Here is a 55,634-nt window from a genome sequence, read left to right as displayed (position 1 = left end):
TCGGCCAGCCCCTGGCTGGTCTGCATCAGGCTCACCGCACGGGCCGTGGTCTGCTGCAGGGTCTCGATGGTGGACTGGATCTCCTGGGTGGAGTCCTGGGTACGGCGCGATAGCACCCGCACCTCGTCCGCCACCACGGCGAAGCCGCGACCCTGTTCACCGGCACGGGCCGCTTCGATGGCCGCGTTCAGCGCTAGCAGGTTGGTCTGCTCGGCGATGCCCTGGATGGTGGAGAGGATGCCGGAGATGGCCTGGGCATGGCGGCTCAGCTCGCCGATAACCCCGGTCGCCTGGCCCACTTCCTCGGCCAGATTGTTGATGGAGTGGCGAGTCTGGTTCACCAGCATCTTGCCCTGTTCGCTGCTCTGGGCGGATTGCTGGGCGGCGGCGGCGGTGTTCTCGGCGTTGCCGGCGATCTCCATGGTGGCGCTCGCCATCTCGGTGACGGCGGTGGCGACCATGGTCACCTCCTGCTGCTGGCGCTGCAGCTCTTCCACCGCGGCCTGGTTGGTCACCAGGCTGCGTTCGGCGTCGGCGTTCAGTTCGTTCGCTAGCTGGCGGATGTTGGCAATGAGCTGATGCTGGCTGCCCACGAAGCGGTTGAAGCTGTTGGCCAGCTGGCCCACTTCGTCGTTGGCGTCGATCTTGATGCGCTGGGTCAGGTCGCCGTTACCATCGGCGATGCGAGCCAGGGCCTGGGAGACCTTGCCGAGCGGGCCAAGCAGCAGGCTGACCAGCCAGGAGATGGCGAGGATGCTGCCCACCAGCACCAGCAGGGCCAGGCCGAGCTGGGTCATCAGCAGGGAGGAGAGCGGAGCCTCCAGGGTGCTCTTGTCCAGCACCAGTACCAGCTCCCAGTCGGTGTCCGGGATATCCACCGCCCACAGCAGCTTGTCACGGCCTTCGTTGTCGAAGTAGGCCGGCACCAGGCTGTTGCTGTTCTTGCTCTGCTCGATCAGGGCATTGGTCAGGTCGTTGTCGATCTCGCTGGCCGGCTTCATCGCCTTGGCCGCGTCCTTGTAGGCGATGACGGTGCCGTCCTTGTGCATCAGGATGGCGAAGCCGTCCGCCGGCAGCTTCATCTTGGTGACGTCTTCCACCAGAGAGGCGATGGAGAGGTCGCCGCCGACCACGCCGCCCTGGGCCGGTTGGGCCAGGGTCACCACCAGGATGTTGTAGGCCACGTCCAGGTAGGGCTTGGTGACGATCATGCCACCCTTGGCCATGGCTTCCTGATACCAGCCACGGGAGCGGGGATCGTAACCGTCACGATTGATGGTGGGGTCGGAGTCGTTCATCTTGCCGCTGCCTTCACCGAAGTAGGTGAGCTGGAAGCGACCGGAAACCTGGGCCTGTTGCAGGGCGTTGAGGGGTTCGGTACCGGCCTTGTTGCCGAGGGCCTGGATGACGTCGCGACGGGCGGCGAGCCAGTCGCTCACGCTGGCGGCCTGCTGGCTGCCAAGGCGTTGCACCTGTTCCTGACTGCCTTGCAGCAGCAGGGACTTCTGACTGGTATAGCTCTGCCAGGAGAGCAGCAGGATCACCAGCGACAGGGCGATCACCACAGACAACAGAATCTTCTGCTTGAGTGATAGGTTTTTCATCGTGTTTTCTTCTTGTGGAGTCAGGAACAGGATTACCGGGAGTGCATGGCACTGTCATGTTGATAGCGGCCAGCCAGCGCAAAACTGAAGCGAAGAATGGCATCGCCGGCGACATTTTGCCCATGAATGACCAAAATGGCTTCGGAAATCGGTGAAGGAAGGCATGCGGGTACAGCCAACCCTGTTTATTCCTTCCGCAATTGGCTAGAATATCCCGTTTTTAAATCACATCGACCCCGAGAGTTTTCACGATGTTTGAAGTCAATCCTGTATTAAACAAGCTTAAGGAGCTGTCTGAGAGGACCGAGCTGCTTAGGGGGTACCTTTGACTATGACGCCAAGAAAGAGCGTCTGGAAGAGGTAAACGCCGAGCTGGAACAGCCGGATGTCTGGAACGAACCCGAGCGCGCACAGGCGCTGGGCAAGGAGCGCGTCTCCCTGGAGAACGTGGTCAGCACCATAGATACCCTGACCCAGGGCGTCGATGACGTCGAGATGCTGGTCAGCCTGGCCGTCGAAGGGGAAGACGAAGAGACCTTCAACGAAGCCGTGGTCGAAGCGGACGAGCTGGAAGCCAAGCTGGTGGATCTCGAGTTCCGCCGCATGTTCTCCGGTCAGCACGACGGCTCCGACTGCTACATCGACATCCAGTCCGGCTCCGGCGGCACCGAGGCCCAGGACTGGGCCAACATGGTGCTGCGCATGTACCTGCGCTGGGGCGATGCCCACGGCTACAAGCCCGAACTCATCGAGTGCTCCGAGGGCGACGTGGCCGGCATCAAGTCCGCCACCATCAAGTTCACCGGCGAGTATGCCTTCGGCTGGCTGCGCACCGAGACCGGCGTGCACCGCCTGGTCCGCAAGTCACCGTTCGATTCCGGTGGCCGTCGCCACACCTCGTTCTGCTCCGTGTTCGTCTACCCCGAGATCGATGACGACATCGAGATCGAGATCAACCCGGCCGATCTGCGTATCGACGTCTACCGCGCCTCCGGTGCCGGTGGTCAGCACGTCAACCGGACCGAGTCCGCGGTGCGTATCACCCACATCCCGACCGGGGTGGTGGTGCAGTGCCAGAACGACCGTTCCCAGCACAAGAACAAAGATCAGTGTATGAAGCAGCTGAAGGCCAAGCTCTACGAGCTGGAAATTCAGAAGCAGAACGCCGAGAAGCAAGCCCTCGAAGAGACCAAGTCCGACATCGGCTGGGGCAGCCAGATCCGTTCCTACGTACTGGATGATTCCCGTATCAAGGATCTGCGTACCGGCGTCGAGACCCGCAACACCCAGTCGGTACTCGACGGCGACTTGGACAAGTTTATCGAAGCCAGCCTGAAATCAGGTCTGTAAACAGAGCAGCAGGAATCACCATGTCTGAACAAAGCACTACTCCGGAAATCGACCAGACACTCGAGCTGAACAACGAGATGCTTGAGCGTCGTTCCAAGCTGGCCGCGCTGCGCGCCCAGGGCAACCCCTTCCCCAACGACTTCCGTCGTGACAGCCTGTCCGGCGATCTGCACGCCGAGTTCGGCGACAAGAGCAACGACGAGCTGGTCGCCCTGGGTAAACAGGTGAAGATTGCCGGTCGCATCATGACCCGCCGGATCATGGGCAAGGCTTCCTTTGCGACCCTGCAGGACATGGCTGGCAAGATCCAGATCTACGTGACCCGTGACGACCTGCCGGAAGGCTTCTACAACGAACAGTTCAAGAAGTGGGATCTCGGTGACATCGTCGGTGTCGAGGGTACCCTGTTCCGCACCAACGCCGGTGAGCTCTCCGTGCACGTGTCCACCATCCGCCTGCTGACCAAGGCGCTGCGTCCGCTGCCCGAGAAGCACAAGGGCCTGACCGACCAGGAAGCCCGCTGCCGTCAGCGTTACCTGGACCTGATCGCCAACGAAGAGTCCCGCAAGACCTTCGTGACCCGTACCAAGGTCGTGGCCGGTATTCGCAAGTTCCTGAACGACAAGCGCTTCATGGAAGTGGAAACCCCCATGATGCAGGTCATCCCGGGTGGCGCTTCCGCACGTCCCTTCATCACCCACCACAATGCGCTGGACATCGACATGTACCTGCGTATCGCGCCTGAGCTCTATCTGAAGCGTCTGGTGGTCGGTGGTTTCGAGCGTGTCTACGAGATCAACCGCAACTTCCGTAACGAAGGTATCTCCGTTCGCCATAACCCCGAGTTCACCATGCTCGAGTTCTATATGGCCTACGCCGACTACATCGATCTGATGGATCTGACCGAAGAGATGCTGCGCACCCTGGCACAGGACATCCTGGGCGACACCAGGATCCGTTACGCCAAAGAGGGCGAAGAGGGCCTGACCATCGATTTCGGTCAACCGTTCCAGCGCCTCTCCATGGTGGACTCCATCCTGAAGTACAACCCGGATGTGACCCGTGACGATCTGGCGACCCTGGAGAAGGCCACCGCCGTCGCCAAGGGCCTGAAGATCGAGCTGATGAAGAGCTGGGAACTGGGCCACGTGATCACCGCGATCTTCGAAGAGACCGTGGAGCACATGCTGCTGCAACCGACCTTCATCACCGAGTACCCGGCCGCCGTCTCTCCGCTGGCCCGTCGCAACGACCAGAACCCGGACGTCACCGACCGCTTCGAATTCTTCATCGGCGGCCGCGAGCTGGCCAACGGCTTCTCCGAGCTGAACGATGCAGAAGATCAGGCCGAGCGCTTCCAGGCCCAGGTTGACCAGAAGGCCGCAGGGGACGACGAAGCCATGTTCTACGACGCCGACTTCGTCACCGCGCTGGAACACGGCCTGCCGCCGACTGCCGGTCAGGGTATCGGTATCGACCGTCTGGTGATGCTGTTCACCAACAGCCACACCATCCGCGACGTCATCCTGTTCCCGGCTCTGCGTCCGCAGAAATAAGTGTGACCCCCGCCGGGATCCCTCCCGAGCGCGATCACAATGGAAACGCCCCGCAATTGCGGGGCGTTTTTTATGGCGTGCACAACCGGTGGCGAACGTTCAAGCCGCCGACAGCCTGCTGATTATGGGGCGGGGGGCAGCAGCCATTCCCCTTGCCACAAGGTGACGGCCTGGCCCGCCATCAGCACCCGATCTCCCTGCAACGCCAGCCTGAGATCGCCACCCCGGGCCGAGATCTGGCGCGCCTTGAGCCGCTCCTTGCCGAGCCGCTCGGCCCAGAAGGGCACCAGGGCGCAGTGGTTGGAGCCGGTCACCGGATCCTCCTCCACCCCGACCCAGGGGGCGAAGTAGCGGGAGACGAAGTCGTCCTCCCCCCGGCTCGACGGCGCCGTCACCATGATCCCCCGCCCCGGCAGGGCGCGCAGGGCGTGGAAGTCGGGGGAGAGCGCTCGTACCTCCTCCTCGCTACCGAGCTCAAGCAGGAACTTGGCGCCAGCGGCCAGAGTCTGCTGCGGCCGGCAGCCGAGGGCGGCCCCATAGGCGGGATCTAGCTCAAGGGGCGCCAGGGCAATGCGCGGGAAGTCGAGCCAGATCCAGGCCCCTTCGCGCCTGGCCACCAGCTCGCCGCTGCGGGTCGCGAAGCGGATGGGCTGATCTTCGGCCACCTCCCCGGTCTGCCACAGCACGTGGGCCGCCGCCAGGGTGCCGTGACCACAGAGATCCACCTCCACTTGCGGGGTAAACCAGCGCAGCCGGTAATGCCCCTCGCCAAGGGGGCTGAGGAAGGCGCTCTCCGACAGGTTGAACTCCGCAGCCATGGCCTGCAGCTCGGCGTCACTGCGCTCGGGCCCCTGGACCACGATGGCGGGGTTGCCCCCGAAGGGGTGCTGGCTGAAGGCGTTGACATGGAACAGACGGGACATCGGCAGATCCTCCGGGACAAAATAGGGACTCAATGATGCCGCTTTTATACCACAGGGAGACGGGTGCTGAGGCGAAATCCAACTTTATAAATTCACAAATCGCATAAAGAAGATATTTTTATTCTTTGTTGTTATTCATTGCACCCCTTACTCTGACCAAAAATCAGACCATGGAAGACATGTGTGATGCCATTGACAGCCCCCATACCCAACCTCAGCCCGCTCTCTGACGAGCAGCAGCGCCAGCTCAACCAGGTCCTCGCGACCCTCAACACCCAGCAGCTCGCCTGGGTGAGCGGTTATCTCTACGGCCTCTCCCAGGCCGGTGTCCAGCCCGTTGCGGCCGGCAGCACCGAGGCTATGGCCCCCGGCGGCAGCCTCACCATCCTCTACGGATCCCAGACCGGCAATGCCAAGGGCGTGGCCAGCGCCATCAAGGCACAGGCCGAGGCCAGCGGCCTGCCGGTGACCCTTATCTCCATGGCGGACTACAAGCCCAAGCAGCTCAAGAAAGAGACCCACCTGCTGGTGGTCGTGAGCACTTACGGAGAGGGTGAGCCGCCGGAGAGCGCGGTCGATCTGTTCGAGCAGCTCAAGAAGGGCAAGATTGGCAAGCTGGACGGCCTCAAGTTCGCCGTACTGGGCTTGGGTGACAGTTCCTACGAATTCTTCTGCCAGACCGGCAAGGATTTCGACGACTTCCTGTCCAAGGCCGGGGCCGAGCGTATTTATGAGCTGGCGAGCCTGGACGTGGACTACCAGGACGCCGCCAAGTCCTGGGGTGAGCAGGCGGTCAAGGCCGTTACCGCGACCCTCTCCGCGGGCAGTGCCGGTGCCAGCGTGGCAGGCGCCGTGCAGGCGGCCGTCGGCCACAGCCAGTACCACAAGGAGAACCCCTTCCCGGCACGGCTCTCCGTCAACCAGAAGATCACCGGCCGCGACTCCACCAAGGACATCCGCCACATCGAGATCAACCTGGAAGAGTCGGGTATCACCTATCAACCCGGGGATGCCCTCGGCATCTGGTTCGACAACGACGCCGATCTCGTGGGCGAGGTGCTGACCCTGACCGGTCTGAGCGGTGACGAGGCCACCCCCCATGGCAGCCTGCGCGAGGCGCTGACCCGCCACTTCGAGCTGACCCGGCTGCACGGCGGCCTGATCACGGGCCTCGCCGAGATCGCGGACAACGCGGCCCTCAAGGATCTGGCCGGCGACAAGGCCCAGGTCAATGCCCTGGTCGCCTCTGCCCAGGTGGTGGATGTGCTCAAGCGCTTCCCGGCGTCCCTGAGTGCCGATCAACTGATCGCGCTGCTGCGCCCCCTCACCCCCCGCCTCTACTCCATCGCCTCCGCCCAGAGCGAGGTGGAAGAAGAGGTGCACCTGACCGTCGGCGTGGTGCGCTACCCTCAGGAAGACGGCACAGTGCGCAGTGGCGGCGCCTCCTCCTATCTGGCGGACCGCCTGGCCGAGGATGCCGAGGTGCGGGTGTTCGTGGAGCACAACGACAACTTCCGCCTGCCGGCGAACCCGGATACCCCTGTCATCATGGTGGGCCCTGGCACCGGCATCGCCCCCTTCCGCGCCTTTATGCAGGAGCGGGAAGCCCTCGGGGCCTCGGGCAAGAACTGGCTCTTCTTCGGCAACCCCCACTTCACCCAGGACTTCCTCTATCAGGTGGAGTGGCAGCGCTATGTGAAATCCGGCCTGCTGTCGAAGATCTCCCTGGCCTTCAGCCGGGATCAGGCCAACAAGATTTATGTGCAGGACCGCCTGCGCGAGGCGGGGCTCGAGCTCTACCAGTGGCTGGAAGCTGGCGCACACTTCTATGTGTGTGGCGACGCCAACCACATGGCGAAAGATGTGCAGGAAGCCCTGCTGGAAGTGATTGCCGAACATGGCCACAAGAGCCGTGAGGAAGCAGAAGAGTATCTGAGCGAATTGCGTCGTGCCAAACGTTATCAAAGGGATGTCTACTGATGAGCAAACAAGTTATTCCGGGACCGGTCGAAGGACCGCTGGCCGACAACGAGCGCCTCAAGCGCGAGAGCAACTTCCTGCGCGGTACCATAGAGCAGGATCTGCAGGATCCCCTCACCGGTGGCTTCAACGGCGACAACTTCCAGCTGATCCGCTTCCACGGCATGTACCAGCAGGATGACCGCGACATCCGACCGGAGCGTACCGCCCAGAAGCTGGAGCCCCTGCACAACGTCATGCTGCGTGCCCGCCTGCCGGGCGGCATCATCACCCCGGCCCAGTGGCAGGTGATCGACAAGTTTGCCGAAGAGCACAGCATGTATGGCAGCATTCGCCTGACTACTCGCCAGACCTTCCAGTTCCATGGCGTGCTCAAGCGCGACATCAAGCTGATGCACCAGACCCTGAACAGCACCGGCATCGACTCCATCGCCACTGCGGGGGACGTGAACCGCAACGTGCTGTGCACCAGCAACCCGGTGGAGTCCGAGCTGCACCAGGAGGCCTACGAGTGGGCCAAGAAGATCTCCGAGCACCTGCTGCCCAAGACCCGCGCCTACGTGGAGATCTGGCTGGACGGCGAGAAGCTGGGGGAGGACGAGGAGCCGATCCTGGGGTCCAACTACCTGCCGCGCAAATTCAAGACCACTGTCGTGATCCCGCCCCACAACGACGTGGACATCCACGCCAACGATCTGAACTTCGTGGCGATTGCCGAAGGTGGCAAGCTGGTGGGTTTCAACGTACTGGTGGGCGGGGGCCTGGCCATGACCCATGGCGACACCACCACCTATCCGCGCAAGGCGAGCGACTTCGGCTTCGTGCCCCTCTCCCACGTACTGGAGGTGGCGGCCGCCGTGGTCAGCACCCAGCGCGACTGGGGCAACCGGGTCAACCGCAAGAACGCCAAGACCAAGTACACCCTGGAGCGGGTCGGCGTCGAGGCCTTCAAGGCCGAGGTGGAGAACCGTGCCGGCATCCAGTTCGGGCCGGTTCGCCCCTACGAATTCACCAGCCGTGGCGATCGCTTCGGTTGGGTCGAGGGGATAGACGGCAAGCACCACCTGACCCTGTTCATCGAGAACGGCCGCCTGCTGGACTTCCCGGGCAAGCCCCTCAAGACCGGCATGCTGGAGATCGCCAAGGTGCATCAGGGGGACTTCCGCCTCACCGCCAACCAGAACCTCATCATCGCGGGCGTCCCGGCCGGCGAGAAGGCCCGCATCGAGGCGCTGGCGCGCCAGTACGGCCTGCTGGATGACGGCGTGAGCGAACAGCGCAAGCAGTCCATGGCCTGCGTGGCCCTGCCCACCTGCCCGCTGGCGATGGCCGAGGCCGAGCGCATGCTGCCGGCGTTTGTCACCGACATCGAAGGCTTGCTGGCCAAGCACGGCCTGGCGGATGACGCCATCATCTTCCGCGTCACCGGCTGCCCCAACGGCTGCGGCCGCGCCATGCTGGCGGAAGTGGGGCTGGTGGGCAAGGCGCCGGGTCGCTACAACCTGCACCTGGGTGGCAACCTGGAGGGGACCCGCATCCCGCGCCTGCACCAGGAAAACATCACAGAGCCGCAGATCCTGGCCGAGCTGGATGCCCTGATCGGGCGCTGGGCCACCGAGCGCAACCCGGACGAGTGCTTCGGCGACTTCGTCATTCGCGCCGGGATCATAGCCCCGGTCATCGACTCCGCGAGGGACTTCTATGCAGCCTGAACAGACTGATACAGCCCGGCTGGCGCGCACCGCCGACGGTCGGCTCGACCTCGACGCCCTGCTGGCCTTGAGCCGGGAGGAGCAGGTCGAGGCGCTGGCTCCCCTCAACCGGGCGCTGGACGCCATGAGCGCCCCCGAGCGGGTGCGCTGGGCCCTGGCCAACCTGCCGGGGGAGCACGTGCTGTCGTCGAGTTTCGGCATCCAGGCGGCGCTCATGCTGCACCTGGTAAGCCGCGAGCGGGCCGATGTGCCCGTGGTGCTGACCGACACCGGTTATCTCTTCCCCGAGACCTACCGTTTCATCGACGAGCTGACCGAGCGCCTCGCCCTCAACCTCAAGATCTACCGGGCCGAACTCAGCCCGGCCTGGCAGGAGGCCCGCTTCGGCCTCCTGTGGGAGCAGGGGGTGGAGGGGATCACCCGCTACAACCAGCTCAACAAGGTCGAACCCATGGACCGCGCCCTGAACGAGCTGGGTGCCCAGACCTGGTTCTCGGGCCTGCGCCGTGAGCAGTCAGGCAGCCGGGGCAAGCTGCCGGTGCTGGCCATCCAGCGCAGCCGCTTCAAGTTCCTGCCGGTGATCGACTGGAGCAACAAGGACGTCTTCTACTACTTCAAGGAGTTCGACCTCCCCTACCACCCCTTGTGGGAGCAGGGCTACCTGTCGGTCGGCGACGTGCACACCACCACCAAGTGGGAGCCTGGCATGAGCGAGGAGCAGACCCGCTTCTTCGGCCTCAAACGCGAGTGCGGCCTGCACGAAGAAGGTGGCGAAAGCGACGGCTCCGGCATCTGAACCCGATCTTCGTCCATAAAAAACGCCCGGCCAGTGCCGGGCGTTGTCGTCTCGGGCCGGCGCACTCAGCGCCGTTGCCAGGTCTCGAAACGATAGGGATGGGGGTTCTTCTCGTCAGCTGAATGGGCCTCGCTCTCCACGAGCCGCCACTGCTCGTCGTCGAACGCCGGGAAACGGGTATCCCCCGCCACCGCCAGATCGATCCGGGTCAGATAGAGCCTGTCGGCCCGTGGCAGCAGTTGGCCATAGAGGTGGCCGCCGCCGATCACCATCAGCTCGTCCACCCCTTCCCCCAGCAGTGCCAGCGCTGCCTCGACCGAGTCGATGACCTCCACGCCCTCGGCCTGATAGGCCGGGTTGCGGCTGATCACCAGATTGCGGCGTCCCGGCAGCGGTCGGCCGATGGATTCAAACGTCTTGCGCCCCATCAGCACCGGCTTGCCCAGGGTCACCCGCTTGAAGTGGGCCAGATCCGCCGGCATATGCCATGGCATCTGGTTGTCCAGGCCGATCACGCGATCGTGCGCCATGGCGGCAATCATGGAAATTTGCATGGTGTCAGCCTCTTGCACCCTTCTCAGACAATGGGCCGGTTACGGTACACGACCAGGGAGGGTATCGCCAGCCCGAAGCTCAGTGCGCCCACGATGAAGATGGCCTTCAACCCGTTCTCCAGCGCACTCTGGATAAGCTCCATGGTCACCCCGGAGATGTTGAGCTCCACCACGGCGATCATCGCCTTGAACGCATAGCTGCCGGGGATCATGGGGATGATGGAGGCCACGCTGAACACCGGGCGGGGCGCCAGCAGGCGCCGGGACCAGTAGACGCAGACAAAACCGACCGTGGTCGCCGCCGCCAGGGTGGCCCACTCGATGGGCATGCCGTGGTGAATGAGCAGGGTACGCAGACTGTGAGCCAGAGCCCCCCCCATGGCACAGTACTTCAGCATCCGTGGCGGCACGTTGAACAGCATGGCAAAGCCCACCGCCGGAATGGCCGACCAGAAGGCATCCTTGGCCAGCAGCCAGAGCAGATCCATCATGCCTCTCCTCCCTGAATGCGGCCGACCGACGTCGCCAGCATGATATTCGGCGCCTGATGCAAACCCGTCATACCTTTCCCCCCCCAGATACCAGTTACCGACATGGCGAGGATGATGCCGGTATGGTTCCGTGCGCTGATGGACAGCCGGTTTGCCCCGATCAACAGGGTCGATACAGCGTCAAAGGTCTTCATACCTTCCACCCCCAGATACCGGTCACCGACATGGCGAGGATGATGCCTATCGCCGCGCTGATGGTGAGCAGGGTCGCCGTGCCCCAGCGGGCCAGCCCCATGTTGAAGTAGCCCTTCACCATGTCGGAGACCGCGTTGATGAGCGGGAAGCCCGGCACCAGCAGCAGCACGCTGGCCGCCATGGCGAGATAGGGCTGGGCCCCCCAGCCAAAGAAGGTGGCGCTGGAGGAGAGCAGGGTGGCGATGAAGCCGGTGGTGGCGAAGTTGATGAGGGGGCTGTGGTGATGGCGGGCCATCAGCTGGCGCACCCGCATCGCCACGGCGGACGAGAAACAGGTCACCAGGAAGATGGGCCAGTCGCCGCCGAACAGCAGGCTGAAGGCGCCACAGGAGAGGCCCACCATGGGCACCACCAGCCAGGGGTGATAGTGGAAAGGCACTATGGCCTCCAGCCGCTGGCGCACCTCCCGTGCGCCGATCAGCGACTTCTCCGCCATGATGCAGAGACGCTGGATCTCGCACACCACCTGCATGTTGATGCCGTGCTCCCGCACCCGCCGGGTGGTGGTGACGCAGCTCCCCCGGTTGAGGCTGGTCAGCACGATGGCGCTGGAGGAGATGGCCATCTCGACGCTCTCCAGCCCCAGCGCCATCCCGAGCCGGACCGTGGTCTGCTCTATGATGCGGCTCTCGGCCCCGAACTGGGCCAGCATCTGGCCCGCCTTGACGATGATCCGGGTGATCTCCGTCTGCTGCTCCCGTGACAGCTCCCTTCCTGGTGTGATGCTGCTCATGATCCCTTTGAGTGTTAGCAAGATGGAATATGCCGAGATATTACCCCAAACGTGATATTTCTCCATCCCTATCTGACCGGTCGTCAGCCCTGCGGGAATTAATGCACCGGATGACGACGATTCGCAGCAAATAGAAAACAAATTCCCCAAATTTCGCAACACGGGGATATAGGTTGAAGTGCGGGGTAATAGGACTGCAGGCCGGGGAGCACCGATTATTTATCTTTGCGGTAGGTCGCAAGCAGTATCACGTTATTTGGCGGCGAACCCTCATACGGGTCCGAAAATGAGTCATCCTGCAGGTGATTGAAATGCTGGCGCATGGCATTGACGGATTCGTGCATCATATTGGCGATGCGGATGCAGCTGTCCATGTTGTTTCTGGCGAGACGGCGCTGGCAGTCGATACGGAACTGCAGACCGCGCAACCGCCGTTGCTGCTCCGGCCCCACCTGGGCGATCAGGGTCTCTATCTGCTGGTGCAACAGCGCATCGAGCCGCTGCGGCTCCGCCAGGGCCCAATGTCTCAGGGTGTCAAAGTCAGGCAGCTCCATATGCCCTCCAGGCTGGACGCATCGCGCGTATTACAGCAACGACGACGCCGATCCATCACTATTTCACTGTCCATAGGAAGGTTATATAGGATGGTGGGAACTTTGGTTCAGTCGCCTCCGTGCCACAGGAGTCCAGTTCTCCGAAAAATAGCCTGACAGGACAGGGGGAATGACATTTATTCCTTATGATTCATGAAATTGTTTTCAATTTGGCTGCGCCAGTTTTTTTATAAAATTTGAATTCGTTTTTCGTCTTTCTTATTCGCTATTCATCGGTGTGACATAAACAGCTTTTCGTTCGACTCTCTATTTTTGTCATTCCCGCCCCTCCCCGTCCCCGACGATTTAACATATCTCACTGATTATGTTATTTTATTTACCACTTATTGCGGCAACCAAGAGCAGACCATGAGCAAGGCAAGAATCGGTATCGTCACCGTCAGCGATCGCGCCAGCGCGGGCATCTACGAAGATCTGTCCGGCAAGGCCATCATCGACACCCTGAACGCCTATCTGACCTCGGCGTGGGAGCCCGTCTACCAGGTGATCCCCGACGAACGGGATCAGATCGAGGCGACCCTGATCCGGCTGGTCGACGAGGAGCAGTGCTGCCTCGTCGTCACCACAGGTGGCACAGGGCCGGCCAGACGGGACGTGACGCCGGAGGCGACCGAGGCGGTTTGCGATCGCATGATGCCGGGCTTTGGCGAGCTGATGCGGGCCGAGTCCCTCAAATTCGTGCCGACCGCCATACTGTCGCGCCAGACCGCGGGGTTGCGCGGCGACTCGCTCATCGTCAACCTGCCGGGCAAGCCCAAGTCCATTCGCGAGTGCCTGGATGCGGTCTTCCCCGCCATCCCTTACTGCATCGACCTGATGGAAGGGCCCTACCTCGAGTGCGACGAAGCCGTCATCAAGCCATTCAGGCCCAAGAAATAAGCCCCTTCTCCAGGGTATGAAAGAGGTGGCCGGATCTCCCCGGCCGCCGTCATGCTCCCGCCCTATTTGCGGCCGTATACCCTGACACCGGCCCGGCTCCCTTCCGAATTGCCGTACACCTCGATCCGCTTGATGCAGAGCCGGCTGCCGAGGGACTTCCACCCCGACTCCTGATCCTCTTTCAGATCCCTGTCGAAATAGAGGGTCTTGCTGCGATCGCTGCCATAAAACACCTTGACCCGCTCCAGGGTCAGCTCCCGCCCCGCCTTGACCATGATGGACTTGGTGGGACGACAGGCGAGCATGGGAATGATGGCGGGGTGATCGCCGACGCCAAGCAGAATGGTCTTGCCCAGCCGGAATTCATCGTCGGCCAGGGCCGGCGAGGCCGGCACCCAGAGCAGCGTGGACAGCAGGCATGCGGCCAGGCCGCGGCGGGAAAAGGATAAAACAGATAAAACGGACATGATGCCTCCCTGAAAAAGGGAGGCATCTTAATTAAGCAAAGCTAAACCCAGGCTGTACTGGAACTGAACCCAGGCTGCACCGGAGCTGAACGGGCAGGCCCCGTCAGGACCAGCGCTTGAAGATGAGGGAGGTATTGATGCCGCCGAAGGCGAAGTTGTTGGACATCAGGTACTCCACGTCCAGCGCGCGGCCACTGCCCGTCACGTGATCCAGCGGGGCGCAGGCGGGATCCGGCTCCTCCAGGTTGATGGTGGGGGCAAACCAGCCCTCCCGCATCATCTCCAGGGCCAGCCAGGCCTCGATGGCACCGCAGGCCCCCAGGGTATGGCCGAAGTAGCTCTTGAGGGAGGAGATGGGTGTGCGATCGCCGAAGATGGCGGCGGTGGCGTGGCTCTCCGCGATGTCGCCGCGCTCGGTGGCTGTGCCGTGGGCACTGATGTAGCCGATGTCGGCGGGCTGAAGCCCGGCCTGGGCCAGCGCCATCTCCATGCAGAGCCTGATGGTCTCCTGCTGGGGCTGGGTCACGTGGGTGGCGTCACAGTTGGTGGCAAAGCCCACCAGCTCGGCGAGGATGGTGGCACCGCGCGCCTGCGCATGCTCCAGCTCCTCCAGCACCAGGGTACCCGCCCCTTCGCCTATCACCAGGCCGTCCCTGTCCCTGTCGAACGGCCGTGGCGCCAGCTCCGGGTGGTCGTTCATCTGGCTGGTGGCAAACAGGGTGTCGAACACCACGGCCTCAGACGGGCAGAGCTCCTCCGCCCCGCCGGCCACCATCAGGGTCTGGTAGCCGTGCTTGATCGCCTCATAGGCGTAGCCTATTCCCTGGCTGCCGGAGGTGCAGGCGCTGGAGGTGGGAATGACCCGGCCACGCAGACCGAAGAACAGCCCGGTGTTGACCGCCGCCGTGTGCGACATCATCTGCACATAGGTGGTGGCCGTGATGCTGGCAGTGCTCTTGTCGTTGAGCATGGTCCCGAAGGCGCGGATGGGATCCGTGCTGCCGATGGACGAGCCGTAGGCAATGCCGGTACGCCCGTCGGTGAGCACGGGGTTGTCCAGCAGCCCCGCCTGCGCCAGCGCCAGCTCGGTCGCGACGGTGGCAAGCGCCGAAACCCGCCCCATGGCACGGGTCTTCTTGCGCGGGTAGTGGGCCGGCAGCACGAAGTCCGGGATGGGGGCCGCCAGCCGGGTGTTGAGGCCGTCGTAGATGGCCCACTCCGGCATGCTCACCACCGCATTGCGCCCCGCCTGCAATCTGGCCCGCACGCTCGCCCAGTCCTGCCCGAAGGCCGTTACCCCGGCCATGCCGGTCACCACAACCCGTTTCATACCATGCCCCCGTTGATGGAGATGACCTGCCGCGTGACATAGCCTGCGATGTCGGACATCAGGTAGGAGACCAGACCGGCCACCTCGTCCGCCTGCCCCATCCGCTTGAGCGGGATGATCTTCATCGCCTCCGCCTTCACCTCCTCGTCCACCATGCCGGTGTCGATGAGGCCGGGGGCCACGCAGTTGACCGTGATCTTGCGCTTGGCGAGCTCGAGGGCCAGCGCCTTGGTGGCTCCCATGATGCCCGCCTTGGCGGCGCTGTAGTTGACCTGGCCACGATTGCCCATCAGCCCGGACACCGAGGATATGGTCACGATGCGCCCGCCCCGGCGCAGGCCGATCATCGGCATGATGCAGGGCTTGAGCAGGTTGTAGAAACCGTCCAGGTTGGTGTGCAGCACCCCGTCCCACTCCTCGTCGGTGAGGGCGGGGAAGGCGGCGTCACGGATGATGCCGGCGTTGCAGACCACGCCGTAATAGGCGCCGTGCTCGGCCATGTCGGCCTCCAGCCGCGCGCGGCAACCCTCGCGATCCGCGATGTCGAACTGGAGCAGACGCCCCTGTCCCCCGGCCGCCTCCAGGGTGGCCTCGGCGCCGGCCCGATCGCTGTGGTAGTGCACCACGATGACAAAGCCGTCGGCCGCCAGCTTGAGGGCGATGGCGCGGCCTATCCCCTTGCTGGCGCCCGTGACCAATACGCTAGAGCTCATGAAACTTCCTCAGGCTAACAAATCGGACAATTCGCCGGGGCCCGGCTGGTAGGTGGAGAGCCGCGCCTGGGCGCACTCCTCCCCGTCCAGCAGGATCCGGCAATCAAAACTGGCCATGCCGCCGTCTTGCAACAGGCAGCACGCCTCTATGGTGAGCAGGGTGCCCGGCGCGAAGCCCTCCGGCTGGCAGCGGTACTTGCGGGTGCCGAGCAGCATGCCGATGTGCACCGGCTCGCCACGCAGCCGCCCCTGCATGCCGGCCCAGGCGGCGATGGTCTGGGCCATCAGCTCGATGCCGACCCAGGCCGGCAGCCTGCCTTCCCCATCCAGCAGCAGGGCGTGGCGGGCACCGATGCGGGTCTCGCAGCGCACCCGCTGGGCATCCACCGCGCAGAGTCGGTCCAACAGCAGCATGGGGGCCTGGTGGGGCAGCAGGGTCTCGATGGCGGGCAGTGAACCTGGCTCATTCATGGTGAACGCTCCCAAACAGCAGGCTGACATTGTTGCCACCGAAGGCAAAGGAGTTGGAGAGCACCCGGGGCGCCGCCAGATGCGTGCTGCCGCTCACCAGCCGGATGGGGGCCAGCGCCGGATCCGCCGTCGCTACCCGCTGGGGGGGCAGCGGCAGCGCGCGCTCCAGCAGCAGGCAGGCGAGCGCGGCCTCGATGGCCCCCGCCGCCCCCAGGGTGTGACCGGTGAGCGCCTTGGTGGAGCTGCAGGGCACGCTGTCGCCAAACAGGCGGTGGACCGCCTGGCTCTCCATGGCGTCGTTGAGCCGGGTGGCGGTGCCGTGGAGGTTGAGGTAACCCACCGCCTCTGGCGCTATCCCCCCCTGGGCCAGCGCCATGCGCATCGCCGCCTCGGCCCCGATACCCTCTGGATGGGGCGCCGAAATGTGCCAGGCATCGGAGGACTCCCCCGCCCCCAGCAGCGCCAGCGGCGCAGGCTCCCGGCTCAGCAGGAAGAGGGCAGCCCCCTCGCCGATGTTGATCCCCTGGCGGGCCAGATCGAACGGCTGGCAGCGCTCGCCACTCAAAGACTCCAGGCTGTCAAAGCCGTTGAGGGTGAGCCCGCACAGGCTGTCGGCACCGCCCACCAGTACGGCGTCCACCAGCCCGGCCGCCAGCAGCCGCTGGCCGCTGATGAAGGCGCGCGCGCTGGAGGAGCAGGCGGTGGAAATCGTCCAGGCCGGCCCGGTCAGGCCAAGGTGACGGGACAGGAACTCCGACGGGGCCCCCAGCTCCTGCTGGTGATAGTCAAACTCGGGGGGCACGGCCTCCCCGCGCCGGGCGGCGGCCACCGCCAGCTCGGCCTCGCCGATCCCGGCAGTGCTGGTGCCGAGCACCAGGCCGACCCGCTCCCTGCCGAAGGTGGCCAGCGCCTGGTCCAGGGCAGGCTGGATCTGGGCTAGCGCAGCCAGCAGCAATTGGTTGTTGCGCGAGGCGTAGGGGGCCAGCGCCGCCGGGATGGCCGGCAGTTCGTCCTCCACCTGGCCCACCGGAGTCAGGCGGCCATCCAGCAGCGGCGTCCGGTGGCGATCCAGCGGGCTGACACCCGCATCGTGCCAGGCCTTCAGCGCCTCGGCGCTGGCATCGCGCCCCGCCCCCAGCGCCGAGACGAGACCATAGGCGGCGATATAACAGCTCATTGGCTCAGGGTCTCCAGTTGCAGGCGGTAGTTGAACACGTGCTGTTGCAGGCTGACGGGCTCGCGCACGCCGTCGGCATCGCGATAGCGGATCTCGGTAACCAGGGCGCCATCGGGGGCGTGCAGCCGGCGCGTCAGCCCATCGTCTTGCAGCGTCCAGCCCGGCGGCAGCTGCGGCTGCCAGCTTGCCAGCGGCCAGTAGCAGAGCATCACGTCCGCCAGCACCTGGCTCACCGGCGGCATACCGCCGGTGAGCAGCGGGCTGAGCTGCTCGGTCACAATGCCCTGCTGGTCATAGCGCACCCGGAACAGTCGCACCCCGCTCGGCGTGAGGCCCACCAGGGTCAGCTGGCGACCGTCCGCCTCCAGCACCGTCATCAGCTGGTGAGTGCTCCCCCCCACGCTGGCGGTCAGCAGCTGCTGGCGATAGAAGGGGGTGGCCAGCACGGGGGCCGGCAGCGTCATGACGGTCCCCTTGTCGAGATAGGCGCTGGGGGTCGGCTGGCTGCTGCAGCCCCCCAGCAGCAGCGTGAAGAGGATGAACAGGGTTCTCATTGTGGCGTTGGCTCCCGATTCTCCTGCCCAGGGGACGGCGGCGCCTGGATGGCGCCATCCTGCCCCACCCGATCCAGCACCAGGGGAGAGAGCAGGAATGCAGTAAAGATACCGCCGCTCAGCACCAGGCCAAAGCCCGCGATGGCGGGGGTGTGACTCAGCGCCAGCAGACCGAAGGCCAGCTGGGTGGTGAGGTTGGCCAGCAGGATGGCGAGCAGGGTGGAACTCTGGCGCGCCACCCCGCTGCCGCTATGGGCGAAGAAGAGGCCGTAGTCGATGCCGATGCCGAAGATGAGGCTGAGCGCCAGCACCCCGAAGAGGGTGAGCGGCTGACCACAGGTGGCGAGCAGCGCCAGCCCCATGGCCAGCGCAATCAGGTTGACCAGCAGCACCCGGGCCGCCCGGGCCGCCCCCATCCGCCGCCACAGCAGCAGGGCCACCAGCGCGATGGCCACCGCCAGCAACTCCGCCAGCTTGACGCGGTAGTGGGCGAACAGCTGGCTCCACTCGCTGCGCTGATCCTGCCAGTAGACCCCGGGCTCGGTCGCCGCCAGCGCCGTCAGGGCCCCTTCGTCTGTCACCCCCACCAGGGGCACCCAGATGGCGACGCGGCCGTCGCTCGCCGCGTGCCACAGCAGGCGGCTCCCCTCACTGACCGGGCTGGCCAGCCAGGCCGCCGGGGTCAACCAGTCGGGTTCCCGAACAGGCGCCTGCACCGGCACGCCGGCCGCCTTGAGCCGGCTCACCACCTCGGGCAGCAGGGTGCGGATGGCGGCGGCGTCCTCCTGCTGGCGCGCCAGGGAGGGCAACCAGCGGTCGAGGGAGACGAACTCCTGCAGCGCACCGCGTGCCTTCAACGCGGCCAGGAGGCCGTGGAGCCGCTCCAGCCGTTGCAGTGCCTGCTCGCCGTCCGCTCCCGTCACCAGGAGGCCCTGCATGCCCCCCTGCTGGCCGGTGAGCGCCTGGATCCTGCGCTCCTGCCCCTGCAGTTCCGCCGGCAGGGGCTGCAACCGGCGGATGTCGTCATCCACCTGCAGCCGGCTGACGCCGAGGGCGGCCAGCACCAGACAGCAGAGCGGCAGAACGATACGCACCAGCGGGCGTTGCTGCCAGGCCAGCAGCCAGCCCTGCAGCCAGCGCTGGCCCCAAAGCGGCCTTGTCGGCAGCGGGCCGACCCAGCGCGGGAACAGGCAGAGCACGGTGACGAAGGCGCTGAACAACCCCGCCAGGGCGCACACCGCCAGCTGCTGCAACCCCGGGAAGGGGGCGAACCAGAGCAGGCCATAGCCTATCAGGGTGGTCAGCACCGCGAGCGACAGGCTCGGCAGCAACTTGAGCCGGGTCTGGTGGGGCGTCTCGTCGTCGCCGTGCAGCCGCCGCTCACACAAGAAGTGGATGGCGTAGTCGATGGCGATGCCGATGAGGCTGCTGCTGATGACCAGGGTGAAGACGTGGATCTCGCCAAACAGGAGCAGCACGGTGCCGAGCCCCCACATCAGCCCCACGCCGATGGGCAGCAGGGAGAGCAGCAGCGCCCGGGTGGAGCGGAACACGCCCCAGATGAGCAGGATGACCCCGACCATGGAGCCCAGCCCTATGGTGGAGATGTCCTGCTGGGCCAGCTGGCTGGCGTGCTGGCTGTAGAAGAGGGTGCCCCGGCGCAGCAGCTCGGCGCCGGGATAGGCCTCGGCGAGCCGCTGCTCGGCCCCGGCCAGTTCGCTCAGCAGCGCCTGGTTGCGCTGGATGTCGAAGGCGGAGAGATCCAGCTCGGCCCGGATCATGTACCAGTCGCGCCCCCCCTTGTCCCGGCTCACCAGCCAGCCCTCCTTGAGCTGCATGGGGCCGCCGGCCTCGGCCAGCACCCCGGCCCGGGTCAGGAGCAGGGGATCGCTCTGCCACTCGGCGCGGGAGACGCCGCCGAAGGGGGAGTAGATCTGGCCGAGTACCCACTGGCTCCACCCCTCGGCACCATCGGCGAGGCGCGCCCGGCTCACCGGATCCAGCCGCTGCCAGGCCAGGGCGTGCAGATAGCGCTGCCAGGCGGGGGCCAGCTCGGGCTGCTCCCCCTTGATGCGGGACAGGGCCGGCAGCGTGCCGAGCTGCTTCGCCCAGAAGGTGGCGGCGGCGCGCCCGTCCTGGCCGGCGGGCAGGCTCAGCATCCAGACCAGCTGGCGGTCGAGCTGCTGCAGCAGGCCCTGCTGCAGTGCCGGGTCCAGATCGCTGCGGGACTCGTGGGGCAGCAGATCCATCAGACTGGTGTTGATGCGGCTGTGGGGCAGCTGCCAGGCGAGCACCGCCGCCAGCAGCAGGCAGAGCCCGATCCAGACAGTGCCGAGCCGGCGCCAGGTGGTTTCAGCGTGCAGCAAGGCGGGCTCTCCTCCTGGAGGGGGCACCAGAGTACGCGCGGGCACTAGTGGGCAGCAAAGCGGGCCTGCTCCTCAGGGGTCAGCGGCAGAGGGCGCTCGCGCCAGGCGCTGAAGCGGATGCGGGTGCTGTCACCCTGCCGATCGGCGATGAGCAGTTGATCCAGCTGCCCCTGGCCGCTCAGGGTGAGGCTGGCAAACACCTTGTCGAGCGGCGCCTGGCTCGGCACCAGCACCAGCTGCCAGCCCGTCTCCGTGCTGTGAAAGTCGATGGTGAAGTAGCGGCCCAGGGTCGCCTCGTCCGAGCCGAACAGCGCCAGCAGCATCTGGCTGAACTCCAGCAGCTGGGGGTTGTCGATGACGGTGGCGGGCTGGCCTGCCATCTGCTGCACCATGCGCGTCGGCGTCAGGACCAGGGTCAGGGGAAAGGGTTTCTGCTGCTGCCACCAGAGCCCCAGGTCGCGCACCAGCAGCAGCTCGCCGGAAGCCCTAAGGGGCTGGCTCAGCCCCGCCACCTGTTTCTCCTGCTCGAAGCGGGCCTCCTTGGCCTGGCTCAGGGCGAGCAGCTGCTGCACCTCGGCCCGGCTCAGGGGCGCCGCCTGCAGCGGCCACGCCAGCAGCAGGAACAGGCCGGCCACCAGCCGCGTCATCACGGGGGTCACTCGCTCACCCCCAGCTTGTCCAGCAGCACCCTGGGAGAGGCCAGACACATCTCGCCGCTCGCTTTGTTCACCGCCACCTGGATGCTGTACCCCTTGCTGGTGCGCACGCCGCTCTTCGCATCGAACAGCTCGTACTCGATCTTCAGCCGGTTCTGGTATTCGCACAGCCGCGCCTCGACCCGCACCTTCTGGCCAAAGCGCAGGGGCGCCATGTACTTGAGCCGCAGATCGATGATGGGCCAGAGGTAGCCGGACGCATCCATCTGTGGGTAGTTGTAATCGATCTGCTCGAGCAGGGCGCAGCGGGCCAGCTCGATGTAACGGACGTAGTGGCCATGCCAGGCGACCGCCATCATGTCCACGTCGTGAAAGGGGATCTCCACCTCGATGCTGTGGCTGATCATCCAGGGTTCATGCTGCATGAGACTTCTCCATCAGGCCATGCCAGACATCCACAGCCATCATGTCCACGTCGTGAAACGGGATCTCCACCTCGATGCTGTGGCTGATCATCCAGGGTTCATGCTGCATGAGACTTCTCCATCAGGCCATGCCAGACATCCACAGCCATCATGTCCACGTCGTGAAACGGGATCTCCACCTCGATGCTGTGGCTGATCATCCAGGGTTCATGCTGCATGGGGTTTCTCCATAGCGCCGTGCCAGAGTTCAGCTGACATGGTTCGACTCTCCGTAAAACTGATAGTGGCGCCCCTGCAAGCGGGCGATCAGGGCCCTGAGCTCCTGCTCCAGGGGCCTGTCCTCCACCAGTGGCGGGTGATCCACCCTCACCGCGAGCACCGTCTCGCGCAGGGGCTGGCTCAGGGTCTCCAGGCCGTGTTGCCGGGCACTCAGGCGCAGCTCCACCCCCTGCACCGCCGCCAGCAGGCAGGCGGCCCCCACCTGCTCGCTCAGGGTCAGCACCCGCAGGGCATCCCGCGCCGCTATGGTCCCCATGCTCACCTTGTCCTGGTTGTGGCATTCGGTGGAGCGGGAGAAGACGCTGGCGGGCATGGTCAGCTTGAGGGCCTCGGCGGTCCAGGCCGAGACGCCGATCTGCACCGCCTTGAAACCGTGGTTGATCATGCAGCGCTCGCCGCTGGCGCCGGAGAGGTTGCTCGGCAGGCCGCCGTTGAACTTGGAGTCCACCAACTGGGCCAGCTGGCGATCCAGCAGGTCGGTCAGGTTCGCCACGGCTGCCTTCATGCTGTCCATGGCCATGGCGATGTGACCGCCGTAGAAGTGGCCGCCGTGCATCACGTGCTCCTCTTCGCCATCGATCAGCGGGTTGTCGTTGGCGCTGTTGAGCTCGTTTTCGATGAGCTGGCGCCACCAGGGCAGGCTGTCGGCCACCACGCCGATGACGTGGGGGGCGCAGCGCAATGAGTATCTGTCCTGCAGCCGGTCGCTGTGGCGCGGCAACTCCCCCGCCACCAGATCCTCCCTCAGCCAGGCCGCGATCCCCTGCATGCCGGGGTGGGGCTTGGCCGCAAAGAGCCGCTCGTCGAAGTGGAAGGCGTTGCCCCCCATGGCCACGCTCACCAGGGCGGTGATCCGGGTCGCCAGCCGCATCAGGTAGTCGGTGCGGGCATAGGCGAGGCAGGCCAGCGCCGTCATCACCGAGGTGCCGTTCATCAGCGCCAGCCCCTCTTTCGGGCGCAGGCGAAGCGGCGTCACCCCCAGCTCGGCGTAAACCTCGGCGGTGCTTGCCAGCTGTCCATCCCGATGGAGTTCACGCTCCCCCACCAGCACGGCAGCTACGTAGGAGAGCGGGGTGAGATCGCCGCTGGCACCGACCGATCCCTCCTGCGGGATGCGCGGCACCAGATCCTGCTCCAGCAGCCAGCAGAGACGCTCGAGCAGTGCCGGGCTGACCCCGGAGACCCCCTGCGCCAGGGAGCAGAGCCGGGTGGCGAGCACGGCGCGGCCGGCATCGAGGGGGAGATCCTCCCCCAGCCCGCAGCCGTGGAAGCGGGTCAGGTGCAGCGGCAGCTCGGCCACCAGGGCGGGGGGCACGGCCCGGGTCACCGAATCGCCGTAGCCCGTGGTCACCCCGTAGATGACGCCCTCTTCGGCCAGCAGGCGGTCGAGGAAGTCGGCGCCCCGCTGGATGCGGGCCATGAAGGCGGGATCCGGGTTCAATGCGGGGATGGCACGGCGCTCGGCCAGGGCCACCACGTCTTCGATGGTCAGCGGCTTCGCGCCGAAGACAACCCGTCTCATCTCACTCTTGTTCATCGGTCAGCCGCCAGAAATCAAAAAAGTTGAACCAGTCCAGGGGAGCGTGCAGGCAGTGGTGCTGCAGGCGATCGGCATAGGCCTGCACCCGGGATGCGAGAATCTCCTGGCGCCCCTGCCGCGGCAAGGGCTGGCCATCGGCAAAGGGCTCGAAATGCACCCGAAAACGTCCCTGCTCCTTGAGGCCGAACAGCAGGTAGACGGGGCAACCCAGCACGCTGCTGAGCACGAAGGGGCCGAGGGGAAACGGCGCCGGCGCGCCGAGGAAATCAGCCCAGATCACCCGCTTCTCCCGGGTCACCGAGGTACGATCGCCGACGATCACCACCCACTCTCCCCGATCCAGCTTCTCCTTGAGCAGGATGGCGGTGTCGGCCCCCAGCTCCTGCACCTGGATGAGGTTGAGGTGCGAATCCGGGTTGATCTGCTTGAGCAGGGCGTTGAAGCGGGCCGCGTGGCGGGTGAAGACCAGCGCATTGATGCGCAGCCCCTGCTTGCGACTGCCGAGGGCCCGGCACAGCTCGAGATCGCCCAGGTGAGAGCCCAGCAGCAGGACCCCCTTGCCGCTGGTGATGGCGGCCTGGTAGTGCTCAGCCCCCACCAGTTCAACCTGCTGCTCTGTGATGTCGCCGCGCCAGCCCGCCAGCTTGTCGAGGGCCGCCTCGCCAAAGCGCAGGAAGTGGCGAAAGCTCGATCTCGGCTCGGCGGGCAGCGCCACGCCGCGCTCGCCGGCGAAGGCCTCGAGTCGCGCCAGATAGGCCTGGGAGGCCTCCCGCTGGGCGCGACCGGTCAGCCAGAAGTAGCCGATGACCGGATAGAGCAGCAGGGAAAATCCGCGCCGCCCCAGCAGACGATAGCTGGCCAGCATGATCTGCATGCCAAGCAGCGAGCCCCGCTCCGGGGTGCGCGACCAGTGAGTGCGGCGCTCGCGCCACAGCCGGGTAACGCGGTCGCCCAGACGGGCGGGCCAGCGGCAGAGGCGCAGCAGCAGATCCCACAGCAGGCGGCACACCAGCCGGGTGTGCATCCAGGAGATGTCGAGGTTGTCGCGAAAAAGCCGGAAGTGGGAGCGGCCGTCGACGGGGTAGATGACCCGGGTCGGCACGAAGCGCATCGGCACCCCGGCCCAATGGAGGCGCACCATCACCTCGGTGTCAAAGTCCATCCGCCGGCCGAGGGCCACCCGCTCCAGCAGGGCGCAGGTGGGCGCCAGCGGATAGACGCGAAAGCCGCACATGCTGTCCTTGATGGCGAACGACAGCGTCTCTATCCAGACCCAGACATGGGTGATATAGCGGCCGTAGAGGCGCCCCTTGGGCACGGAGTCGTCGTAGAGCGGGCGGCCGGAGACGAGCGCCTCGGGGTGCTGGCGCGCCTCCGCCAGCAGGGCCGGCAGGTCGGCAAGATCGTGCTGGCCGTCGGCATCCACCTGCAGGGCGTGGCTGAAGCCGAGCTCATGGGCGCGGCGCAGCCCCGTCATCACGGCGCCCCCCTTGCCCTGATTGTGGGGATGGCGCAGCAGGGTGACCCAGGGGTGCTGGGCGGCCAGCGCATCGAGCGCGGCGGCGGCGACGGGCTCGCTGCCATCGTCGACCAGCAGGCAGGGCAGCCCGAATTCGGCCAGCCGCGCCAGCACGGCGGCCAGCGGCTCGGCATGGTTGTAACAGGGTATGAGGAGGCAGGGGTTCATGGGATCAGGCGCACCCGTCCGCTGCTCGCCGGCTCATCCCCGAGCTGGTAGCTGAAGAGGAGCTGGCCCTTGTCGGCCTGCCACTGCAGGCGCAGGCTGCACTCGGCCCCAGGGCGCAACGGGCGCTGGAACTTGAGCTGATCCACCCCGTGAAACGGCAGTGTCAGCTTGAGCCGGCTGGCGGCGTAGTGCATCACCCAGTGGATCTGGGTCACCCCGGGCAGCAGGGGCGCCCCGGGAAAGTGACCGGCAAACCAGGGCAGTGCGGGATCGAGTCGCAGCCGCAGGCGCACGCCATCGGCCAGCACCTCGCAACCCAGCTCGGTTGGCAGCGTGTCAGCGGGCAGGCTCATCGAACAGCTCCTTGAGTTGTGGCCAGGGGCGTTTGCCCTGGGCGTTGACGGGCATGTGCGCGACCCGGCGCACGCTGCGCGGCAGGGCGACCGGTTCGAGCCAGGGGCGCAGCTGCTGGCGCAGGGCCAGGAGGAAGCGACCCTGACCGAGCTCGTCCCAGCGGGCGGCGCCCAATTCGCTTAGCACCAGCACGGCGCCGAGGATCTGGCGATGGCCCTGTTGCAGCGCCAGCACGGCGGCCGATTCCACCTCCGCCAGGGCCTGCAGGCGCGCCTCCACCTCGTCGAGGGAGATGCGCTTCTCCTCCAGCTTGACGATCCTGTCCTGACGCCCCAGCAGCTCGAAACCCTCCTCGTGCAGGGCGATGCGATCGGTGCAGGCCAGCCAGTCGTTCTCTTCCAGGAAGGGGGAGCGCAGCAACAGGCCCTGATCCGGGCCGACCCGCACCTCGACCTCGGGCAGCGCCGTCCAGGGGGTCTGCTCCTGGTGGCGCTGACGCCAGCCGATGCCGCCGGTCTCGCTGCTGCCGAAGATCTCCACCGGCAGCTGGCCGAACAGCGCCCGGGCTTGCCGGGCATCTTCCAGCTGCAGGGGGCCGCCGGAGGAGACGATCAGCTGGCAGCCGGTTGCGGGCATGGCCGGATCGAGCCGACTCAGAAACGCTGGGGAGGCGATCAGGCACCAGGGGGCGCCTTGCGTCGCCAGCTGCTCCGGGTAGTCGATGGTGCGGCGATCGAACGGGCGGCCGAGGGCCAGCGGCAGCAGGATGCGAAACAGCAGGCCGTAGATGTGCTGGTGGCTGACGCTGGCCAGCACCCGGGTGCCCGCCATCCGCTCGCCCCAGAGCGCCATCTGTACCCGCAGCTCGGCCTCCAGCTGGGGCCAGGCCTTGGGGATCGCCTTGGGCTCGCCGGTGGAGCCGGAGCTGAACAGGGTGATATCCAGGCGCGAGGGCGCAAGATCACTGTGCGCGGCATCCAGCCCCGCGTGGGCATCGGCCAGGGGCAGCCTGAGCTGAGGCACGGGGAGCGCTGCGCCCGGCAGCTCGGAGTCGGTGAGCAGGCCGTCAAACTGCGCCTGCAGTTCCTGCAGGCCGGCCAGCCGCTGATGGCCAGGCAGGACAGCCTGATAGCCGCCGAGGGCGCAGGCGAGCAGGGCCTGGGCAAACAGCAGGCTGTCGTCGAAGCAGAGCGCCCAGCGCGCACCAGGCTGGCCGGCGCTCTCGTGACGGGCCATGGCTCTGGCCAGTTGCAGACTGGCGCGGCGCAACTCGGCCAGGGTCACCTTCCCCTGCGGGCCGAAGGCCACCGGCTGGGCACCATCGCGCTGCCAGAGGGTCTGCAGCAGGCTCATGGGGTCAGCCTCTTCATCACGCGCCTGCGCACCAGGTACTCCCCCCCCATCAGGCAGCCCATCAGGACATAGCTGACGAGGCCGTTGTAGAGGCTCCAGAGCGCCAGATCCCCGTGCCAGATGGTGGCGGCCGCGAGAGCGCCGTTGAACACGAAGAAGCCGCACCAGACCTGGGTCACTCGCCGGGTGTAGCCGATGGCCGTCGCCGGCAAATCGGGATCCTGCAAGCGGGCCAGCCGCTCCACCAGGCTCATGGGGCGGGTCAGGCTCCAGCCAAACAGGCAGAGCAGGGAGAGGCTCACCGCCAGGGGGTAGTAGAGCAGCCAGTGCCGGGCACTGAACAGGGCAGAGAGCAGGGTCAGCCCGAGCCCGATGCAGGCCAGCAGGCGACCCAGCCAGAGCCACTCCGGCAGCGGGCCGAGACGGACCCGCCCCTTGAGCAGGCCGGGCAAGAGTCGCAGCGAGAAGAGGAGCAGCAGGGCGAGCAGCAGCGGGGTCTGGCCGGCACGGGTCAGCCCCCAGTAAACCGCCAGCGGGTAGAGGAGCAGGACACCACCGGCCAGCCAGGAGAGCCAACGCGTCATGATTTGGCGCGAACCGGCATCAGGCGTCGGCCAGCAGACGCTCGACCGCATCCACCACGTCGTTGACGCTGCGCACCGACTTGAACTCCTCCGGCTTGATCTTCTTGCCGGTCAGCTTCTGCAGATGCACCACCAGATCGATGGCGTCGATGCTGTCGAGTTCGAGATCCTGGTAGAGACGTGCCTCTGGGGTCACGTCCTCTTCGTCGACTTCGAACAGCTCGACGAGGGCGGCCTGGATCTGGGCAAAGATATCGTCACGGGTCATGGCTCAGGCCTCCCCTTTAGACTGCGCCTGCACCAGGGCCACCAGGGCCGCGACACAGGCAAAGTGGCGACGGGTATTCTCATCGTCGGCGGAGAGGACGATGCCGTAGCGTCCCTTGATGGCAAGGCCCAGCTCCAGCGCATCGATGGAGTCCAGCCCCAGGCCATCACCGAACAAGGGGGCCTGGCTGTCGATGTCGTCAGGGGTGAGCCCTTCGAGGTTGAGGCTGTCGATGATGAGTTGTTTTATCTCTAGATGCAGGTCTTGCATAACTGTTCCATACGCTGTCATTGGGGCCCCGGTTGCAGGGCCCGGGTGAGAAACCGGGTCAACTGGCGGGCGGCCAGTGCACTGCTCTGGCCGGTGGCGACCACCTCTTGTGCCGCCACTTGCTGCAGAAATTCTATGGTGAAAGTCGGCTTATTTTCCGGGATCTTGAACCATTTGTCCTGCTTGGTGAGAAAACGGGCGCTGCAGTGGATCCGCACCAGCTGCACCGGCACCTGGGCGCGCACCGCCAGCTGGGCCGCGCCGCGCTGCAGCTTGATCGGCTCCCCCGGAGTGGTGCGCGTTCCCTCCGGGAAGATCAGCAGCAGGCCGCCGGCCCGGATCCGCGCCGTGCACAGGGTTAGCAGATCCTCCCCCGCCACGTTGGGCAGGTAGTCGGCCGCCCGCACCACGCCCCCGATGAAGGGGTTGCGCCAGAGGGATTGCTTGACGATGCAGTCGCACACCGGCATCTCGGCCGCCAGGATGACATAGTCGAGCAGGCTGGGATGGTTGGCCACCACCAGGGCGCCTTGCAGGTCGGCGGGCATGCCGCTCACCCGGTAATCCAGCACCCCCCAGCCCCGCAGCATGGCCAGAAACAGCCGGAAGCTGTGGCGAATGGTGAGCTGGGCCAGGGTACGGCGCCGCTCCCCGCGCAGGCAGAGCGCCAGCAAGGGGAACCAGAACAGGGAGAGCAGCAGCCCCCCCACCCCGAACAGGGTGAAGCCCAGCGCCGTGCCGATCAGCCGCCATCCCCGGTTCAGCAAGCTTGCCATGTCCACTCCTGACGGTCATCACCCAGGGTCAGGGTCCGCTCGTCCCGCAGCAGGGCACGCCAGAAGACGAGGCTCTGGGGCAGCGAGCTGGCGGCGTCGACCGCAGGTCGTACACCCTCGCAGCGCCACTGGTCGCCAGCCTCGAGCACCAGCCCCAGGGCGTGGGGCGGCGCCTCCGACCCCAGCCAGGGACGATGAAACTCGGGCACAGGCCCCTCGAAGGCCACCAGCAGCACCTTGCGGGCGCCGGCCTGCAGGGCCGCCACCGCCTCGGTCAGGCCTGCCATCAGGCTGCTCTCCCCTGCCGCCAGGGAGGTCATGGGGATGGCGGCCTTGCCCTGAATGGAGCAGAGCCCGGCGGCGGTGTTGTGCACCGACATGGAGAAATCGGTAGGCGACAGCGCCTGACGGTCAGCCAGCGCCTGCAAGAGCGTCATGGAGCGGGTCAGTTCGCCGTGACGGCTGGCGAAGATGGCGTAATCGACGGGGTGGCGGGCCAGCAGGCTCAATCCCACCTGCACCGCCAGCCGGGAACCCTGGCTCAGGCGGCGTGCCATCATCATGGGCAGCAGGGGGGTGGCGGGAAACGGCGGCTCGACGGGCCAGCGCCCGTGTTGTGCCCACACCTGCCAGGCGGCCTCATCGACGAGACCGGGTGACAGGGCCTGACTGTCCTGCAGTGAAAAAGAGAGCATGTTTCAGGCAACCTGTCCTTGACCTTGGTGTATATGCCCTGGGAATAACAGGCGCGCCCCCGGCGGGCGCAGCCTGCTCCACGGCATGAAATGGAGTCATCACGTTAATTCTGGGCGGATAATACCATTATTTATCAAAAATAATAGCTGGCACAGATTATTCCCCGCCATGGTGATTGAAAATTAACGATTTGTGTTGTCTTATTGCCATCCGCCAGTGGTGAATATACTCTCCAAGGAATATATTATGAAACTCGTTAATAAAATATGCGTGGTGCTGACCTGTGCCCTGTTGGCCGCCTGTTCTACCAGCCAGCCCATTCGCAATATGGCTGCCAACCCGGTTGCTTTTAATTTGACCGATGAGCAGGTAGCCAATGCCATTATTACGGCGGGCATCAGCAAGAGCTGGGTGATGAAGAAAGAAAAACCCGGGCTTATTCGTGGTCAGGTCAATGTGCGCCAACATCAGGCGGTGATCGATATTCCCTACAGCGCTCGCGATTATTCCATCAATTATGTGAGCAGTGTCAATCTGGACGACAAGGGCAAGGGCAGCATCCACCGCAGTTATAACCGTTGGGTCCTGGGCCTTAATCAGGCCATCCAGACCGAACTCGCCCGTACCCAGAGCCATTAATCCGGCAGGAGCCACCCCGTGAAGCATTATCAGACAGACCCCTACAATGCGCTGGAGGCCATCAGCGAGGCACAGAAAATCGCCTTCGGCCCCATGCTGTTTCAAGCCAGCTGGTGTCTTCGCGAGACCGGGGTGCTCGCCTTTCTCGAGAGCCGTGGTCAGCAGGGCGCATCGCTGGCGGACATCGCCCGGGCCTGCGAGCTGAGCGAATACGGCGTCGGTGTGCTGCTGGACATGGGGCTCGGCGGCGGCCTCTGCTACCTGGCCGAGGAGCGCTATGTGCTGGGGCGGGTTGGCAAGTACCTGCTGAACGACCCCATGAGCCGGGTCAACTTCGACTTCACCCAGCACCTCTGCTATCAGCCCCTCGCCCACCTGCTCGACGCCATTCGTCAGGGCACCCCGGCCGGCCTGCAGGTGTTCGGCCCCTGGCAGACCCTCTACCCGCACCTGAGCGAGCTGCCGGAAGAGGCCCGCCGCAGCTGGTTTGCCTTCGATCACTTCTACTCCGACTGGGCCTTCCAGCAGGCGCTGGACAAGGTGTTCGAGTACGAGCCGCGCCACCTCTACGATCTCGGTGGCAACACCGGCAAGTGGGCTCTGGCCTGCGCCAGTCGTGATCCTGCGCTGCAAGTCACCATCCTCGATTTGCCCGAGCAGCTGGCGCTCGCCCGCCGCAACATCGAAGAGGCGGGGCTGGCGGATCGGGTGCAGGGCCATCCGGTGGATCTGCTGCAACCGGGTTCCCTGCCCGGTGAGGCCGACATCTGGTGGATGAGCCAGTTCCTCGACTGTTTCAGCCACGAACAGATCGTCGCCATCCTGAACCGGATCCGGCTGGCCATGAAAGCGGACGCCCGGGTCTGCATCCTGGAGCTGTTCTGGGACCGCCAATCCTTCGAAGCCGCCAGTTTCAGTCTCAACGCCACCTCCCTCTACTTCACCTGTCTGGCCAATGGCAACAGCCGCTTCTATCACTCCAAGGAGCTGTACCAGTGCCTGCGCGAGGCCCATTTCCACGTGGAGGCCGAGCACGAGATACCGGGCCCGGGCCACACCCTGCTGGTTGCCCGCCCCTTGCACACCCAGCCATAATGGCCGTCATCACACAGACTGCAACGATGACACGAGAAGGAGCACGCCATGGCGCGTAACGGCACGGCACTGTTGGCACTCGGCCTGATCCTGGGCAGCCTGCTCGGCGGTTGCGCCGACATCAAGGAGGCGGGCAGGACAGTGGGGCACACCACCCGGGACGTGACCCGGGAGATCGGCCACACCACCCGTGACGTGACCCGCGAGATAGGTCACGGCACCCGGGATACCGTCAAGAAGATCGGTAACGAGTTGAACGACTGACAACAGGGGCCCAGTCCCCTGCTGTCATAAGGGGGTCAGTCCCACCTGGCTATCACCTGAACGCCATCACCGGCTCAGGCGCGTTTGCCCGTCCCGTCCAGGCCAGGCACCGGCCCCCGACACTCTGATTCGGGTTTTCTCTCCCTTGTGGCCGGGCATGGCAGCAGCCCCGGCCTGCCCGCGCATGACTGCCTATTATTTGTTCAATGGCTGAATGGGAACACAAAAACCATCTTGGAAACAAGGTATTGATATATCGCAGGAGGCCTGGTGGCGGGAGCCTGAGCGGTAGAAAAAGATGAACCTTGATGGATGTAACATGAGGGAATTCATCTGCAACGACACGCCATTAATTAGATTGCTTTCAATAAACACGGCAATTATTCAATATGCATGGGGTGCCGAGCATTATTTAGATTCATGTTAAATGCATCATAAATATCGTCGACAATCCCCAGCCAATAATAAAAATCCGGTCTGACATTCTGTATCCCGCATTTCAGATGATGCCATCTGCGATTTCCGTGTTTATTGCGGGAACGGATGGTCGTGCTTTTCAATCAAGATAAGGATGCAAGATGAGAAAGTCCCTGTTCGCCGCCCTGCTGCTGTGCCCCACCGCCTTCGCCGCCACCCCGCACTGGGAATACGGTGGCGAGGCCGGTCCGGCAAAATGGGCCAGCCTCACCCCGGAATATGGCCAGTGTGCGGGCAGCAACCAGTCGCCGGTCAACCTGACGGGACTGGTGGAGGCCGAACTGGCCCCGCTGCAGTTCCACTACCAGGCAGGCGGGCACAGCGTCACCAACAACGGCCACACGGTGCAGGTCGACTATGCCCCCGGCAGCACCCTGGAGCTCGACGGCATGCGCTTTGCCCTCAAGCAGTTCCACTTCCACGCCCCCAGCGAAAACCTCATCGAGGGCAAATCCTACCCCCTGGAGGGGCACCTGGTGCACGCCAATGACCAGGGTGAGCTGGCGGTGGTGGCGGTGATGTTCGAGCCGGGCGGTGCGAACCCGGCCCTCGGCCAAGCCTTGCAATCCTTGCCGGCCAAGGCGGGCGAGCACCACGAGCTCAAGGAGCCGGTCTCGGCGGAGCGGTTGCTGCCCGCCAAACGGGACTACTACCGCTTCAGCGGCTCGCTGACTACCCCGCCCTGCTCGGAAGGGGTGCGCTGGCTGGTGATGAAGGATCCGGTGCAGGTGAGTCAGGCCCAGATCGACGCCTTCAAGGCGGTGATGCACCACCCCAACAACAGACCCGTCCAGCCCCTCAACGGGCGACTGGTGCTGCAATAAGGTGGTATGTCACCGATTTGCGCAATAAAAAGAGGGCCAACGGGCCCTCTTTTTTAATTGCAGCAAGTGGTTACAGGCTGGCGGCAATCTTTGCCCCCAGGGCGGCGTTGTTCAGCACCAGCTGGATGTTGGAAGCCAGGGAGTTGCCGCCGGTCAGCTCACAGACGCGAGCCAGCAGGAAGGGGGTGGAGGCCTTGCCCTTGACCCCCTGCTCGTCCGCCTCCCGCAGCGCCTGCTCGATGGCCGCGTCGATGTCCGCCTTGGGCATCGCAAACTGGGCCGGGATGGGATTGGCCACCACGGCACCGCCCGCCAGCCCCAGCTCCCACTTCAGGCGCAGCGCCTGCGCGATCGCCGCCGGGGTGTCGAGGCGGTAATCCACCTTGAAGCCGCTCTCCCGGGTGTAGAAGGCGGGCAGCTCCTCGGTCTGGTAGCCGATGACCGGCACCCCCTGGGTCTCCAGGTACTCCAGGGTCAGACCGATGTCGAGGATGGACTTGGCGCCGGCGCAGACCACGGCCACCGGGGTCTGGGCAAATTCCTGCAAGTCGGCGGAGATGTCGAAGCTCTCCTGGGCGCCGCGGTGCACGCCGCCGATGCCGCCGGTGGCAAACACCCGGATCCCGGCCATGGCGGCCACTATCATGGTGGAGGCCACCGTGGTGGCCCCCATCCCCTTGTTCGCCAGCACGAAGGGGATGTCACGGCGACTGCACTTGATGGCGGCGTGGCCGGCTTTGCCCAGCGCCTCCAGCGCTCCCGCATCCAGACCCACCTTGAGGCGGCCGTCGATGATGGCGATGGTGGCCGGCACGGCGCCGTTGTCGCGCACCACCTGCTCCACCTGGCGCGCCGTCTCCACGTTCTGCGGATAGGGCATGCCGTGGGAGATAATGGTGGACTCCAGGGCCACCACAGGCTTGCCGGCGGCCAGGGCGGCGGCGATTTCGGGTTGGATATCGAGGTAAGCGTTCAACATGGGTACTCCTCCAGCATGCGTTCAACGGCGGCCTTGGAGAGGCCGGAAAAGACGGTATCGGAACAATTGACGGTGAGGGCGGCGCAGCCGAGGGCGAAACGGGTCGTCTCCATGATGCCCTGCTCCTGCAACCAGGCGTGGGCCAGCCCTGCCATGAAGGCATCGCCACCGCCGGTCACGTTGACGACCGGGCTGCCGAGCACGGGCAGATGGCCCTGGCAGGCCCCGTCGCTGTAGAAGATCCCCTGATCCCCGAGGCTCAGGAACAGCCGCTGCACCCCGGCGCGGTGGAACCAGGCCGCCGCCATGGACCAGGTGTCGGGGCCGGCGATGCGCAAGCCGCACAGCTGCTCCGCCTCGCTGCGGTTCGGCTTGAGGGTGTGGATGCGGTGCAGCCAGGGGCGGATCTTCTCCACCTTGGCCACAGAGACGGTGTCGACGAAGATGATGTGCTCCCCCTGGCGCTCGAACAGCCAGTCCAGGGTGTGGGTCGCGAGGTTGGTGTCGAGCACCCAGAGCCGGGCCGCACCGAGAAAACCGCTCAGGGGAGTGAGCCGGGCCGGGGTGAGCTGATCGATGATCCCCATGTCGTTGACGGCGCAGCTCATCTCGCCGCTGCCATCGTGCAGACTGAGGTAGCAGGAGGTGGCCTGGCCGTCCAGCACCAGCACCTGGCGCACGTCGACCCCGGCGCGCTGGCTCACCTCCAGCAGGTGGTGGCCGTACTGATCGTTGCCCACCGCGGTCAGCAGCCGGGTGTCGGTACCGAGGCGCGCCAGGTTCTCGGCGATGTTGCGCCCCACCCCGCCGGCGGAGGTACGCACCCGGCCCGGGTTGGAATCCCCGATGCGCAGGTTGTCGTGGCTGCAGCCGCAGATATCCATGTTGGCACCGCCGATCACCACGGCGTAGGGCCCTTCCCGCAGCACATAGCCGCGCCCCTGCACATAGCCCTGGCGCATCAGGCTGGAGATGTGGCTCGCCAGCGCCGAGCGGCTGATGCCGAGCCTGTCCGCCAGCTCCTGCTGGGCAATCATGGGGTCCTGGCGCAGCAGGGCGAGGATCTCTTGCTCACGTTCCGTCATAGACAAACATCCAGTTACAAACGTTTGTCCATTATTGTCGGGAAACGTTTTCCCGCCACGACTGCGTGCAAGAAATGTCGGGTCAGCCACAAAAAAAATCACCGGGCAAGCCCGGTGATCCTCAATGCCATATGCCTGGCGTACTCAGTCCAGTCGAACCCAGACAGCGCCCTCATCCAGCCGTACCGGCCAACAGGCGACGCTCAGGGCCGGATCGTCCAGGCAGCGGCCGTCCATCAGGGCGTAGCGCTGCTTGTAGAGGGGGGAGGCGACCACGGGCTCCCCGCCGGCGTCCCCCACCAGGCCGCGCCCCAGCACGGCGACGCCGGCCAGGGGATCCATCCCGTCCAGGGCGTAGACCCGCTCGCCGAGGCGAAACAGCGCCAGCACCCGCCCCTCCAGCCAGGCGCTGCGCCCGGCCTGCTCCGGCAACGCCGCCAGTTCGCATACCCGATGCCAGGCCCCGGTCGCTGACTGCAAGGTCGCTTCTTTTATGTCCCTCATACCACCTCCTTGATAGCGATATCCGGCACCCATTGCCCCCGCTCCTCACGGCGCGGCGGTGTCTCGTCCTCGGGCCGGTTTACGAAGGCCTCGAACAGCTTGAGCTTGTCCGGGTCCGCCAATGTGCTCTTCCACTCGCACTGCCAGGTGCCGACTATCCCCTCCATCATGGCCTCCAGCTCGGCACCGATGCCGAGCCTGTCCTCGATGATCACCGACCTGAGGTAGTCGAGTCCCCCCTCCATGTTCTCCATCCAGACCGAGGTGCGCTGCAACCTGTCCCCGGTGCGCACGTAGAACATCAGCAGCCGGTCGATGTAGCGGATCAGGGTCTGCTCGTCGAGGTCGGTGGCGAACAGATCGGCGTGGCGCGGCCGCATGCCGCCGTTGCCGCACACATAGAGGTTCCAGCCCCGCTCGGTGGCGATGACGCCGATGTCCTTGCTCTGGGCCTCGGCGCACTCCCGGGTACAGCCGGAGACCGCAAACTTCAGCTTGTGGGGAGCCCTCAGCCCCTTGTAGCGGTGCTCCAGGGTCTGGGTCAGGGTCATGGAGTCCTGCACCCCGTAGCGGCACCAGGTCGAGCCCACACAGGACTTCACGGTGCGCACCGACTTGCCGTAGGCCTGACCGGTCTCGAAGCCCGCCGCCACCAGCTCGCCCCAGATGGCGGGCAGCTGGTCGACCCGGGCGCCGAAGAGATCGATGCGCTGGCCGCCGGTGATCTTGGTGTAGAGGCCGTACTTGCGCGCCACCTCGCCGATCGTGATGAGGCCCTCCGGGGTGATCTCCCCCCCCGGAATGCGCGGCACCACCGAGTAGGTGCCGTCCTTTTGCAGGTTTGCGAGGAAGGCGTCGTTGGTGTCTTGCAACGCGCGGTGGGGCTTCTCCAGCACGTGCTCGTTCCAGAGGGACGCCAGGATGGAGGCCACCGTCGGCTTGCAGATGTCGCACCCCAGCCCCTGGCCGTGCTTGTCCCGCAGCGCCTCGAAGCTCTTCAGCTCGCCCACCCGGGCCAGGTGATAGAGCTCCTGGCGGCTGTAGGCGAAGTGTTCGCACAACCCCTTGTCCGCCTCGACACCAAGGTCTGCCAGGGTCTGATCCACCACCTGCTTGAGCAGGTTGCCGCAGCCGCCGCAGCCGGTGCCGGCCCTGGTGCAACTCTTCACCGCCGCCAGCTCGTGATTGCCCGCCCGAACGGCGGCCACCACGTCCCCCTTGCTGACGTTGTGACAGGAGCAGAGGATGGCGCTGTCCGGCAGCACCAGGGGCGCGGGAGCGGCCCCTGCGTCCCCCACCAGCAGGGAGAGCGGCGGCTGGGGCAGCGCCACCCCGTTCTGGTAGTACTGCAACAGCCGCTCATAGTCGGCCCCGTCCCCCACCAGGATGGCGCCGAGCAGGCGATTGCCCTCGCCGTCGGTCACCAGCTTCTTGTAGATGCCCTTGATCCTGTCCAGCACCAGCAACTCCTGGGCGCCGGCGGTGGTGGCGTGAGCATCGCCGATGGAGCCCACGTCCACCCCCATCAGCTTGAGCTTGGTGGACATGTCGGCCCCGCCAAAGCGGGTCTCGCCGCCACACAGGCTGGCCACGGCGGCCCGGGCCATCTGGTAGCCGGGGGCCACCAGGCCGAAGATCCGCCCCTGCCAGAGCGCGCACTCGCCGATGGCGAGGATGGCGGGATCCGAGCTGTGGCAGCCGTCGTCGATGCAGATGCCGCCGCGCTCCCCGACCGCCAGCCCGGATTGCCGGGCCAGGGTGTCGGCGGGGCGGATACCCGCCGAGAAGAGCAGCACGTCGGTCTCAAGGTGGGAACCGTCCTTGAAGCGCAGCCGGTGGCGGGCCTTCTCCCCCTGCTCGATGCACTCGGTGGCCTTCTCCACCAGCACCTCGACCCCGAGGGCCTGGATCTTGTCCCTCAGCACGGCGCCGCCGCTCTCGTCGAGCTGCACCGGCATCAGCCTAGGGGCGAACTCCACCACCTGGGTCTTGAGCCCGAGCAGGCGCAGGGCGTTGGCCGCCTCCAGCCCCAGCAGACCGCCGCCGATGACCACGCCGCTGCGCGCCTGGGCGCAGGCATCGCGGATGGCGGCGAGATCCCCCAGGGTGCGGTAGACGAAGCACCCCTCCCGCTGATGGCCGGGGATGGGGGGCACGAAGGGCACGGAGCCGGTCGCCAGCACCAGGCGATCGTATGGATACTGCTCGCCACAGGACAGGGTCAGGGTCCGGGTTTCTCTGTCGAGCACCTCCACCTCGGCCCCCAGTCGCAGGGCGATGCCGTTCTCTTCATACCAGGCGGGATCCGCCATGCGCAGTGCCTGGGGCGCCTTGCCACCAAACACCTCGGACAGGTGCACCCTGTCATAGGCGGCGTCCGGCTCGGCGCCGAACACCGTCACCTCGAAGCGCGCCAGGCCGCCGGCCGCCACCAGCTGCTCGACGAAGTGATGCCCGACCATGCCGTTGCCTACCACCAGCAGCCGCTCTTTTTCGACCTTGGTGGACGCCTCGACCACGTGATGCGCCATCTCACCATCCATGCCGTTGCCCACCACCAGCAGCCGCTGCTTTGCACTCTTTTCGGCCTTGTCGGCGGAACCGCTTTTCTGGCGATCGAGCAGGTCCATGCCGTCACCGATCACCCACTGTTGCTCTTTGTCAGTCATGTCTCTCTTCCTTGAATCCGGTGGGGCTCAGGCGCGCAGCTTGCTGCGCACCTGCCCGGCTGCCTTGAGGGGGGTCACCTTGCGCTGCTTCTCGTAGAGGAAGCGCAGCACCTGCTGGCGCAGCTTGTGATAGTGGGGATCGTCCGCCAGGGCGACTCTGTCTCTTGGCCTTGGCAGGTCGACGGTCAGGATCTCCCCGACGGTGGCACTGGGGCCATTGGTCATCATGACGATGCGATCGGAGAGCAGCACCGCCTCGTCCACGTCGTGGGTGATCATGATGACGGTGTTGCCAAGCTCCGCCTGAATCGCCATCAGGGCATCCTGCAGATGGGCCCGGGTCAGGGCATCGAGGGCGCCGAACGGCTCGTCCATCAGCAGCACCTTGGGGGAGAGGGACAGCGCCCGGGCTATGCCGACCCGCTGCTTCATCCCCCCCGACAGCTCGTGGGGCATCTTCTGGCTGGCGTGATCCATCTGCACCAGGGAGAGGTAGTAGTCCACCCGCTCCGCCACCGCCCGCTTGTTTGGCTCCACCTGCCCCACCGCCAGCGCCACGTTCTGCTGGACGCTGAGCCAGGGCAGCAGGGCGTGGTTCTGGAACACCATGGCCCGCTCCGGCCCCGGGCCCGCCACCTCGCGGCCATCGAGGATGATGCCCCCCAGGGTCGGCTCCAGCAGCCCGGCAACCAGGTTGAGCACGGTGCTCTTGCCACAGCCCGAGTGGCCGATGAGGGAGACGAACTCCCCCTTCTCGATGCGCAGGTTGACCCGGCTGAGGGCCTCGAAGCGCCCCTGCTCCGTCTCGAACGAGATGCCGACGTCGCTTATCTCCAGATAACTCTTCATTGGCTCTTCTCCTGCCTGAATAGGAATGTGGTTAACGCAATACCTGGCGCTTGTCCCAGGACAGCCACTGCTGCAGGGCGAGCATGCCCCTGTCCAGGGCGCAGCCGATGAGGCCTATGGTGATGACCGCCACCATGATGCGGGCCAGGGACGAAGCGCCGCCGCTCTGGAACTCGTCCCACACGAACTTGCCGAGCCCCGGGTTCTGGGCCAGCATCTCGGCCGCGATCAGCACCATCCAGGCCACCCCCAGGGACAACCGCAGACCGGTGAAGATCATGGGCAGGGCCCCGGGCAAGACGATGCGCCGCACATGGGTCACGAACGACAGCTGCAGCACCCGGCTGACGTTGTGCAGGTCCCGGTCCAGCCCCGCCACTCCGACTGCCGTGTTGATCAGGGTCGGCCAGAGGGAACAGAGGGTCACCGTCAGGGCCGAGGTGAGGAAGGACTTGGCGAGCCAGGGGGCGGGACTGGCGTAGAGCGCGCTCACCACTAGCGTGATCAGGGGCAGCCAGGCCAGGGGGGAGACCGGCTTGAGCAGCTGGATCACCGGATTGGCGGCGCGATAGAGCCCCTGGTTCATGCCAAGCAGCACCCCGCACGGGATGGCGATCAGGGTCGCGAGGCCAAAGCCGCACAGCACGGTGAGCAAGCTGGTCCCAATCTGATCGAAGAAGGTGGGGCGCCCGGTGTAGGGGCGCAGCTTCACCTCGGCCGACGGATCCTGCGCCAGCCTTGCGGCGTTGCGCGCCTGTTGGCGCTCGAGGAAGGCCGTCGCCTTCTCCCGCTCCTGCAGGTGCTCCTGCCCGAGGGACCAGAGCTGGCTGGCGGTGGCGATCGGCCCGGGCAGGGTGCCCAGACTGGTCTGCACCTGGCTGGCCCCCCACTGCCAGAGGCCGAGGAAGAGCAGCACGCCGAGCAGGGGCTGCACCATGACTTTCCAGTTGACGGCTTTCAAATGGATGAGGGGCCACGTGTGTCGTTTCATTGCGCGCTCCTTGCTCATTGCACCCGCTCATCGCCCTTGAGGCCGATGGCGAACTGCTGCAGATAGGCGTTGGGGTGGCGGCCGTCATAGATGAGGCCGTCGATGAAGCCATCCTGGGGGCCGCGATAGCCCTGCTCGCTGGCAAAGTCGGGGAAGTCCTGCGCCTTGAGCTTGCCCTCGGCGATGAGGGCCTCCGCCGCCTGGCGATAGACGTCCGGTCGATAGACCGCCTTGGCCACCTGCTCGAACCAGGCGTCCGGCTTGGCCTCGGGGATCTGGCCCCAGCGCCGCATCTGGGTCAGGTACCAGATGGCGTCGGAGTAGTAGGGATAGGTGGCGTGATGGCGGAAGAAGACGTTGAAATCCGGCACCTGGCGCTTGTCCCCCCTGGCGTACTCGAAGGTGCCCGTCATGGAGTTCGCGATCACCTGCTCGTCCGCCCCCACATACTCGGGTTTGGCCAGCAGCTTGGCCGCCTCGCGCCGGTTGCCGTTCTGCTCCGCATCCAGCCACCAGGCCGCCCGCAGCAGAGCCTTCACCAGCCGGACATGGGTGTTGGGGTGGCGCTCGGCCCACTCCCGGGTGACGCCGAACACCTTCTCCGGGTTGTTGCGCCAGATCTCGTGATCCGTGATGACGGGCACCCCTATGCCCTTGGCGACCGCCTGCTGGTTCCAGGGCTCACCCACGCTGTAGCCGGCGATGGTGCCCGCCTCCAGGGTGGCTGGCATCTGGGGCGGCGGCGTCACCGACAACAGCACGTCGGCCTGGCGCTGGCCCGAGTTGTCGCCCAGCTTAGGCGCATAGAAGCCGGGGTGCAGGCCGCCTGCCGCCAGCCAGTACCTGAGCTCGTAGTTGTGGGGGGAGACGGGGAACACCATCCCCATGTTGAAGGGCTTGCCCGCCTGGCGGTAGTCCGCCACCACGGGCTTGAGGGCGGCGGCGCTCACCGGGGTCGGTACCTGACCCGCCTGTGGCCTGGGCAGCTGGGGCGCCATGGCGGCCCAGACGCTGTTGGCCACCGTGATGGCGTTGCCGTTGAGATCCATGGCGAAGGCCGTCACCAGCTCGGCCTGGGTGCCGATGCCGATGTGGGCGGCCAGGGGCTGGCCCGCCAGCATCTGGGCGCCATCCAGCTCGCCGTCTATCACCCGATCCAGCAGGATCTTCCAGTTTGCCTGGGCCTCCAGGGTGACATAGAGCCCCTCGTCCTCGAAATAGCCCCGCTCGTAGGCCACCGCCAGCGGCGCCATGTCGGTCAGCTTGATGAAGCCGAGCCTGAGCTCCTCCTGCTCGGGGGCACCCACCGCGGCCAGCGCCGGCAGCGACAGCGCCACCAGCAGCAATCCCGCACATCCTTGTCGTCCGTTCATTCCAGTCCCTCGCTCGGTTCACTCTTCCCGGCGGTCGCGCCGCGCTCTTAGGGGTAGCAGCGCCACCTCGTTGCAGCGCTGCGACCCGTCAGGCGAGTCGCGACCAAAAAAAAGCCCCACCGATCCGGGATCGGTGAGGCTTCTTTGCCCTGTTGCGGAGGAATGGCCATATGGCCCTTTCCTGCCCGCTGTCTCTTCACTTGCTATCGTGTATTCGGTTATTCACTTTCCGTGCCAGCTCTGCCAGGGCCCGCCAGACGGGCTTTCGCCCCTCCCATCTCGCCCTCGCCACCCCGAATTTGCCTCAATTAGGCGCAACTGCACCAAAACGGTTGGGCACCGGGACGTTCAGGCGGGCAGCGCCTGCAGCAGTTGCTGCGCGAGCTCCCCCAGGCTCAGGTGGCGGTTCATGGCGGTGCTGCGCATCAGGCGGTAGGCCTGCTCCTCGTCCAGCCCCTGATGGCGCATCAGGCGCCCCTTGGCCTGCTCGATGAGCCGCCGCTCCACCAGCTTCTGGCGCAGCTCGCTCTCGGTCTGCTGCAGGGCCTGTACCATGGCAAGCTGGCTGCGGGCGAGGCGCAGCCACTGCTCCACCGGCTCCCGCTCACCGCAAGGGTGGGGCACCAGCAGCACTCCTTGCTGCAACAGGGCGAGCTGGGTGTCGCCCCCGAGCCGCTCGCAGAACAGCAGGCGCGGCAGGCCGGGCCAGAGGGAGAGGCCGAGGCGCACCTCGGCGCCGAATTGGCGGCAACTGATGATGAGGGCGTCCCCCTGAGCCGTCGGCGTCAGCAACTGACGGCTGTCGAGGATCCTGGGCTGATGGCCGTAATGGCTGACCAGCAGGGCCAGGCGGTTGGCCTGACCCGGTTCGTCGGCGTGGATCAGCAGGCGAGAAGCGGGGCCGTCCTGGCCCCAGGGGGAAAAAGTAGTCATGGCACTCCTTGCCAACGGCTATTGCGATTCATCTGGCAAAAATGCCGCAACATGAGGGCCAACTCTTTGAATCTACCTCCTTTTTATCTATCTGGAGGTAGTGGAGGTAGAGAGGGATAGAGCCCTCAGGCCACCCGTTCCAGCGCCTGGTTCAGCAGGGCCTGCAGCTCGGTGCGCAGCCGCACCACCTCCCCCATGATGATCAGCACCGGGCTCTGGCCCAGCAGGGCACTTGCCGCCTCTTCCAGCGCCTCCAGCCGGGTGTGATGCACCTGCTGGCGCCCACTGCAACCGGCGACCACCAGCGCCACCGGCAGATCCCCGCAGGCCCCCGCCCCCAGCAGCCCCTGCCGGATCCGTGCCGCGCGCTCCAGCCCCATGTAGAAGACCAGGGTGTGGCCGGCCCGGGTCAGCCCCTGCCAGCCCTGGTAGTCCCGCTCGTCCATCTGGTGGCCCGTCACCAGGGTCAGGGAGCGGGCCAGCCCCCTGTGGGTCAGGGGAATGAAGGTGCTGGCGGCGCACCCCAGGGCCGCGGTGATGCCGGGCACCAGCTCGGCCTCGATGCCGTGGCGGGCCAGGTGCAGCGCCTCCTCGCCGCCCCGGCCGAACACCAGGGGGTCCCCTCCTTTGAGGCGCACCACCCGCTTGCCGGTGCGGGCCAGGGCCAGCAGCAGGGCGTTGATCTCCTCCTGGGTCGGACTCGGCTCTCCGCAGCGCTTGCCCACGTCGAAGCGGGCCGCCCCCCGGGGAATACGGGCCAGGATCTCGCTCCCCACCAGGCGGTCATAGACCACCACCTCCGCCGCCTCCAGACGTTGCAGGGCGCGCAGGGTCAACAACTCGAGGGGACCGGGCCCCGCTCCCACCAGACTGATTTGGCTCATTTCACGCTCCTTGTGTCCTGGCACCGCACTAAGCGGATGCCAGGAAAACATGTTTGATCAACAGCTTGTCGATTTCAGGCAGGCAGGTGCCGCAGTTGCTGCCGCAGCCGAGCAGGGCCTGCAGCCCCGCCAGCTCGCTCACCCCCTGCCGGGTGATGGCATCGACGATGCGCTCTTCCGATACCCGCAGACAGGAGCAGACCAGGCGGCTCTCTCCCGCCAGGGCCTGGCTCAGGGTCTGGCTCAGTCCCCCCGCCTGCAGCGGGGTACCGAGCAGGCTCGCCAGCAGATCGACCTTGATCGAGGGGCGCCGCGCCGCCACCAGCAGGATCCCCTCGATGCGATCCCCCGCCAGGGCCACGGCCAGCCAGCCCTCTTTCAGGGGCAGCCTGAGCCAGTGCCCCTGCTCTCCCAGCCGCTGCCACAGGATCGCCGGGCTGTCGGACCAGGAGGCCAGCAGGGTGCAGTTGCCCTCGGGCAGGGGGCGCCTGGCCCACCAGTCCACCGGCTCGCGCCACTCATGGCGGCCGCACCAGAGCCCCTCCCAGCGGGTAGGCTGCGCCCTGGCCTGCACCCGCCCCTGCTTGAACATGGGCTGGCCGGAGAGGGGGTCCACCACGGGGGGGATGAGGCGGTTGACCGCCCCCTGACTGCACTGGCTGTCGGTCCAGTGCATGGGCAGGAAGGCTTCCCCCTCCCTGAGCCCCTCGTCCAGACCCGCCAGCAGCAGCGCCTCCCCGAGCCCGTTGCCAAGGCGCACCAGATCCCCCTCCCGCACACCGAGCGCCAGCAGGCTGGCCGCCCCCATCCGCACCCGGGGCCAGGGCTCGGCCTCCTGCAACCGGGGCACATGGCCGGTGCGGGTCATGGTGTGCCACTGATCCCGCAACCGGCCGCTGTTGAGGAGCAGGGGGAGCTCCTCCTCCAGCCCGGCGCCCTGCTGCGGCGGGAAGTGCTGGGCCAGGGGCAGCAGGCGGGCCCGGCCATCCGGGGTGGCGAAGCGGCCATCCTCGAACAGGCGATCACGCCCCTTGGGCCAGCGGGCGTTGACGGGCCAGCGCAGGGGCTCCAGGGCCTCGAATTCGGCGCGGGTGAGCCCCGCCAGGCCCGAGATGTCGAACTGACGCTCCCCCGCATTCTCGAACCCCGACAGGGCGGCGTGCTCGCAGAAGATGTCGTGCTCGTGCTCATAGGCGAACCCCTCCCCAAAGCCGAGCCGGCGGGCAATCTGGGTTAGCGCCCACCAATCAGGCCTGGCCTCCCCCGGCAGGGGCAGGAAGGCGCGCTGGCGGCTGATGGTGCGCTCGGAGTTGGTGACGGTGCCGCTCTTCTCCCCCCAGGCGGCGGCGGGCAGCAGCAGGTGGGCGAGTCGCGCCGTGTCGGTGTTGGCCGTCACCTCGGAGACCACCAGCAGCTCGCAGCGACTCAGGGCTTCGCGCACCCGGTTGCCGTCCGGCAGGGAGACCGCCGGATTGGTGCCGAGCACCCAGAGCGCACGGATCTCCCCCCGGTGCACCGCCTCGAACAGCTCGACCGCCTTGTGCCCCGGCCCGCGCACTATGGTCGGGCTCTGCCAGAAACGCTGCACCCGGTCGCACTCGGCCTCGCCAAAGCCCATGTGGGCGGCGAGCTGGGTCGCGAGCCCCCCCACCTCGCGCCCTCCCATGGCGTTGGGCTGCCCCGTCATGGAGAAGGGGGCCGCTCCCGGCTTGCCGATGCGGCCGCACATCAGGTGGGCGTTGAGGATGGCGTTGGCCTTGTCCACCCCCTGGTTGGACTGGTTGATCCCCTGGCAGAACAGGGTGACGGTCTTGGGGGTGCGGGCAAACAGCTGGTAGAAGCCGAGCAGATCGCTGCGGGAGAGGCCGCAGCTGCGGGCCACCTCGTCCAGCTGCCAGGCGGGATCGTCCAGCGCCGCCGCCAGCGCCTCGAAGCCGCTCACGTGCTGCGCCACATAATCCTTGTCCCAGCCATCGACATCGAGCAGGTAGCGGCACAGGCCGTTCCAGAGCGTCACGTCGCTGCCGGGCTTGAGCGCCAGGTGGAGATCCCCCTGCTCCGCCGTCATGGTACGGCGGGGATCCAGCACCACCAGTCTGAGCCCGGGGCGGCGCGCCCGCGCCTGCTGCAGGCGACGGAACAGCACGGGGTGTGTCCAGGCGGTGTTGGCCCCGGTCAGCACCACCAGATCGGCGAGCTCGAGATCCTCGTAGCAGGCGGGCACCAGATCCTCCCCGAAGGCGCGCTGATGGGCCACCACCGCCGAGGACATGCAGAGCCGGGAGTTGGTGTCCACGTTGGCACTGCCGAGATACCCCTTCATCAGCTTGTTGGCGACGTAGTAGTCCTCCGTGGTGAGCTGGCCCGACAGATAGAGGCCGATGGCTTCGGGCCCCGACTCCTTCGCTATGGTGGCCAGGCGCGCCGCCAGGGTGTCCAGGGCCTCTTCCCAGCCGATGCGCTGCCCCATCCAGCGCGGATAGAGCAGGCGATCCGGGAACGCCAGGCTCTCCAGCAGGCTGGCCCCCTTGACGCACAGGGCGCCGCCATTGGCCGGATGCTGCTCATCCCCCTGCAGTTGCCACTCATCCCCCTCCCGGTTCAGCCGGATGCCGCACCCCACTCCACAATAGGCACAGGTGGTCTTCATTCCCTTGCTCCTTGTCACCGACAACCTCCGGGGCTGCCTCATTGCCATGGCCCATAAAAAAGCGTCCGCCCCCCTGCGGGGACGGACGCCTTTGTCCGGATGCCTCATCGTCTTGTATGGGAAAGTGACTGCAAACCCCGCGCCAGGATGCAGGGCCGCTCTCCACGGGGCACAGAGACGCTGGCCTGCGCCGGGACGGTGCAACTGCTCCCTTGTTGGGCCCGTCCGGCGGGAGAGAGCGCCACGCGCTGGGCAAGGGGCGCGGCGGGGGTATAATGCGCCGCCACAGAGGAGAGCGAGATGAAAGTGTCAGAGAAGGGCGAAGCCGGGCAGCTCAGGACCGATGATCGGGAGGGATGCGACTATTGCGCCATCGGGCTGGTCAATCCCAAGTCCCCGGAGAACGTGGGCGCCGTGATGCGGGCCGCCGGCTGCTACGGGGCGGACGAGGTCTACTACACCGGGCAGCGCTTCGAGCTGGCGAGGCGGTTTGTCACCGATACCAAGCAGATGGTGGAGAAGATCCCCCTGCTCGGGGTCGAGGAGCTGCTGGACTTCGTGCCCGAGGGGTGTACCCCGGTGCTGGTGGATCTCATCGAGGGGGCCACCTCCCTGCCGGACTATGTGCACCCGGCGCGGGCTTTCTACATCTTCGGCCCGGAGGATGGCACCCTGGAGCCCGCCCGTTTCGCGGCGGTGAAGGAGGTGATCTATGTGCCCACAAAGGGGTGCATGAACCTGGCGGCCTCGGTCAACGTCATCCTCTACGACCGCCTGGCCAAGGGGTTGAGAGCCCAGGGCCGGGAGCCGAACGCCGAGGGCTGACCAGGAGAGAGAACCAGCCCGGCCAGCCGTACAGGGGTCATCTGCCCGGCGGCGGCGCCTTGCGCGCCCTCGCCTCCTGCTCCCGGATAAAGTCCCGGTAATAGTCGTAGAGCCGGTTCTCCCGGTAGATCTCCGCCAGTTTCCCCCCCGTCAGCAGGGCATGCATGGCGGGATCCCAGAGCGCTTTCAACAGCCTGCCTTTCTCGGTGTCGGCAAAAATGGGGTAAGTCGGGATCCAGTGCAGGAAGACCTGCGCCAGCTCGGGAGGGAGGGCCCCCTTGGGATAGAGGGCGTCGTCGGTCAGGTAGTAGCGGTAGCGCCCCTTCATCAGCAGTTGCAGCGCCATGTCGTGGTTATCTATCTCGTGCCAGTTCATGGCGACCGGGATGAACTTGTCGAAGGCCCAGCCCCGCAGCCAGAGCACTTCCTGCCCTTTCAGGCTTTGCACACCAGTCCAGTGCGGCAGCCAGCGCTTCTGCATCAGCACGGTCACATGGTCGGCCGAGTCGGGGTAATCCGGTTGATGGACCCCAGACACCTCGCCCCGATAGACCCCCATCGCCATGTCCCCTCCCTTCTGGGAGACCTGCGCCAGCGCCCGCTTGTAGGGCACCAGATGGGATACCACGACATAACCCCGGGGTTCATAGATGGCGCGTACCACGTCCAGATAGACCCCCTCGCCATCCTGCTGACAAAAGCCGGGCCAGTCATCGCAATAGACGTGTATGGTATCGGCCCGGACGGGCAAGACGAACAACAGACAGCACAACAGACAGCACAACAGGAGCAGACGAACCATGTGTTTCCTCGGTGGTGTGGCGGGCGCCAAACGCCAGACGGCACATTCAGGCTTACAGATAGCATAGAAAATTGCCGGTACCACCGGAGATTTTCCTCATTTTGCGAGCGGGTCGAGGGTTATTGTCCCCTCGTTCGGTATGATGAAAACAAGATTCATTAGCAGCCCAACCTGAAGGGAGATTCTCATGCCAACCATCAAATCCCTGCTCTGCCCCGTCGACTTTTCCGAGATGTCCAAGGCCGTGCTCGACTACGCCGTCTTCATGGCCACCAGCCACCAGGCCGAGCTCAAGCTGGTTCACGTGGTCGATCAGCTGCACGGTTTCGACAGCTACAAGATCCTGCACATGACGGCCATCGAGATCACCCACGAGATGGAGCGCCAGGCCAAGAGCCAGCTCAAGGAGCTGGTAGCCTGCCTGCCAATTCCGGCCACCTTCGAGGTGCGCTTCGGTCGCGCCGCCGACGAGATCGTTATCCAGGCGAAGGAGGACAAGGTGGACCTGCTGGTCATGGGCAGCCACGGCCGCTCCGGCATCAGCCATCTGCTGGTGGGCAGCGTGGCCGAATCCGTGGTACGCCACGCCCCCTGCCCGGTGCTGGTGGTGCGCAAGTAACCCCCCACCCGAGACGCGAAGGCCAGCATATGCTGGCCTTTTTGCTCTTTGCTGGTCGGAACGTTTGCCTCAGTACCGGCTCACGAGTGGTGACGAGAGGCCGCCAGCAAGATCGTGGAGTGCTTCTCAGCCGTGGGCGTAGATGACGCTCCCCCCCTTGATGGTGTCGATGATGGCCCTGGACTGCTCCCGCGGCAGGGCGGGACAACCCCAGCTGCGACCCAGCTTGTCAAACTTGCGCAGGTGTTTGGGGCTCGCATAGTCCGCCCCGTGTACCACGATGGCCCGCTTGCGGGCATTGCTGTTCTTGCCCGGGCTGAGGCCGTCCAGACGCAGGGAGTAGCCGTGCTTGCCCTGGTAGGTCTCGGCGGTGCGATAGACCCCGAGGGAGCTCTGCCGGGAGTTCATCTGGTTGGAAAACTGGCGGGCCGCCAGCTCCCCCGAGTTGCGCCCGTGGCTGACCCAGGTGTGATAGAGCAGCTTGTGGCGCTTGACGTCGATGACGAACAGCCGGCGCATGGTCGAGGGCTTGCTGTAGTCGATGATGGTGAGGATGGGCTTTCGCTTGTGACGCACGCTCTGATAACCATCGAGGGCCTGGCGAAACACCTTCTTGTCCAGCTTGCCCGCCAGCCCGAGCTGGCGATAGAGATCCTGATCCCAGCTGGCGTGACTGGCGCTGCTGAACCAGAGCGCCCCCAGCAGCAAGGGCAGGCTCAGCCAGAGACGGCCCAGCCATCCGCTTACATAGTGTCGCTTCATCCTTGAAGTCGCTCCCCGTTCAGCCGATAGTCCGGCGCCCTGAAAGACGCCACCTCTCGCTGGATAGTTATATGCAAGCCACTGATTGCGCGCAATAAAAAACCATAAAAATGCCGACCAGGGTCGGCATTCAGAGCGGCATGGCGAAACAACGGATCAGGCACGGCTCAGGTAATCCGCCTGGCCGACCCACTTGTAGCTGGTGAGCTCGGTCAGCCCCATGGGGCCACGCGCATGCAGCATCTGGGTCGAGACCGCCACCTCGGCGCCGAGGCCAAACTGGCCGCCGTCGGTGAAACGGGTAGAAGCGTTGACATAAACGGCCGCCGAGCCGGCGCCGTTGACGAAGCGCTCGGCGTTGACGAGGGAGTTGGTCAGGATGGCGTCGGAGTGACCCGCGTTGTGCTCGCGCATATGGGCGAGCGCCTCGTTGACGTCGGCCACCAGCTTGACCCCCAGGGTCAGCCCCAGCCACTCGGTGTCGAAGTCTTCCGGCCCCGCCTCGCACAGGTTGTCGGCCCCGGCCAGCAGCGTCATGGCATTGGGGGCGGCCACCAGGGTCACCTTGCGCTCGTTCATGAGCGCCACCAGCTGCGGCAAGAAGGTAGCGGCCACCTTCTCGTGAACCAGCAGGGTATCGAGGGCATTGCAGGCGGAGGGGCGCTGCACCTTGGCGTTGTCGATGACCGCCAGGGAGCGCACCAGATCGGCGCTCTCGTCCACGAAGATGTGACTGATGCCGAAGCCGCCGATGATGACCGGGATGGAGCTGTTCTCCTTGCACATCTTGTGCAAGCCTGCGCCGCCGCGGGGGATGATCATGTCCACGTAGCGATCCAGACGCAGCAGCTCGCCGACCAGCGCCCGATCCGGGTTATCGATGTATTGCACCGCCGCCTCGGGCAGGCCGGAGGCGGCCAGCGCATGCTGGATCACCCGCACCAGCTCCAGATTGGAGTGGAAGGTCTCCCGGCCACCGCGCAGTATGCTGGCGTTGCCGGTCTTGAGGCAGAGGCTGGCGATGTCGATGGTGACATTGGGGCGCGCCTCGTAGATGACGCCGATGACGCCGATGGGCACCCGGCGGCGGGAGAGGCGCAGGCCGTTCTCCAGTACCCGGCTGTCGATTTCGGCACCGACCGGATCGTCCAGGGTGATCACCTTGCGCACATCCGCGACGATACCGGCCAGCCGGGCCGGGTTGAGCAGCAGGCGATCCAGCATGGCATCAGTCAGCCCCGCCTCGCGCCCCGCGGCGATATCTTTCTCGTTGGCCGCCAGGATCTGGTGACTGCGCGCCTCCAGTTCATCGGCGATGGCGGCCAGCGCCCGGTTCTTCTGCGCCGTGCTGACGGTGGCCAGCTGATAGGCCGCCTCGCGGGCCGCCAGCCCCATTTTCTCCAGACTCATAACGTCATCCTTTTTCTCTTTCATCGGTGCGGCTTACAGCAGCACCATATCATCCCGGTGAATGGCCACGGCACCATAGCCGTAACCCAAGACCTGTTCGATGTTGTCCGAATGGACGCCGCGCAAGCGGTCGAGCTCGAGGTGGTCATAACGGCAGATGCCGCGCGCCAGCTCGCTCCCCTTGGGATCCAGGATGCGCACCACGTCACCGCGCACGAAATCCCCCTTGACCGCCACTATGCCCTTGGGCAGCAGGCTGGAGCCTTTCTCCTGCATGGCGGCCACGGCGCCCTGATCCACATGCACCTCCCCATGGGGGGGCGGGCCCGCCAGGATCCAGCTCTTGCGCCCTTCCAGGGGCGACGCCAGCGCCGGGAACAGGGTACCCACCCGCTCCCCTGCGGCGAGGCGACCGATCACTTCCGGGATCTGGCCGGTGGCGATCACCACGTCCACCCCAGCCCGGCGTGCCACGTCGGCCGCCTGCAGCTTGGTGGCCATGCCGCCGGTGCCAAGGCCGCTGACGCTGTCGCCGGCAAGGGACCTCAGGGTGTCATCTATGGTCTGCACCTCTTCGATGAGCTGGGCATCCGGGTTGGTGCGCGGATCCGCGGTGAAGAGCCCCTTCTGGTCGGTCAGCAGGATCAGCAGGTCGGCGTCCGCCAGAATGGCGGCGCGAGCGGAGAGGTTGTCATTGTCCCCCACCTTGATCTCGGCGGTCGCCACCGCATCGTTCTCGTTGATAACGGGGATGATGCGGTGATCGAGCAGGGTGCGCAGGGTATCGCGAGCGTTGAGGTAGCGCTCCCTGTCTTCCAGATCGGCACGGGTCAGCAGCATCTGGCCGATGTGCAGCCCGTAGAGATTGAACAGGTCCTGCCACACCCGGATGAGCTGGGTCTGGCCAATCGCCGCCAGCATCTGCTTGTTCGGCAGGGTAGGCGCCAGTGGAGGGTGGCCCAGGTGTTCACGACCGGCGGCGATGGCCCCCGACGTGACCAGCACGACACGGTGTCCGTGTCGATGCAAGGCGGCACACTGCCTGACCAGCTCCACCATGTGGGCACGGTTGAGCCGGGCAGATCCCCCGGTGAGCACGCTGGTGCCCAGTTTGACGACTATGGTTCTGTTTTCCATGGGAACAAAGGGGTCAGAAAAGTAAGGAGTCCCTTTATACCCACGGCCCTGTTGCCCTGCAAGGCAATTAAGCCTTGTGCAAGGTGGTCGGGACAGGGGAGAAGCAGCCCCGCACAACGAGTGCGCGGGGCCAGGGGTCAGGCCGCCGTCACGCTCAGCTCGGCGGTCACCTGCTCGGCCGGCGACAGGGTGCACTCCAGCTGGGCCAGCTTGCCGCTGATAAGCTTGTAGAAGTGATGGAGGGTGCGCTCGACTTCTGCCTGGTGCTTCTTGGGCAGCGGCTTGTCGAGCCACTCCCCTTCCGCATTGTAGAAGCCGACCTGATAGTGATAGCTGAAGCGGTGATCCTCCTGCTCCAGCACCAGCCACCAGCCCCAGAATTCCCGCTTGTCAGGCGCCGGCTTGGCGCTGACGCAGACGGAAAGACAGTCGAAGCGGTAGCGCCCCTCTTCGCACAGGTCTTCCCGCAAATAGGGGCCAATGGCCGCGAATTGCCGCAGCAATCGCTTATAGGTCACTCTCTCTGACATGCTAACCTCCCTGTTGAACAAGCCATACCATCACACGATGATGTTACATTTTTAGTTTTATATCATGTACATAAGTGCTTCTTGAGCCAATCAACCGTCTCCTTGAGCGCCTCGTCATAGACCTCGAGCAGCGGTTGCTTGTCAAACACCACCGCCTTGCCATTGCGGCTGGCGGCGGCCAGAGCCCGGACATCCTGCTCGGGACAAATAAAATCTTTCTTGTGCCCGATACTCAATATCGGCACGGAAGTGCGGCTCCCCAGCAACCCCTGGGTCTTGAGGGAGAAGACCTGGCACTTGGTGCGCAGCAGATCCCACTGGGCAGCATCTGCTCCCAGACGGTTCGCCAGCCCGTCCCGCATCATGCGCGGGCAGCGGGCAAACATCTCCTGGTTGGTAAACACCTGGTTGATACCGGCACCGATGCAGACCACGGTCCGAAGCTTGAAGGGCTCGACGAAGGCGAGGCGGGCCGCCACGTTGCCTGCCAGCCTGAACCCCACCATGGCGATACGCTGGTGATCGACCCAGGCTACCTCGGAGAGGTAGTTGAGCACCGCCTGGTGAAGGCGGCTGGTGTCCTGCACCAGGGGCCAGTGTTCGGCATAGCCCGTGCCCGGCATGTCCAGCGACAGCATGCCGATGCCGTGGGGCTCGAGGCACTTGAAATAGAAGTTGAGGAAGTCGACCTGGAGCGAGTCGATGCCGCCGCTGACGATGACCAGGGGAACCGGTCTGTCGGTGGTGGGCAGGTGCAGATACCCCTGGATGGTCTTGCCCCGGAACGGGACCTGCAGCTCCTTGAGGGGCACCTTGAACAGGCGTCCGGCCTCGCGATAGGCCATGTTGCCAAGCAACTGGGCCTGATCCGCCAGCTCGTCGTGCTTGAGGTGGGGGTAACTCGCGATGGAGTAGTAGCGCACCGCCTTGAGCAAGCTTTTCAGGGCGGCGGACCGCTCACCCTGTGCCACCAGCTCGCGACCCCGGTTGAAGTAGCGGCCGGCAAGCTGGCTCCATTCGTAGACCCAGTTGCCGGGCACGTAGCCCTTGATAGTGTCCAGGTAACGCTCGTGGGTACGCTCCCCCTGCCCCATGGCGATCTGGGCCAGGGTCTGCTCCACCTCCACCGGATCGGCCCCCTGCCAGGCCCAGGTCGGGCGACGCAGCAGGCGGTACCAATGGGGGGACAGGGCGCCGTCGATGAAACTCTCGGTCAGCGAGCCATCCTGCTCGTCAACGGGGCTGGAGTTGGAGATTTCGGAGGTTTCCAATACCTTTTTGACCCGGGTAAATAGCTTTTCCGTCAGGTTGGTATCGTCGTTTGGTTCCAAGATGGTGGCTCTTCTGTCGCAAACAATGCTCCATCTTAACCACTTTTCAGGGCGGGCAGCCACACCAGAAACACGTTGGGCCCCATAAGGGGCCCAATTACACCATCCCGGCACCAGAATGTGCCTGCGGAGGCGGCGTGGCGATTACTCTTCGTCGCAGATCGGCTTGGCGAACTCCAGCGCCATGTCCCAGGGCTGCTCGATCCAGGTGTCCTGCGGAATGGCAACTTCGAAGTCATCCACCAAAGGCTCGCCCATGGGCTTGGCGAAGATGGTGATGAACTTGGCACGCGGGTAGAGCTCGCGGATCGCCTTGGCGGTGCCGCCGGTGTCCACCAGATCATCCACCACCAGCCAGCCTTCGCCGTCACCGGCCGTGGTCGCGGCCTTGACGACCACCAGCTCGCGCTGGTTGTCGTGGTCATAGCTGGAGATGCAGAGAGTCTCGACATTGCGGATGCCCAGTTCACGGGCCATCAGAGCGGCAGGCACCAGACCGCCGCGGCTGACGGCGATGATCCCTTTCCACTGGCTGACGGGCAGTTGACGACGGGCCAGGCGGCGCGCTTCACGTTGCAGGTTGTCCCAGGACACGTAGAATTTTTTAGGCATGCTGTCGATCTCAACGAGTTATAAGGCAATCACTTAAGAAGCAAGGCCCCCGGCAGACACCGGGGAGCCGGTCAATTCTGGCGCCCCGTTTCCCGAATTTTGCTTGCACGTTTGCCGCCTCAGGGCTGGCGCCTCGGTGGCAAACACGGATGCAGTGAACGCAGGGATTGGGGGTAGCTGGCGGCCAGGTCGGGCAGGATCCCGAGCTCGGGCCGGCTGTTGGGCCGGTATGATAGCACCCTTTATCGATAAAATGCGTGGCAAACGTATGCGAAAAACAGGAAAAGTCGGCCATCTTCCGCCAGTCTGGCGCAGGATGGGACAGGTTTTCGCCAGCAGGGTGCTCATTCGGGTTACCCACACCACATATCAGGTAGCGATCGGGTAAAAAAATAGCAGGGGGAGGATGAAGTCCTCACACGCCTGCTGCTTGACGGGTTGCCTGTCTGCCTCAGCGGCGACCGGCGTAGGGATTCGGGTAGTTGAAGCCCTGGGTATAGAGGGATTGGGCAAACCAATAGGTTGAATTGCTGCCTGACATCATGAACTCCTGATTGCTTAACAAGTTACGTACCTTAATGCGGGTTCAAATCCTTGAACGGACACTCGGTTCCATGGAGGCGCACTTGCTTTGCTTCGGTTCCCTGGAGGCATTCATTGTCATCCTGACAAGTGGGGTGACCACGGCGGCTAATTTACCATCCATCGCCAAAAAGACAATATTTTTGTGATGCAACTCACAAATTCCATGTTGTGCTGACCGAGCGGCACAGAGCAGTGAAGTTCGCCATGCAAGCACCCTTTACCAGCACAAGTAGACCGCTATTTGCGCTGATCGCTCACATTTTTGCGTGATTGACTGTATTATCGTTATCCTCTTCCCCGGCCCGCAGATGGGGCCCCGACAATTTCCATGCTGGTAAGGAGTCCCGACGTGGCACAGCTTAGTTCTCTGTCTCCCAAATTGATTTGGCAATTCTTCGAGCAGATCTGCTCCATCCCCCACCCCTCCAAGCACGAGGCCCAGCTGAGCGCCTGGATAGTGCAGTGGGCCCAGGGAGAAGGCCTGGCGGTAAAACAGGACGCCGTGGGCAACATCATCATCAAGAAGCCGGCCACGCCGGGGATGGAAAACCGCAAGGCCGTGGTGCTGCAGGCCCACATCGACATGGTTCCCCAGGCCAACGCCGATACCCAGCACGACTTCACCAAGGACCCCATCGATGCCTATATCGACGGTGAATGGGTCACCGCCCGTGGCACCACCCTGGGTGCCGACAACGGCATGGGCATGGCCGGCTGTCTGGCCGTGCTGGCCGACAAGACCATCAAGCACGGCCCGCTGGAAGTGCTGCTGACCACGGACGAAGAGACCGGCATGACCGGCGCCTTCGGTCTGGAGGCCGGCTGGCTGGAAGGGGAGATCCTGCTGAACACCGACTCCGAAGAAGATGGCGAGGTCTACATGGGCTGCGCCGGCGGGGTCGACGCCAATATCCGCTTCCCCCTGGAGCGGGTCGCCGCCACCGAGGGTGAAGGGTTCGAACTGCAGGTGAAAGGCCTGCGCGGCGGTCACTCCGGGGTCGACATTCACCGCGGTCGTGGCAACGCCAACAAGCTGCTGGTACGTCTGCTCAAGGCGGCCGAGCCGCTCGGCGTGCGCCTGGCAGATATCAGTGGCGGTACCCTGCGCAACGCCATCCCGCGCGAGGCCCGCGCCACCCTGCTGGTGCCCGCCGCCAGCGTGAACGACTTCAAGGCTCTGGTCGACCGCTACACCGGCATCTACCAGAGCGAGCTGGCCGCCACCGAGGCGAACCTGACCGTGCTGCTCAACAGCCAGGAGAAACCGGCCCAGCTGATGAGCGAATCCCTGCAGGCCCGCCTGCTGGACGCCCTGATGGCCTGCCCGAACGGGGTGATGCGCATGAGCGACGCCATCCCGGGCGTCACCGAGACCTCCACCAACCTGGGCGT

General features: G+C 65.4%; 55 protein-coding genes and 2 pseudogenes (2 of these 57 only partly in view). 13 read left to right on the top strand and 44 right to left on the bottom strand.

The annotated features are described in order from the left end of the window. Window positions 1-1,604 carry the 5' portion of a methyl-accepting chemotaxis protein gene (locus tag I6L45_RS11050; RefSeq protein WP_210549094.1) on the bottom strand. The gene continues 268 nt to the left of window position 1, outside the view, so the window shows 1,604 of its 1,872 coding nt (coding positions 1-1,604); the start codon lies at window positions 1,602-1,604; its stop codon lies off the left edge, out of view. A gap of 251 nt (window positions 1,605-1,855) precedes the next feature. Between I6L45_RS11050 and prfB the strand changes: the two genes are divergently transcribed. Together prfB and lysS are read left to right on the top strand one after the other, a co-directional pair. Further along, a protein-coding gene (prfB, locus tag I6L45_RS11045; RefSeq protein ID WP_134696129.1) for a peptide chain release factor 2 occupies window positions 1,856-2,954 on the top strand; the annotation gives its coding sequence in 2 pieces (ribosomal slippage) (window positions 1,856-1,930 and window positions 1,932-2,954; 1,098 coding nt in all). 77 nt (window positions 2,955-3,031) lie between these two features. Further along, window positions 3,032-4,510, top strand: coding sequence for a lysine--tRNA ligase (gene lysS / locus I6L45_RS11040; RefSeq protein WP_231557882.1), 1,479 nt, complete (start codon window positions 3,032-3,034; stop codon window positions 4,508-4,510). A gap of 122 nt (window positions 4,511-4,632) precedes the next feature. Here lysS and I6L45_RS11035 read toward each other — a convergent pair whose 3' ends face one another. Beyond that, complete coding sequence (locus I6L45_RS11035; protein ID WP_216984204.1) at window positions 4,633-5,439, bottom strand: PhzF family phenazine biosynthesis protein; 807 nt, start codon at window positions 5,437-5,439, stop codon at window positions 4,633-4,635. A gap of 180 nt (window positions 5,440-5,619) precedes the next feature. On the opposite strand from I6L45_RS11035, the gene I6L45_RS11030 reads away from it, so the two are divergent. The 3 genes from I6L45_RS11030 to I6L45_RS11020 are packed head-to-tail and all read left to right on the top strand — an operon-like array spanning window position 5,620 to window position 9,921. Then, entirely contained in the window at window positions 5,620-7,413 is a 1,794-nt protein-coding gene (locus I6L45_RS11030) for an assimilatory sulfite reductase (NADPH) flavoprotein subunit (RefSeq protein ID WP_216984203.1), read from the top strand. Beyond that, entirely contained in the window at window positions 7,413-9,125 is a 1,713-nt protein-coding gene (gene cysI, locus I6L45_RS11025; protein WP_216982083.1) for an assimilatory sulfite reductase (NADPH) hemoprotein subunit, read from the top strand. The genes I6L45_RS11030 and cysI overlap by 1 nt, the downstream gene beginning before the upstream one ends. Next, window positions 9,115-9,921 carry a phosphoadenylyl-sulfate reductase gene (locus I6L45_RS11020; RefSeq protein WP_216982082.1) on the top strand — a complete coding sequence of 269 codons (807 nt, stop codon included), beginning with the start codon at window positions 9,115-9,117 and terminating at the stop codon, window positions 9,919-9,921. The genes cysI and I6L45_RS11020 overlap by 11 nt, the downstream gene beginning before the upstream one ends. A gap of 65 nt (window positions 9,922-9,986) precedes the next feature. Here I6L45_RS11020 and folA read toward each other — a convergent pair whose 3' ends face one another. The 5 genes from folA to I6L45_RS10995 form a co-directional block, all read right to left on the bottom strand. Further along, complete coding sequence (folA, locus tag I6L45_RS11015) at window positions 9,987-10,475, bottom strand: type 3 dihydrofolate reductase (RefSeq protein ID WP_216982081.1); 489 nt, start codon at window positions 10,473-10,475, stop codon at window positions 9,987-9,989. Between the two features lie 23 nt (window positions 10,476-10,498). Then, complete coding sequence (locus I6L45_RS11010) at window positions 10,499-10,966, bottom strand: threonine/serine exporter family protein (protein ID WP_043762326.1); 468 nt, start codon at window positions 10,964-10,966, stop codon at window positions 10,499-10,501. After that, the gene (locus tag I6L45_RS11005; protein ID WP_216984252.1) at window positions 10,963-11,160 is read right to left on the bottom strand and encodes a hypothetical protein; all 198 of its coding nucleotides are present in this window, start codon (window positions 11,158-11,160) and stop codon (window positions 10,963-10,965) included. The genes I6L45_RS11010 and I6L45_RS11005 overlap by 4 nt, the downstream gene beginning before the upstream one ends. Continuing rightward, window positions 11,157-11,954, bottom strand: a complete 798-nt coding sequence (locus I6L45_RS11000; RefSeq protein WP_043808662.1) for a threonine/serine exporter family protein — start codon at window positions 11,952-11,954, stop codon at window positions 11,157-11,159. Before I6L45_RS11000 ends, I6L45_RS11005 begins: the two co-directional genes overlap by 4 nt. 215 nt (window positions 11,955-12,169) lie before the next feature. Further along, window positions 12,170-12,508: a DUF3135 domain-containing protein gene (locus I6L45_RS10995; RefSeq protein ID WP_210549085.1), complete on the bottom strand. Its 339-nt coding sequence runs from the start codon at window positions 12,506-12,508 to the stop codon at window positions 12,170-12,172. A 408-nt stretch (window positions 12,509-12,916) separates the two neighbouring features. On the opposite strand from I6L45_RS10995, the gene mog reads away from it, so the two are divergent. After that, a complete protein-coding gene (gene mog / locus I6L45_RS10990) occupies window positions 12,917-13,447 on the top strand; it encodes a molybdopterin adenylyltransferase (RefSeq protein WP_043762333.1) in 531 nt (176 codons plus the stop codon). 62 nt (window positions 13,448-13,509) lie between these two features. Here the strand turns inward: mog and I6L45_RS10985 are convergent, their stop codons facing one another. The 20 genes and pseudogenes from I6L45_RS10985 to I6L45_RS10890 all read right to left on the bottom strand — a co-directional run bounded on the left by I6L45_RS10985 (window position 13,510) and on the right by I6L45_RS10890 (window position 29,412). Continuing rightward, window positions 13,510-13,914, bottom strand: coding sequence for a DUF2541 family protein (locus I6L45_RS10985; RefSeq protein ID WP_254204316.1), 405 nt, complete (start codon window positions 13,912-13,914; stop codon window positions 13,510-13,512). A 103-nt stretch (window positions 13,915-14,017) separates the two neighbouring features. Further along, on the bottom strand, window positions 14,018-15,244 hold the full coding sequence (locus I6L45_RS10980; protein ID WP_216982080.1) for a beta-ketoacyl-ACP synthase: 1,227 nt from the start codon (window positions 15,242-15,244) through the stop codon (window positions 14,018-14,020). Then, window positions 15,241-15,957, bottom strand: coding sequence for a 3-ketoacyl-ACP reductase FabG2 (locus I6L45_RS10975; RefSeq protein WP_216982079.1), 717 nt, complete (start codon window positions 15,955-15,957; stop codon window positions 15,241-15,243). The genes I6L45_RS10980 and I6L45_RS10975 overlap by 4 nt, the downstream gene beginning before the upstream one ends. A 9-nt stretch (window positions 15,958-15,966) precedes the next feature. Then, window positions 15,967-16,428 carry a hotdog family protein gene (locus I6L45_RS10970; protein ID WP_216982078.1) on the bottom strand — a complete coding sequence of 154 codons (462 nt, stop codon included), beginning with the start codon at window positions 16,426-16,428 and terminating at the stop codon, window positions 15,967-15,969. Next, on the bottom strand, window positions 16,421-17,605 hold the full coding sequence (locus tag I6L45_RS10965; protein ID WP_216982077.1) for a beta-ketoacyl-[acyl-carrier-protein] synthase family protein: 1,185 nt from the start codon (window positions 17,603-17,605) through the stop codon (window positions 16,421-16,423). The genes I6L45_RS10970 and I6L45_RS10965 overlap by 8 nt, the downstream gene beginning before the upstream one ends. After that, window positions 17,602-18,159 carry a DUF3261 domain-containing protein gene (locus I6L45_RS10960; RefSeq protein WP_216982076.1) on the bottom strand — a complete coding sequence of 186 codons (558 nt, stop codon included), beginning with the start codon at window positions 18,157-18,159 and terminating at the stop codon, window positions 17,602-17,604. Before I6L45_RS10960 ends, I6L45_RS10965 begins: the two co-directional genes overlap by 4 nt. Then, window positions 18,156-20,525: an MMPL family transporter gene (locus I6L45_RS10955; RefSeq protein ID WP_216982075.1), complete on the bottom strand. Its 2,370-nt coding sequence runs from the start codon at window positions 20,523-20,525 to the stop codon at window positions 18,156-18,158. Before I6L45_RS10955 ends, I6L45_RS10960 begins: the two co-directional genes overlap by 4 nt. 44 nt (window positions 20,526-20,569) lie before the next feature. Further along, complete coding sequence (locus I6L45_RS10950; RefSeq protein WP_216984202.1) at window positions 20,570-21,172, bottom strand: outer membrane lipoprotein carrier protein LolA; 603 nt, start codon at window positions 21,170-21,172, stop codon at window positions 20,570-20,572. 8 nt (window positions 21,173-21,180) lie between these two features. Further along, window positions 21,181-21,606 (bottom strand): thioesterase family protein, encoded by a 426-nt coding sequence (locus I6L45_RS10945; protein ID WP_210549066.1) that lies wholly within the window; start codon window positions 21,604-21,606, stop codon window positions 21,181-21,183. Window positions 21,607-21,622: 16 nt separating this feature from the next. Further along, window positions 21,623-21,715 (bottom strand): annotated as a pseudogene (locus tag I6L45_RS20185) (acyl-CoA thioesterase); the annotation flags it as partial. Window positions 21,716-21,731: 16 nt separating this feature from the next. Then, a pseudogene (locus tag I6L45_RS20180) lies at window positions 21,732-21,824 on the bottom strand (acyl-CoA thioesterase); the annotation flags it as partial. 29 nt (window positions 21,825-21,853) lie between these two features. Continuing rightward, on the bottom strand, window positions 21,854-23,422 hold the full coding sequence (gene hutH, locus I6L45_RS10930) for a histidine ammonia-lyase (protein ID WP_216982074.1): 1,569 nt from the start codon (window positions 23,420-23,422) through the stop codon (window positions 21,854-21,856). Next, window positions 23,409-25,112, bottom strand: coding sequence for a glycosyltransferase (locus tag I6L45_RS10925; RefSeq protein WP_216982073.1), 1,704 nt, complete (start codon window positions 25,110-25,112; stop codon window positions 23,409-23,411). The genes hutH and I6L45_RS10925 overlap by 14 nt, the downstream gene beginning before the upstream one ends. After that, on the bottom strand, window positions 25,109-25,465 hold the full coding sequence (locus I6L45_RS10920; RefSeq protein ID WP_216982072.1) for a hydroxymyristoyl-ACP dehydratase: 357 nt from the start codon (window positions 25,463-25,465) through the stop codon (window positions 25,109-25,111). Before I6L45_RS10920 ends, I6L45_RS10925 begins: the two co-directional genes overlap by 4 nt. Beyond that, window positions 25,449-26,819 carry an AMP-binding protein gene (locus tag I6L45_RS10915; RefSeq protein ID WP_216982071.1) on the bottom strand — a complete coding sequence of 457 codons (1,371 nt, stop codon included), beginning with the start codon at window positions 26,817-26,819 and terminating at the stop codon, window positions 25,449-25,451. The genes I6L45_RS10920 and I6L45_RS10915 overlap by 17 nt, the downstream gene beginning before the upstream one ends. After that, window positions 26,816-27,403 (bottom strand): hypothetical protein, encoded by a 588-nt coding sequence (locus I6L45_RS10910; protein ID WP_216982070.1) that lies wholly within the window; start codon window positions 27,401-27,403, stop codon window positions 26,816-26,818. Before I6L45_RS10910 ends, I6L45_RS10915 begins: the two co-directional genes overlap by 4 nt. Window positions 27,404-27,422: 19 nt before the next feature. Continuing rightward, a complete protein-coding gene (locus tag I6L45_RS10905) occupies window positions 27,423-27,671 on the bottom strand; it encodes an acyl carrier protein (RefSeq protein ID WP_216982069.1) in 249 nt (82 codons plus the stop codon). A gap of 3 nt (window positions 27,672-27,674) precedes the next feature. After that, window positions 27,675-27,941, bottom strand: a complete 267-nt coding sequence (locus I6L45_RS10900; protein WP_043762349.1) for a phosphopantetheine-binding protein — start codon at window positions 27,939-27,941, stop codon at window positions 27,675-27,677. A gap of 17 nt (window positions 27,942-27,958) precedes the next feature. Beyond that, the gene (locus I6L45_RS10895; RefSeq protein ID WP_043762350.1) at window positions 27,959-28,717 is read right to left on the bottom strand and encodes a lysophospholipid acyltransferase family protein; all 759 of its coding nucleotides are present in this window, start codon (window positions 28,715-28,717) and stop codon (window positions 27,959-27,961) included. Then, window positions 28,702-29,412, bottom strand: a complete 711-nt coding sequence (locus I6L45_RS10890; protein ID WP_216982068.1) for a beta-ketoacyl synthase chain length factor — start codon at window positions 29,410-29,412, stop codon at window positions 28,702-28,704. Before I6L45_RS10890 ends, I6L45_RS10895 begins: the two co-directional genes overlap by 16 nt. A gap of 247 nt (window positions 29,413-29,659) precedes the next feature. Here I6L45_RS10890 and I6L45_RS10885 point away from each other — a divergent pair, with 247 nt between their 5' ends. The 4 genes from I6L45_RS10885 to I6L45_RS10870 all read left to right on the top strand — a co-directional run bounded on the left by I6L45_RS10885 (window position 29,660) and on the right by I6L45_RS10870 (window position 32,712). After that, window positions 29,660-30,052 (top strand): hypothetical protein, encoded by a 393-nt coding sequence (locus tag I6L45_RS10885; protein WP_134696150.1) that lies wholly within the window; start codon window positions 29,660-29,662, stop codon window positions 30,050-30,052. A gap of 18 nt (window positions 30,053-30,070) precedes the next feature. Further along, on the top strand, window positions 30,071-31,147 hold the full coding sequence (locus I6L45_RS10880) for a methyltransferase (protein WP_216982067.1): 1,077 nt from the start codon (window positions 30,071-30,073) through the stop codon (window positions 31,145-31,147). Window positions 31,148-31,195: 48 nt separating this feature from the next. After that, complete coding sequence (locus tag I6L45_RS10875) at window positions 31,196-31,411, top strand: hypothetical protein (RefSeq protein ID WP_043762355.1); 216 nt, start codon at window positions 31,196-31,198, stop codon at window positions 31,409-31,411. Window positions 31,412-31,989: 578 nt separating this feature from the next. Further along, complete coding sequence (locus I6L45_RS10870) at window positions 31,990-32,712, top strand: carbonic anhydrase (protein WP_216982066.1); 723 nt, start codon at window positions 31,990-31,992, stop codon at window positions 32,710-32,712. 70 nt (window positions 32,713-32,782) lie between these two features. Here the strand turns inward: I6L45_RS10870 and I6L45_RS10865 are convergent, their stop codons facing one another. The 10 genes from I6L45_RS10865 to I6L45_RS10820 form a co-directional block, all read right to left on the bottom strand. Next, window positions 32,783-33,691 (bottom strand): pseudouridine-5'-phosphate glycosidase, encoded by a 909-nt coding sequence (locus I6L45_RS10865; RefSeq protein WP_043762359.1) that lies wholly within the window; start codon window positions 33,689-33,691, stop codon window positions 32,783-32,785. Then, entirely contained in the window at window positions 33,685-34,776 is a 1,092-nt protein-coding gene (locus I6L45_RS10860) for a PfkB family carbohydrate kinase (RefSeq protein WP_216982065.1), read from the bottom strand. The genes I6L45_RS10865 and I6L45_RS10860 overlap by 7 nt, the downstream gene beginning before the upstream one ends. 144 nt (window positions 34,777-34,920) lie before the next feature. Next, window positions 34,921-35,280: a nitrite reductase small subunit NirD gene (gene nirD, locus I6L45_RS10855; protein ID WP_216982064.1), complete on the bottom strand. Its 360-nt coding sequence runs from the start codon at window positions 35,278-35,280 to the stop codon at window positions 34,921-34,923. After that, a complete protein-coding gene (gene nirB / locus I6L45_RS10850) occupies window positions 35,277-37,949 on the bottom strand; it encodes a nitrite reductase large subunit NirB (RefSeq protein WP_216982063.1) in 2,673 nt (890 codons plus the stop codon). The genes nirD and nirB overlap by 4 nt, the downstream gene beginning before the upstream one ends. A gap of 27 nt (window positions 37,950-37,976) precedes the next feature. After that, window positions 37,977-38,798 carry an ABC transporter ATP-binding protein gene (locus I6L45_RS10845; RefSeq protein WP_043762365.1) on the bottom strand — a complete coding sequence of 274 codons (822 nt, stop codon included), beginning with the start codon at window positions 38,796-38,798 and terminating at the stop codon, window positions 37,977-37,979. Between the two features lie 31 nt (window positions 38,799-38,829). Further along, complete coding sequence (locus tag I6L45_RS10840; RefSeq protein ID WP_216982062.1) at window positions 38,830-39,789, bottom strand: ABC transporter permease; 960 nt, start codon at window positions 39,787-39,789, stop codon at window positions 38,830-38,832. A gap of 14 nt (window positions 39,790-39,803) precedes the next feature. Beyond that, the gene (locus I6L45_RS10835; protein ID WP_254204315.1) at window positions 39,804-41,162 is read right to left on the bottom strand and encodes a CmpA/NrtA family ABC transporter substrate-binding protein; all 1,359 of its coding nucleotides are present in this window, start codon (window positions 41,160-41,162) and stop codon (window positions 39,804-39,806) included. A 348-nt stretch (window positions 41,163-41,510) separates the two neighbouring features. Beyond that, entirely contained in the window at window positions 41,511-42,095 is a 585-nt protein-coding gene (locus I6L45_RS10830; protein WP_216982061.1) for an ANTAR domain-containing response regulator, read from the bottom strand. Between the two features lie 125 nt (window positions 42,096-42,220). After that, a complete protein-coding gene (gene cobA / locus I6L45_RS10825) occupies window positions 42,221-42,979 on the bottom strand; it encodes a uroporphyrinogen-III C-methyltransferase (RefSeq protein ID WP_216982060.1) in 759 nt (252 codons plus the stop codon). Window positions 42,980-43,007: 28 nt separating this feature from the next. Next, complete coding sequence (locus I6L45_RS10820; RefSeq protein ID WP_216982059.1) at window positions 43,008-45,629, bottom strand: nitrate reductase; 2,622 nt, start codon at window positions 45,627-45,629, stop codon at window positions 43,008-43,010. A gap of 300 nt (window positions 45,630-45,929) precedes the next feature. Between I6L45_RS10820 and I6L45_RS10815 the strand changes: the two genes are divergently transcribed. After that, window positions 45,930-46,454 carry an RNA methyltransferase gene (locus I6L45_RS10815; RefSeq protein ID WP_254204314.1) on the top strand — a complete coding sequence of 175 codons (525 nt, stop codon included), beginning with the start codon at window positions 45,930-45,932 and terminating at the stop codon, window positions 46,452-46,454. A 37-nt stretch (window positions 46,455-46,491) separates the two neighbouring features. Here I6L45_RS10815 and I6L45_RS10810 read toward each other — a convergent pair whose 3' ends face one another. Next, window positions 46,492-47,256 (bottom strand): hypothetical protein, encoded by a 765-nt coding sequence (locus tag I6L45_RS10810; RefSeq protein ID WP_216982058.1) that lies wholly within the window; start codon window positions 47,254-47,256, stop codon window positions 46,492-46,494. A gap of 187 nt (window positions 47,257-47,443) precedes the next feature. Between I6L45_RS10810 and I6L45_RS10805 the strand changes: the two genes are divergently transcribed. Further along, a complete protein-coding gene (locus I6L45_RS10805) occupies window positions 47,444-47,875 on the top strand; it encodes a universal stress protein (protein WP_043762376.1) in 432 nt (143 codons plus the stop codon). A gap of 126 nt (window positions 47,876-48,001) precedes the next feature. On the opposite strand, the gene I6L45_RS10800 is transcribed toward I6L45_RS10805, so the two are convergent. The 6 genes from I6L45_RS10800 to gpt form a co-directional block, all read right to left on the bottom strand. Continuing rightward, window positions 48,002-48,637, bottom strand: a complete 636-nt coding sequence (locus I6L45_RS10800) for a murein L,D-transpeptidase catalytic domain family protein (protein WP_216982057.1) — start codon at window positions 48,635-48,637, stop codon at window positions 48,002-48,004. Between the two features lie 156 nt (window positions 48,638-48,793). Beyond that, the gene (locus I6L45_RS10795; protein WP_216982056.1) at window positions 48,794-50,047 is read right to left on the bottom strand and encodes a glutamate-5-semialdehyde dehydrogenase; all 1,254 of its coding nucleotides are present in this window, start codon (window positions 50,045-50,047) and stop codon (window positions 48,794-48,796) included. 33 nt (window positions 50,048-50,080) lie between these two features. Beyond that, window positions 50,081-51,184 (bottom strand): glutamate 5-kinase, encoded by a 1,104-nt coding sequence (proB, locus tag I6L45_RS10790; RefSeq protein ID WP_043762379.1) that lies wholly within the window; start codon window positions 51,182-51,184, stop codon window positions 50,081-50,083. Between the two features lie 137 nt (window positions 51,185-51,321). Further along, window positions 51,322-51,714 carry a sigma factor-binding protein Crl gene (gene crl, locus I6L45_RS10785; protein WP_216982055.1) on the bottom strand — a complete coding sequence of 131 codons (393 nt, stop codon included), beginning with the start codon at window positions 51,712-51,714 and terminating at the stop codon, window positions 51,322-51,324. A gap of 62 nt (window positions 51,715-51,776) precedes the next feature. Then, on the bottom strand, window positions 51,777-53,045 hold the full coding sequence (gene frsA / locus I6L45_RS10780; protein ID WP_216982054.1) for an esterase FrsA: 1,269 nt from the start codon (window positions 53,043-53,045) through the stop codon (window positions 51,777-51,779). 144 nt (window positions 53,046-53,189) lie between these two features. Beyond that, window positions 53,190-53,657, bottom strand: coding sequence for a xanthine phosphoribosyltransferase (gene gpt, locus I6L45_RS10775; protein ID WP_043762384.1), 468 nt, complete (start codon window positions 53,655-53,657; stop codon window positions 53,190-53,192). Between the two features lie 934 nt (window positions 53,658-54,591). On the opposite strand from gpt, the gene I6L45_RS10770 reads away from it, so the two are divergent. Next, a protein-coding gene (locus tag I6L45_RS10770; protein WP_043762385.1) for an aminoacyl-histidine dipeptidase crosses the window boundary here: on the top strand, window positions 54,592-55,634 show its 5' portion. 409 nt of this gene lie beyond the right edge of the window; only the first 1,043 of its 1,452 coding nucleotides appear in the window; the start codon lies at window positions 54,592-54,594; its stop codon lies off the right edge, out of view.

Origin of the sequence: Aeromonas sp. FDAARGOS 1415 (assembly GCF_019048365.1) — a bacterium.
GTDB lineage: Bacteria > Pseudomonadota > Gammaproteobacteria > Enterobacterales > Aeromonadaceae > Aeromonas > Aeromonas taiwanensis.
Note: the sequence above shows the minus strand (reverse complement) of the source record. Positions and strands in the feature narration are given on the sequence as shown.

Coding starts and splice junctions, on each gene's coding strand:
- I6L45_RS10900 (WP_043762349.1), bottom strand. CDS start 27,941: ATGCAAGACCTGCATCTAGAGATAAAACAACTCATCATCGACAGCCTC.
- nirD (WP_216982064.1), bottom strand. CDS start 35,280: ATGAGGGACATAAAAGAAGCGACCTTGCAGTCAGCGACCGGGGCCTGG.
- proB (WP_043762379.1), bottom strand. CDS start 51,184: ATGGAAAACAGAACCATAGTCGTCAAACTGGGCACCAGCGTGCTCACC.
- lysS (WP_231557882.1), top strand. CDS start 3,032: ATGCTTGAGCGTCGTTCCAAGCTGGCCGCGCTGCGCGCCCAGGGCAAC.
- I6L45_RS10910 (WP_216982070.1), bottom strand. CDS start 27,403: ATGACGCGTTGGCTCTCCTGGCTGGCCGGTGGTGTCCTGCTCCTCTAC.
- I6L45_RS10970 (WP_216982078.1), bottom strand. CDS start 16,428: ATGAATGAGCCAGGTTCACTGCCCGCCATCGAGACCCTGCTGCCCCAC.
- I6L45_RS10960 (WP_216982076.1), bottom strand. CDS start 18,159: ATGAGAACCCTGTTCATCCTCTTCACGCTGCTGCTGGGGGGCTGCAGC.
- I6L45_RS10815 (WP_254204314.1), top strand. CDS start 45,930: ATGAAAGTGTCAGAGAAGGGCGAAGCCGGGCAGCTCAGGACCGATGAT.
- I6L45_RS10950 (WP_216984202.1), bottom strand. CDS start 21,172: ATGACGCGGCTGGTGGCCGGCCTGTTCCTGCTGCTGGCGTGGCCGCTG.
- I6L45_RS10875 (WP_043762355.1), top strand. CDS start 31,196: ATGGCGCGTAACGGCACGGCACTGTTGGCACTCGGCCTGATCCTGGGC.
- I6L45_RS11010 (WP_043762326.1), bottom strand. CDS start 10,966: ATGATGGATCTGCTCTGGCTGCTGGCCAAGGATGCCTTCTGGTCGGCC.
- I6L45_RS10975 (WP_216982079.1), bottom strand. CDS start 15,957: ATGAGCTCTAGCGTATTGGTCACGGGCGCCAGCAAGGGGATAGGCCGC.
- I6L45_RS10870 (WP_216982066.1), top strand. CDS start 31,990: ATGAGAAAGTCCCTGTTCGCCGCCCTGCTGCTGTGCCCCACCGCCTTC.
- I6L45_RS10795 (WP_216982056.1), bottom strand. CDS start 50,047: ATGAGTCTGGAGAAAATGGGGCTGGCGGCCCGCGAGGCGGCCTATCAG.
- nirB (WP_216982063.1), bottom strand. CDS start 37,949: ATGACTGACAAAGAGCAACAGTGGGTGATCGGTGACGGCATGGACCTG.
- mog (WP_043762333.1), top strand. CDS start 12,917: ATGAGCAAGGCAAGAATCGGTATCGTCACCGTCAGCGATCGCGCCAGC.
- I6L45_RS10925 (WP_216982073.1), bottom strand. CDS start 25,112: ATGAACCCCTGCCTCCTCATACCCTGTTACAACCATGCCGAGCCGCTG.
- I6L45_RS11030 (WP_216984203.1), top strand. CDS start 5,620: ATGCCATTGACAGCCCCCATACCCAACCTCAGCCCGCTCTCTGACGAG.
- cobA (WP_216982060.1), bottom strand. CDS start 42,979: ATGAGCCAAATCAGTCTGGTGGGAGCGGGGCCCGGTCCCCTCGAGTTG.
- I6L45_RS10805 (WP_043762376.1), top strand. CDS start 47,444: ATGCCAACCATCAAATCCCTGCTCTGCCCCGTCGACTTTTCCGAGATG.
- I6L45_RS10800 (WP_216982057.1), bottom strand. CDS start 48,637: ATGAAGCGACACTATGTAAGCGGATGGCTGGGCCGTCTCTGGCTGAGC.
- I6L45_RS10895 (WP_043762350.1), bottom strand. CDS start 28,717: ATGGCAAGCTTGCTGAACCGGGGATGGCGGCTGATCGGCACGGCGCTG.
- I6L45_RS10840 (WP_216982062.1), bottom strand. CDS start 39,789: ATGAAACGACACACGTGGCCCCTCATCCATTTGAAAGCCGTCAACTGG.
- I6L45_RS10830 (WP_216982061.1), bottom strand. CDS start 42,095: ATGACTACTTTTTCCCCCTGGGGCCAGGACGGCCCCGCTTCTCGCCTG.
- I6L45_RS10905 (WP_216982069.1), bottom strand. CDS start 27,671: ATGACCCGTGACGATATCTTTGCCCAGATCCAGGCCGCCCTCGTCGAG.
- I6L45_RS10890 (WP_216982068.1), bottom strand. CDS start 29,412: ATGCTCTCTTTTTCACTGCAGGACAGTCAGGCCCTGTCACCCGGTCTC.
- I6L45_RS10985 (WP_254204316.1), bottom strand. CDS start 13,914: ATGTCCGTTTTATCTGTTTTATCCTTTTCCCGCCGCGGCCTGGCCGCA.
- hutH (WP_216982074.1), bottom strand. CDS start 23,422: ATGAACAAGAGTGAGATGAGACGGGTTGTCTTCGGCGCGAAGCCGCTG.
- gpt (WP_043762384.1), bottom strand. CDS start 53,657: ATGCCTAAAAAATTCTACGTGTCCTGGGACAACCTGCAACGTGAAGCG.
- I6L45_RS10865 (WP_043762359.1), bottom strand. CDS start 33,691: ATGTTGAACGCTTACCTCGATATCCAACCCGAAATCGCCGCCGCCCTG.
- I6L45_RS10845 (WP_043762365.1), bottom strand. CDS start 38,798: ATGAAGAGTTATCTGGAGATAAGCGACGTCGGCATCTCGTTCGAGACG.
- I6L45_RS10945 (WP_210549066.1), bottom strand. CDS start 21,606: ATGCAGCATGAACCCTGGATGATCAGCCACAGCATCGAGGTGGAGATC.
- I6L45_RS10860 (WP_216982065.1), bottom strand. CDS start 34,776: ATGACGGAACGTGAGCAAGAGATCCTCGCCCTGCTGCGCCAGGACCCC.
- I6L45_RS10965 (WP_216982077.1), bottom strand. CDS start 17,605: ATGAGCTGTTATATCGCCGCCTATGGTCTCGTCTCGGCGCTGGGGGCG.
- I6L45_RS10980 (WP_216982080.1), bottom strand. CDS start 15,244: ATGAAACGGGTTGTGGTGACCGGCATGGCCGGGGTAACGGCCTTCGGG.
- I6L45_RS11020 (WP_216982082.1), top strand. CDS start 9,115: ATGCAGCCTGAACAGACTGATACAGCCCGGCTGGCGCGCACCGCCGAC.
- I6L45_RS10820 (WP_216982059.1), bottom strand. CDS start 45,629: ATGAAGACCACCTGTGCCTATTGTGGAGTGGGGTGCGGCATCCGGCTG.
- folA (WP_216982081.1), bottom strand. CDS start 10,475: ATGCAAATTTCCATGATTGCCGCCATGGCGCACGATCGCGTGATCGGC.
- I6L45_RS10920 (WP_216982072.1), bottom strand. CDS start 25,465: ATGAGCCTGCCCGCTGACACGCTGCCAACCGAGCTGGGTTGCGAGGTG.
- cysI (WP_216982083.1), top strand. CDS start 7,413: ATGAGCAAACAAGTTATTCCGGGACCGGTCGAAGGACCGCTGGCCGAC.
- I6L45_RS10885 (WP_134696150.1), top strand. CDS start 29,660: ATGAAACTCGTTAATAAAATATGCGTGGTGCTGACCTGTGCCCTGTTG.
- I6L45_RS11000 (WP_043808662.1), bottom strand. CDS start 11,954: ATGAGCAGCATCACACCAGGAAGGGAGCTGTCACGGGAGCAGCAGACG.
- crl (WP_216982055.1), bottom strand. CDS start 51,714: ATGTCAGAGAGAGTGACCTATAAGCGATTGCTGCGGCAATTCGCGGCC.
- I6L45_RS10810 (WP_216982058.1), bottom strand. CDS start 47,256: ATGGTTCGTCTGCTCCTGTTGTGCTGTCTGTTGTGCTGTCTGTTGTTC.
- I6L45_RS10915 (WP_216982071.1), bottom strand. CDS start 26,819: ATGAGCCTGCTGCAGACCCTCTGGCAGCGCGATGGTGCCCAGCCGGTG.
- I6L45_RS11005 (WP_216984252.1), bottom strand. CDS start 11,160: ATGAAGACCTTTGACGCTGTATCGACCCTGTTGATCGGGGCAAACCGG.
- I6L45_RS10835 (WP_254204315.1), bottom strand. CDS start 41,162: ATGAACGGACGACAAGGATGTGCGGGATTGCTGCTGGTGGCGCTGTCG.
- I6L45_RS10995 (WP_210549085.1), bottom strand. CDS start 12,508: ATGGAGCTGCCTGACTTTGACACCCTGAGACATTGGGCCCTGGCGGAG.